Source organism: Enterobacter cloacae complex sp. IR5428, assembly GCF_049238585.1.
GTDB lineage: Bacteria > Pseudomonadota > Gammaproteobacteria > Enterobacterales > Enterobacteriaceae > Enterobacter > Enterobacter intestinihominis.
Map to the genome: position 1 here is coordinate 1 of NZ_JBMKHV010000022.1, position 41,264 is coordinate 41,264.

Here is a 41,264-nt window from a genome sequence, read left to right on the forward strand (position 1 = left end):
AAGGTATTGAGGTGATGCGTGCACTACGCAAAGGCCAGGCCTCAGCATTTTATTATGGTGATCCCCTGGGCGAAATGCGCCTGGTAAGCAGAGTTTTTGAAATGTAAGGCCTTTGAATAAGACAAAAGGCTGCCTCATCGCTAACTTTGCAACAGTGCCACAATGTGCGTAATGACCCCCCTGACCTCCAACCCGTCCTCATCGTCATCAGGTATAGCCCTGAAGTTATCCAGCTTATCGAGTTCCTGGAGACACCGCTTGGGGTGTAGTCGCAATCGCATGATCCTGAATTCTTGTTCCAGGACACAGAGCACCAAAGACCCGTCAACGGGCGTGCCCCCAAAATCTACTATGAGCAGCGCACCAGGCTTTATCCCTTCCCGGAAAGAGTAGGTATCACTTCGAAAAAAGAATACTCCCGGCGCTCCTGTATTACAGTGCTGATCGAGTGACAGCCTGTTTTCCTGGTAGTCGGTTGCTGGCGATGGAAAACCCATTTTTAACGGCCTCCGTTGGGGTTAAAAAGCATGAATGTCCGGTTCTCTCCTTCCTGAGTGGAAATGTCTTTAAAAACGGTCACGTAGGTTTCAATCCACTGATTTGCTTGGCGACAACTCCAGTGAAAATTAATCAGCGCAAGCTGGCTGACAAAGGCTTCTGTCGTAACTGTCTGACGACCGTTCGGCTCACGCTTAATGCTCGCACGCCAGGCTGAGTCAATTTCATAGTGTCTAGGCATGAAAAACCTCCGATCAATATAGCTGTATGCATATGGGTCTTCCCTTGTTGTGGTGGCTGAAGGCATGATAATGGTGTATTTAATCGCCAGAGGTCACCGCCATGGACGAAAAGTCCCTCTACGCTCATATTCTCAACCTGTCCGATCCGTGGCAGGTAAAGTCCCTTTCTCTCGATGAAAATGCCGGTTCTGTTACTGTCACTATTGAGATCGCTGAAAACACCCGGCTAGCCTGTCCGACCTGCGGTAAATCCTGTTCTGTTCACGATCACCGTCATCGTAAATGGCGCCATCTTGATACCTGCCAGTTCACCACTATTGTTGAAGCCGATGTTCCACGAATTATGTGTCCGGAGCATGGCTGCCTGACGTTGCCTGTTCCGTGGGCTGGCCCCGGAAGCCGGTATACGTTGCTATTCGAATCGTTCGTTCTCTCATGGCTGAAAATCAGCACCGTTGATGCTGTCAGGAAGCAACTTAAGCTCAGTTGGAATGCGGTTGACGGCATTATGACCCGGGCAGTTAAGCGAGGTCTTGCCCGGATAAAAAAGCCATTATCCGCCCGTCATATGAATGTGGATGAGGTCGCCTTTAAAAAAGGACATCGTTACATAACGGTGATCTCCGATCGCGATGGTCGGGCGCTGGCCTTAACGGATGATCGCGGCACAGAGAGTCTTGCCGGCTATCTTCGCACGCTCACTGATGGGCAGTTGCTGGCTATCAAAACGCTCTCAATGGACATGAACGCGGGCTATATAAGAGCAGCGCGTATCCACTTACCCAGTGCGGTTGAGAAAATCGCCTTTGACCGCTTCCATGTGGCGAAGCAACTGGGCGAGGTAGTTGATAAAACCCGTCAGAATGAACATCCGCACCTCCCTGTTGAAAGCCGACACCAGGCAAAAGGAACCCGCTTCCTGTGGCAGTACAGCGATAAGTGGATGACCGAATCCCGGCAGGAAAAGCTGATGTGGCTGCGTGCACAGATGAAGCTGACGAGCCAGTGCTGGGCGCTGAAAGAGCTGGCAAAGGATATCTGGAACAGGCCATGGAGCGAGGAAAGACGGAGTGACTGGCAGAGATGGTTGGCGCTGGCGGCTAACAGTGACGTTCCCATGATGAAAAATGCCGCGAAAACGATAGGAAAAAGGCTGTACGGGATCCTGAATGCGATGCGACACAGTGTCTCAAACGGAAATGCGGAGGCACTTAACAGCAAGATCAGGCTGCTGAGGATAAAAGCCAGGGGATACCGAAACCGGGAGCGCTTTAAACTGGGGGTGATGTTCCACTACGGAAAGCTGAATATGGCGTTCTGAGCCTTCCCACCATGATCGGGGAAGACCCATGCATATACAGTATAAAGAATCAGTTTTATTCTTCAACACACTGTTTATTATGTTGTAACTACTCCCTACCTTCAGGTTCATGGTTCATTTTGTTAACGGTCTGTTGCTTCACAGCTTTGCTGATAGTCGCCCGGCTACAACCCAGCACTTTTTGAATCTGGCTCCAGGAGCTGCCGCTCGCAATCAGCCTGTTTATGGCGTCATAGCGAGACTGATTAACCTGGCGGCCTTTATACTTCCCTTCCCTTTTCGCCCTGGCGATCCCCTGCTGCTGCCGTTCCCGGCGCTGTTCATAGTCTCGCCTGGCGACGGCGGCCAGCATATCCAGCAACATATCGTTTATGGCCGAAAACATTCGGCTGTCAAAATCATTGTGACCCGATGCGAGCCAGGTTGTCGGAACGTTGACGGCCACAACCCGGATATCTTTCTGCCGGATCATTTTCTTCAGTGTGTTCCAGTCCTCCCCTACCAGGCGTGAAAGCCTGTCCACATCCTCTACCAGCAAGATATCGTTTTGCTGACAATCTTTCAGGAGCCGGAACAACTCAGGGCGTTCAAGCTTAGAACCTGATTCATTTTCAATGTAGTAGTTACAGATGCTCAGGCCGCGCTCGATGGCGAAGGTATTTATCGTGTCCAGGGCGCGTGTTGCATCCTGTTCAGTCGTGGATGCGCGTAAGTAAGCTCTGACAAAGCCTTTCGGTACTGTTTGAGTCATTATAGGGAACCAGTTCATTTTGAGTTAACCAGACACACCCATACAGTACCCATTTCAGTTGGTTCAGGGAAGGCACACTCAAAAAGAACCAGCAAACAGACCCCAGCCCTATAGTGACAACGTCACACTAAAAATTTACAACATAAAGATGATGTAAAGACACACCAAGATTTACACCATAAAGCGCACATAAAGACACAGCAACATTTACCATGTAAAGACACCATAAAGATAAATATATCTTTATTTGTGCTTTACATGGTAAAGCCATTGCATTATAAAGACACTGTAAAGACAAAAGTATCTTTACGAAAAACACACCATGTAAAGACATTCATATCTTTACATGAGCTTTACAACATAAAGAGAGGGATTCTGAAATGGGTAAAATCTTGCTTGTCGTATCAGATAAAGGTGGGGTAGGCAAAAGCACCTACGTGGCTAACACAGGCTCAATGCTGGTCAACAAAGGTAAGTCGGTAATTATCCTGAAGACAGATAAAAACCACGATCTGTTGAGCTGGAACGAAAAGCGGACAGATAACGGCTTACTCACTATCCCGGTTCACGCAGCTTACGGAAACGTCAGCAACGAAATTAAGCGCCTTAGTAAGCTGTGTGAAGTTCTCATTGTCGATTGCCCCGGCCACGACAGCCAGGAGTTCCGTAGCGCCCTGACAGTATCAGATATCGTGGTGACACTGGTTAAGCCGTCCTCTGATTTCGAAAGCGAAACACTGACCAGTGTTACAGAGAAAATCCGCACCGCTCAGAAAGCTAACGCAGCTCTGGAACCGTGGGTGCTGTTCACCAGAATCAACTCAGCGAAACCCCGCCACAGAAAAGCGGCCATTGATCTGGATAAATTACTGCGTTCGGACAACATCTGGATTCAACCTCTGAAAACCCGGATATCCGAGCTGGATGTGTATGAAAGCGCCTGTAATGAAGGGGCAGGGGTACATGACGTTAGCCGGGCATCGAGCCTTTCAACAGCGAAAGCACAGATTGAACTTGTGGCACAGGAAATTGGCATTTTATAGAAATATCAACAATATTCATCGAAATCTTTACATTGTAAATACACCATAAAGATACTATGATATTTACAATTAATGCATACCGTACAAGGGGAAATTTTCATGGCTTTAAAACTAAACCGCCCGAACATCGATGAATCTCAGCAACCAGCAACAAACGCAGAAACCGCGCGTTTTATCTCCGGCGCTACCAGAGCGCCTGTAGCGGGTAAACCAAAGTTGATGAACTTCAGACTGCCAGCGTACTTTGAGGAGATCCTGGAAGCGGAGGCGCAGAGAACAGGCCAGAGCAAGACAACCGTTCTAAAGGCAGCGCTGGCCGCATTCGATAACCTGGACGAGAACCTGAAAAACCACTGGCTGCTTGAATCTGCAAAATTAGGGTAGCGTTATGGCTAAGAAAAAGAGATATGTTGTGATGGTTAGAGATAAACCAAATACAGCGGCAATCAGCGATTATTAGCCTGGTTAGTATGGTTCGCTAACAGGCATAATAAGGCCGTTGCCTATGACTGCGGAGAATGGATTGTCGAACCATCACATTGGTTAAGAATTGGAAATCCAAAATAGAAAGAAACCTAAGGAAAGAAAAATGTTCATATTCAGATATATTAAAACTCTTATTAATATCTACTTGTTATACATCCAACCGATATTGGGGATGTTCCTTATAGGTATAGGCTTATGGGGGTTCTATGCACCTGATGAGGGAACTTGTACTAATCTCAATATTGAGTTATGCGCTGTATCAGCTATTGATGTTCTGAAGCCTGCTATTTTTGTATTTTTAGGCATTATTACCGTTGCCGGATGGTACTTTACCGAACTTCAGCCGAAGCTAAGGGGGGAGGGCAAGTATATGAAGGTAAAAACAGGTGTAAAACCGGAAGATTTCGTTAAGTAAAAACCGAGCCTAAAGACGTTAACCGTGGGGGATTTATGAATAAATCATGGCTTGAACAACAGGTGCAAAATGAAAAATTAAAAAAAGTACAGGAAGAGAAAAAAGATGGCACTATCCAAAAAGGATTGTACAGGGTTCGTATAAAAGACAAATACAGGTGGGATTTGTGGGAAAATGATTTCAGAGTTGTTATTGCTTATTCGAAAGATGATGCAGAGCTAAAATTTACAGAAATGACAGGTTTTAATGAGCATTACTATATAGAAAGCATTGAAAAAATAGTGCTTTCAGATATAGAAAAAATCTTACTGGAAAACTGAAAAGATAGTTATCCAGAGGTTTAGTTAAATAATGGCGTCAGTTTTTCAACCAGTAGCAGATCGCTTAAACCGTCTAAAGAAACAACTTCTATACCAGAATCAACAAGTGAATCAACTCCACATACTTCACCGAAGCCGATAACCATAATCGGCTTTCGGTCTATCAAATCAAAAATCACCAAAGGCAATATTACACTGTTAATCGCTTCAAACTCCTGAAAAAACATTTCAGAGCCGTATTCGCTGGCAGGAAAAAGAATCTCACTTAATCTCAAACCATAAAAAATATGGTAGTGTTCTTTAAGGTTATCCTTTAAAATATTAACAGCCTTAGAATATTTTTCGTTAATAAACTCTTTAACCTGATATTTCATAACTCTCTCCAACAAGAACCGACTGTAGGTCACCGGGCAAACGTTGCGGAATGGCGTCAGAGACGTCATTTTGCGGCGTTTGCCCTATCCTGCATCGCAGTGAAAAGAACTCGCCTCGTGCGCTATGATTAACCGATGATAAAAGGCTGAAAGAAGCACTGCAAGCCGACTGGATAACATTGTTGCTTCACGGCTGATCATCATTGGTTGCCTCAGTGCTAGTGTGCTTTGCATCAGGAACCAGAAGACGATACCACGGCATTTTTTTGTTAAGCAGCTCCATCAGGGGAGTGGCAAACAAACTCAATCCCCACAGCGTTACGATTACTGGAATCGTGAAATTTTGCGGCGTCCAGAACTGGCGCTCAAGGTGGAACCATGTAACAACACAGAGCATTCCACCAATCCAGAAAATAGCTTTACTGAAAGCCCCCAGGACTGCCAGAGAAATAACAGAGACTAAATGCAGTGCGCCAGCCGTAGCAAGACGTAGATAAAACCAGAACCATTTAGCGTGCCGGATAACCGGGTTACCGTTCGTTTCTCGCAATCGTTTTTTACGTTCCCGGATGATTTCTTTTTTCAGCTTACTTCGTTCGGCTCCCTGCGGAAACTCATATATTTTAGCCATGTTTTGCCTCACTTATTCTTTTTTGGTGGAACGACTTTGTCAAACTCCTCTAAAAATGCCATATCATCTTCCGAAAAGGATGAGGATTTTTCATTTATACTAAACTCAAATCTAAGCATGTGAGCCATTCTCCCTTTTTTCCCAACAACAGAGAAAGATAACTGATTTATTTCCGTTTTCTCAATTATCTCATTAATGCTTTTATTGATAACATCACGAACAAAAAATGAGTATTTAGGATACTTATATTTCTTCTCCCCTTCCTCAATAGTATAAAGTCCCATTTCCTCTTTTAAATCATCCACGGATATATCAAAAGATTTTTTTGAACTATTCTGACTGTAATATTTCCTAATGACTTGATAAAGGTTTGTTGAGTTTACACTGTTCAACAACACAACTGATTTCAATACCTGAGTGGTATATCTATTTTCAGAACCAATCAACTTAGAAAAATATCGCTTAGCTGTATTTGTGAATTTTATCCGTACAGTTGCAAGATGATCGTAATAGGCACAGAATTCTGTTAAGTTTAAATCCAAGCGATCAGGTATTTTATTCTTAGATGATAGTATCCCAAGTTCATCAGCCAAATTTTTTAAATCATCTCTGTTTAAAACTAACGTAGTTGAAGAAAGAACTTTAGCTCCCTCTTTCAGAGCTGCATAAGAGGCATATTTATCTAAAGAAGTAGCTTTTGAAAAAAAGTCAGCATCAACCTCCAAAATATCATCATCTAACATTTCCTTTGTATCAATCTGGCAAAGAGCCAGAAAAAGCACTCTTTTTGCTGAAAGGGAAAGGGATGCAAGAGTTACCCCAACTTCATTTCTATGTCTAACTTTCGTTAATCCCGTTACTGTCTTCACGATAAGCCTCATATAACCTTTCCTATGTAGGCAAATCATAACCCCACAAAGGTTGTAATTCAAGACAACAATACAACCTTTAATTAAAAAACCTCTCACCTTTAGATATGAAGATCTGAGGATCTTCATATCTAAAGATAGCAACAACCGCATGTTTCACTTGATGTTCAGTCAAACTGTGGAAACCGTTAAAAATCTTCTCACCTTACGTGAAAAATCCTCTCATCTTTAGTGAAAAATCTAACTACCTTAACTTAAAAATCTTCTCACCTTACGTGAAAAATCCTCTCACCTTACGTGAAAAATCCTCTCACCTTTAGCAATTTTTTTCCATAATTTTCAGGTAATTGAAGCGAGCTAAGTTTTTAAGTTTTTAAGATCAAGAAGAAAATATAAGGCTTTTAATGCACAGCGTCTGTGGATAACTCAGCATAAATCCAGAGGATAGATCCGTCTGGCCTCCCTGAGCACTGCACCACCAAAAATTGAGCAAATATTAACCTTAGCGCGTAAGTGCTCTATTGAAACCCCGTGGAAATTCCGCTTCCTCGCTCACTCGCGGGCTTCGCCCTGTCGTTCGGCTGCGGCGAGCGGTGTAATCTCTCTAAAAGATCCAGACGGGATCCTTTTCCGATCCAATTCTTAAATGCTCTCAAAAGCCCTCAGAGGCGTTTTAACCGCTTTAACCCGGTCATGGTTCAACGGAGCGGGTAAAATGCGCTTAGAACGTCATACAGCTCGTTTTTAACCTGATCCCTAATCAGGGGGTATAACAGAGGCGGCCAAAAAATCCGGCCTTGCTCGTCAGAGTATCTACCGCGCATTATCCCCGAACGGAAACCCGACCATCACAACACTTGCACAGCTTGCAGCAGTAGCCGGGTTACAGTTCACTCTCAGTAAGCCCAACCACTAACCTTTCAGACAAGCCCCTCATACCGGGGGGATTATTTCTTACGCCAGCAAAATTTCACGACCGGCGAGGATGGCCAAGTGTTTTTTGCTGGCAATTTTCGTGCAGCAGCTGGCGCCCGGATTCATTTTTTGCTGTCAGGCATCAATCGGTTTCAGCAACCCGCCCCGTAATTCGCTGCTAACGCATCTCATAACGCGCAGATACAGCGCCCCGCGCCAGTGTTTCACACTGACCCGGCGTACCGTTCGCAAGCTCACGCGCTAACTGCGACAGGCTAAACATCGTCTGATAGTCAGAAATTGGCCTGGCAGGGGTGAGGGGGGTTATCGCTCTCATTCGGGCTTGTTGGTTCGCCAGTCCTGGCGAACGTCTCCGGCGCGATGTTACGACAGCGCATTATGTAACTACAGTTCGCGCCTCTTTCGGAAATCCCTTCATGCGCGGTAAAGCAATATACATCTTTATGTAATCTTTACAATGTAAAGCATTAAAAATGATTCCATAACCATCATTTGATGGTATAATGAATTTGTTGGTTGGGAATGGTTCCCTGCCAGATTCCAGAAGCCCACACGGGCGGGAGCGAAAAATGAATATTCAGGAAGCATTAAACGTTTTTGGTTTATCCGGTGATCTGACTGAAAAGGACATCAAGGCGGCATACAAAAAAGCGGCTTTAAAATATCATCCAGACCGCAATCCATTGGGTGCCGAGCTGATGAAAGCAGTAAATGCTGCGTTTGATTTTCTCATGGCTAACATTGATAAAATCAATCAGTTTCAAAGCACTGATGAAAACGCACGTTACAACTACGGTGAAGATCTGGAAAAAGTTCTGAATACGCTTTCCGGCCTTACAGGGATTGTCTATGAAGTTATTGGTAATTGGGTCTGGATTAGCGGAGAAACTAAAGAACACAAAGACATTTTAAAGGAAATGGGCTGTAAGTGGGCATCTAAGAAAAAACAATGGTTTTACCGTCCTGAAGAACACAAAAGCCGCTGGAACCGTAAAGAACACAGCATTGAAGAAATTCGTGAAATGTATGGTACAGCGGGTAAACGTAAGGCGTCAGGCTGGACACGTGTAGAAGCAAGCGCATAACCGGAATGGGGGCGAAAGCCCCCTAGAACATGGCAAAGATTGATTCGGAGACACGTTGATGAAAAACAAGACCATAACGGAAGCGGAGCTGATAAACATTTTTGAAAGTTACGGAGCCTACATTTGCCCGGATGAGATCGAAGTTACAGCCAAAGAATGCAATGAAAATGGTTCAGTCTTGCACCGTGGCTTAAACGCAGAAGGATGGGCGCATCTTTTTGCGAAGGAAGAAGCATATCAGCAGGAATGCGAAGCCCAGGAAGCTGCAAGTGATGATGGACACTTTGATGAATAGTCTTAAAACTGCCGTAATTCGATTTACGGCTTTTTTATTGAGTTCAAAAGGCTGAATCGATGAAAGAACAGAAAAATTTCTTTGAACGGTATAAACCGGTGTTTGAAATCGTTTGTCGAATCCTGGGGAACGGCTGGCGTGTAAATCTGCTCGATGATTGCCAGTACAGGATTAAGCTAACCTCACCTGATTTTAAAAATTACTCTATACATATTCGAATGGAGAAAGGAAGGTTAGTTATCATTGGAAGCGTAGATAGTCGCAGCTGGAGAAGTCCTTACCATACTTGCACAGTATCGCCAGAGCGTAACCCTGTAGAAATCGCCGCCGATATTGAAAAGAAAATCCTGTCGGATGCTTTAGATAATGTAGATATGGCGCGAGAGTATGAACAACAGTTACAGCAAAAACGCGAGAAAAAACTGATCCTGAAAGGAATGCTATCTCGTTTAGTGCATCTTGAAAGCTGGCATGGGACATTGACCGGGTTTAAAGTTGAGAATGGGTTAGATGGTAACGTATCAGAACGGGGCGACGGATATGAAATGGTAATTCGTGGCCTGAGTGTAGATCAGCTCATAAAGGTAGCGGGGTTTATTAAACAGCTATGAGGCAAAAAATGAATGAAGTCCTGAGCGACAGGAAAAACAAAGGTAATGTAACATACAGGATTGTTGTGTCTGAAGATGCAACACGTTTGTTTATTGAACTTGAAAAACTGATGAAGGTACGCTCTAAAGAAGCGGATAAAAAAACAACTAAAAAGATTGTTTTCCAAAAATCATTTTATTACGAAGAATTCTCGAACGTTAAAGATGAAATTGATGATCCAATTTTATTGAAATTCTATACAGATACTATTGTGAAGGTACAAAATCATGAGTTTTAAGCCAACACCTGAAGAGGTGAAACAAGCACGTATTAAAGCTGGCTTTACGCAGCAGGAAGCCGCTGAACGGTTTGGTTTTACGTTATCAGCCTGGCAAGCCAAAGAAACATCCGGTAAAACGTCTCGTGGTTTAGCCGCTGGTACGTATGAATTACTTTTGCTCCTGGCTGATGAACATCCAGATTACCAGCTCGTTAAGAGAGAAAAAAATCAGGATAAAGTGACTAAATAAATTGCATTACCATCATATGATGGTATAATTTATTTGTAGGTCGGGAATAGTTCCTTACCATGATCCAGTAGCCCAAACGGGCGGGAGACTAAAATGAACACGTATGTTATCACTTTCCAGGCTTTAAACACTAAGAAAGAAAAAATCACCTGCTCTGCTTTTGTCCATTCAGAAACTCTCTTCCTTGCCGTTCATTCTTTCGAAGATAAAAATCGCGGTCGTGGTTATGTTATCACGTCTGTTAGTGAATTGTTGTCCGAGGAACTGACGGCGAAAAATTCCCTCAAGAAAAATATTAACTTTTGGTTTAATGAGTGTGGTTTAAGTAAATCTGAGGTTATAAACGAAGTAATTAACTGGAAGAATTTCGCATATACCCTTAAAGAACTGGAGGAAGCCAAAAATGAAGCGATAAGAGAACTGCGGAGTTAATCAATTAGGGGTGGTATCAGGTTGTGGAGGCAACCTGATACCGTGACACTCAATTCCCTCGCGAGGAATATAAAATGTCGGAACGCATGTTATCAGCAATACAGACTGTTGAAAAGGGTGGGCGTCCGGTTTTTCCCTTGATGCCATTCTCTGCTTTTCCTGAGTACATGGCATTACTCAGAAAAGCCCTGGAAAAGAAAGAAACAAAAGCACTGATAGAAAAACAGGAGGTGCTATGAAAAAACAGGAGTTTTTAGATTTTATCAGTGCAGAACAGAGGCGGGGAGCTGTCCGGTTTTCGCTGGGATTTAACAGCAAAGGGGAAATTGTATTGCACTGGACTAACGAGGCCGGGTTAAGAGTCTGGAGTATACTAAGCGGTAACAGGGGAAAAAGTCCCAGCCGGGCAAACCGGGAAAGAATGAGTAACCTCCGCCGCTGGCTCCATGATGCCCGGCAGGGCATGGAAGGCGACACACCAGAGGCAGAATAAAATTCCCGTTCCTGAATCGCCGAAGCCCTCCCGTTTACGGGAGGTGCTTTTTTTGTATATTCCGTAAAACAGCGCTCGCGCCCCCTGCCAGGCCATTCGCGTAGCGAATTTATTTCCGCCCAAGTTAGCCGCGAATCCGTTGTCTCCGGTCGCAGACGCACCAGATCACAGCCACGATAGCCTTTCATTTTTTGCATTTCGATGGACGCTGAAGCACAATTTATGTGTGGAGGTAGTTCACTGCGATGCAGGATAGGGCAAACGCCGCAAAATGACGTCTCTGACGCCATTCCGCAACGTTTGCCCGGTGACCTACAGTCGGTTCTTGTTGGAGAGTTTTATGAAAAAAGTTCAATTCAGGATTGAAGAAAGCCAACATGATGATCTACTTGATTGTCTTAAAACACTTTATCCAGATGAACCGGGTTTAACCGTGGCAAAAGGAATGAAGCTGCTTGCCAATGCTTTACTGAAAAGCAAGGTTAAAAATGAAGATGTTAATGTGTCAAAAGACAATGATGATTTTATCAAAACCACAATGTATTTGACAGGGAAACAAAGAACTTTAATAGAGAAAGCGGCTCATCGTCATGGCTGGAATTTATCCAGAGAATGTCGTTATCGAATCCAGACGACACTTGAAAATGAACTTGATTTTTTCGATCAGGAACTTCTGGTGATGAATCGTTGCCGTAATGCAATAGATAAAATAGGGCGAAACTTTCATTATATTATCGTTAATGATAATGCCAGAGTACTTGATAAAGATGGGTTCTATCAGGACGCTGAGCGGTTGAGTTCAGAGATAATGAGTCTCAAAAGTGAGTTTGAAAACTACATTATGTTATGCAAAGGGCGAACTGTTTCTAACAAGGTTGAGGTGTAATCATGGGCGTTTATGTTGACAAGGAATTCAGGGTTAAGCGTAAGTCCTCTGAAGCTGGCCGCAAGTCTGCTTTCGCCCATAAAGTTAAAAATGGTGGTAAAAACTATCAACGCAACGTTCAGGAACGTATCAACCGCAAGGGTGCCAGTAAGGAGGTTGTTGTCAAAATCTCAGGAGGTGCGATTACCCGGCAGGGAGTTCGAAACAGTATTGACTATATGAGCCGGGAGTCAGAGCTGCCAGTGATGAGTGAAAGCGGTCAGGTATGGAAAGGTGATGAGATTCAGGAGGCTAAAGAGCACATGATAGATCGTGCTAATGACCCTCAAAATGTTTTCGATGATAAAGGTAAGGAAAATAAAAAAGTAACCCAAAATATTGTGTTTTCACCGCCTGTATCAGCAAAGGTAAAACCTGAAGATCTGCTTGAGTCTGTCAGGAAAACGATGAACAAGAAGTACCCAAATCATCGTTTTGTGCTTGGCTATCATAACGACAAAAAAGAACATCCACACGTGCATGTCGTTTTTCGTATTCGTGATAATGACGGTAAACGAGCTGATATCAGGAAAAAAGATTTACGGGAAATTCGTACAGGTTTTTGTGAAGAGCTGAAGATGAAGGGCTATGACGTTAAAGCCACTCATAAGCAGCAGCATGGACTTAACCAGTCTATTAAAGATGCGCACAAAACAGCGCCAAAACGACAGAAGGGCGTTTATGAGGTTGTTGATGTTGGCTACGACCATTATCAGAACGATAAAACCAAACCAAAGCAGCATTTCATAAAGCTTAAGACACTGAACAAGGGCGTGGAGAAAACATATTGGGGGGCTGATTTTGGTGAGTTAACCACTCGCGAGAACGTTAAGAAAGGTGATCTTGTTAAGCTGAAGAAGTTAGGACAAAAGGAGGTGAAAATCCCTGCACTTGATAAGAACGGTGTACAGCATGGCTGGAAGACTGCACACAGGAATGAGTGGCAGCTAGAGAACCTGGGGGTTAAGGGCATAGACAGAATCTCTTCATCCAGTAAAGAGCTGGTGCTGAACAGCGCGGAGATGATTAAGAAACAGCAACTCCAGATGAGAAATTTCTCGCAAATAAAACAGTCGATGATTCAAAGCGAACAGAAAGTGAAAATCGGAATTCGTTTAGGATAATTCATACTCTCCGGTAACTTATTGATTAAGATCGATTTATTTATCTTGTTAGCAGAGTTTTTGTAAAAAGTAACTAGCGGTAAAAAATTTAGTTAACTTGACTATAAAATAAGCGCATGGTGATCAATCGATCTGCTTTTTTGTTATCAAATAGCATATGTATCTAGATATAAATAAAATACAAGCACAAACAAAATGAAATGTGTCGTAAATGCGATCTAAAGATCTGCTTGTGTGGTTGAACGCAGCACATGTAGCTGATAAAGTTTTTATGAGATGTAAATTTGTCCTTTTGTTTTTTTTCTCTGATTCGGGGTCATCCGAGTCGAGAGAGCGCCTGAAAGGAAAAACTATGGAATGGTATGTTTTGCAATTCACCACTACGAGATTTGCAGCAGTTTTTGCTCATCTCGAACGCCTGAACTTCTCTTACTTCTGTCCTATGGAGACTGAAAGGTATCGTCGCCCGGATAAGATAATTTCATATCGAGAAAGACGTTTGCCGCTTTTTCCCGGTTATCTTTTTATCCAGGCAGATTTTGAAGAGGTTCATTCCACTACAATAACTGCTATCCCTTACGTACAACGCTTTATCTCATTTGGCGGTGAGCCTTTACCTGTACCAGAAGATGTGATGGCGGAGCTTTTGTACAGACAATCACATACAACAGCTCAGGCAAATCTTTTAAGGAAATCAATTCCACACGATTTTGCTGAAATTCTACTCATGGATAATCCGCAGCAAAGAAGTATGGCTTTCATCCACTACATCACAGAGAGAAGCTTAACCCACAAAATGAAACGGAAGAAAAATGACTGCTACCCGAAAAAAAACCGCAACGAGACGCAAGCCCCAACGTAATACACTCTACCTGCCCTCAGCTTCTCGTGAGGAACTGGATAAAATTGCTCTGGAGATTGGCTATCGCAGGGGGCGACGTATTTCAAGCTCTGGTGTTGTCCAGTACCTCATAAAAAAATATTCCAGCCAGGCTATTGAGGAGCTGATAAACGAAGACGATGAAGACGATGACGACTTCGATGACTAACCATTCAGTCTAAACTTTCCGCGCTGTTCTGGCCGGGAGAAAATCATGTTATCTACTACTGCTTTTGCGGCGCTTGCTTTGCAATGCGCGGCCAGCGTTCATCCCGATACTGCGCATGAAGTTGCAAGGGTTGAATCTGGTTTTAACCCATATGCTATTGCCGAGATAATACCGAAGGTTGAACGTAAGCCCGGTGACAAAGGCGTAGTGTCCTACTTTCCCAAAACTAAGGAGGCTGCACTCCAGATCGTAAATCAAATTGAATCACGAAATCATCGTTACTCAGTCGGTCTTATGCAAATAACGAGTACGAATTTTGCAAACTTCAATACAACCGCTGAGAAAATGTTTGACCCCTGCGAAAATCTCAAGGTTTCAGAGCAAATTTTGGTGGATTGTTATAAACGTGGTGGCGATATTTTACGTGGCCTGAGTTGCTATTATTCCGGCAATCCAGAAACAGGAACTAAACCTGAATCAGATTTTAATAACACCAGTTATATACAGCGCATAGGGTTTAATCCGCCTGATAACAAAAAAAACTGGGTGGTTCCTTCAGTTAAAGATGCAATCAGAAAGGAGAATGTAACACAGAGTATCAAACCTAAAGAAGTTACCGTATATCCCCAATATGCCATGCGTGGCACTGTTTTAGATGAAAAGGAAACAAACGATGTTAAAACTCAATAAACGTTATTTAACTCTTTCTGTATTTATGGCTGCATTGATGCTTTGTGTAGCAGAACCCGCCTTTGCTGATGATGTATCCACTAAAACAACTGGCTTCTTGCAGAAGATTATCGATTTTCTGACGGATATCCGTAAGCCAGCAATCACCATCATTGCGCTGGTAATTGGTTATATCGCTATCTTCTCACGCCAGCATGCAGCGTGGATTACGCCTTTAATTATCGGGATTATCATCTTTATTGTTGCGCCATATCTGCCTGACTGGTTAGCGTAATATGTAATAAAAGGGGGCGTAAAAATGAGTACCGTTTTTAAAGGGCTGACACGCCCCGCTTTGATTAGGGGGCTGGGCGTTCCACTCTACCCCTTTCTTGGAATGTGCGTTATCTGCGTTTTGCTTGGTGTCTGGATTCATGAGGCTATGTATGCCCTCATCCTCCCTGGCTGGTATGCCATCAAGCGAGTTACGAAGATAGATGAACGCTTTTTTGACCTGCTTTATCTGCGAATGCAAATCAAAGGTAATCCTCTGGCAAACAAGCGCTTCAATGCCGTCCATTATGCGGGGAGTTCGTACGACGCAGTCGATATATCGAAAGTGGACAATTTTATGAAGCTTAAAGACCAGTCTTCTCTTGAAGAGTTAATCCCGTATTCATCACACATCACTGATAACCTCATTGTTACCAGAAACCATGATCTACTGGCGACCTGGCAGATTGACGGAGCTTATTTTGAATGTGTAGATGAAGCGGATCTAGCCTTGCTTACTGACCAGCTCAATACGCTGATACGTAGTTTTGATGGGAAACCCGTTACCTTTTATACGCATCGTATTCGGGTTAGAAAAGAAGTGCGACCTGTATTTGACAGCAAGATCCCATTCGTCAACAGAGTGATGAACGATTATTACGAATCGCTTTCGGCGGCTGAGTATTTTGAAAACAAATTATACTTAACCGTATGCTATAAACCGTTCAGCGCTGAAGATAAAGTGACGCATTTTCTTTCAAGGAAAAAGGGTAATAAAAATATCTTCGAAGAACCCATTAATGATATGAATGAAATATGTGGCAGATTGAGCACCTATCTCTCCCGGTTTCATTCCCGTCGTCTTGGGTTATATGAAGAAAATAATATAGTTTATTCAGAACAGCTTACGCTGTTCCAGAAACTGCTATCCGGGCGCTGGCAGAAAGTCAGAGTCACCAATAGTCCGTTTTATACATACCTGGGTGGTAAAGACCTGTTCTTTGGTAACGATGCTGGACAAATCACTGCCTCTGACCATGCCCGGTACTTTCGTTGCATCGAGATCAAGGACTACTTTCAGGAAACGGATGCCGGAATTTTTGATGCACTGATGTATCTCCCGGTTGAGTATGTACAGACTTCCTCTTTAACTCCGATAGACAAGCAGTCTGCAATCAAGGCGCTGGATGATCAGATCGACAAACTCGAAATGACCGATGATGCCGCTAAATCCTTGCTCGCTGATTTGAAAGTTGGTCTCGATATGGTCTCCAGCGGCTATATTTCTTTCGGGAAAAGTCACCAGACACTGATTGTTTACGCAGATTCGCCGGAGCGTCTGGTGAAGGACACCAATATTGTAACGACGACCCTGGAGGATTTAGGGCTGATCGTAACCTATTCAACCTTGAGTCTTGGCGCAGCGTATTTTGCTCAGTTACCTGGTAACTACACGTTACGGCCACGCCTGAGTTCTATCAGCAGTCTGAACTTTGCCGAAATGGAAAGCTTCCATAATTTCTTTACGGGCAAGGAGAAAGGAAATACCTGGGGTAACAACCTTATCACCCTGGGCGGCTCAGGAAATGATATTTATAACCTGAACTATCACATGACTACCGAGCATCAAAATTACTTCGGTAAAAACCCCACGCTGGGGCATACCGAAATTCTTGGTACGTCAAACGTGGGTAAAACGGTAGTGATGATGACTAAGGCTTTCGCCGCCCAGCAGTTCGGAACGCCGGAGTCTTTTCCACCTGAGAGGAAATTAAAGAAGTTAACTACAGTATTTTTCGACAAAGATCGGGCAGCGGAACCCGGTATACGTTCAATGGGAGGTGCTTACTTTCGGGTGAAAGAAGGAGAGCCGACTGGCTGGAACCCTGCGGCTTTGCCACCAACCAAACGAAATATTTCCTTTATGAAAGACCTGGTGAGGCTACTTTGTACGCTTAACAGTGAGCCGCTTGATGATTACCAGAACCGCCTGATTTCTGATGCCGTTGAGCGCCTGATGCAGAGGTCAAACCGCTCTTATCCGATCAGTAAGTTGCGACCACTCATTCTGGAGCCTGATGATACTGAAACCCGGCGGCATGGGCTTAAAGCACGCCTGAATGCCTGGGTGCAGGGAGGGGAATTTGGCTGGGTGTTTGATAACCCGGACGATACGTTTGATGTGGACAACCTGGACGTTTTCGGTATAGACGGAACGGAGTTTCTGGATAACAAAGTACTTTCCAGCGCCGCTTCATTCTATCTCATCTACCGTGTCACCATGCTGGCTGATGGCCGCCGACTCCTTATCTACATGGATGAGTTCTGGCAATGGATTAACAACGAAGCGTTCAGAGATTTTGTTTATAACAAACTCAAAACCGCGCGTAAGCTGGATATGGTGCTTGTCGTAGCGACACAATCGCCGGATGAACTAATTAAATCACCTATCGCGGCTGCCGTTCGTGAGCAGTGCGCAACACATATTTATCTGGCGAACCCCAAAGCGAAACGTAGTGAGTACGTAGACGAGTTGGAAGTGAGAGAACTTTATTTTGACAAAATTAAAGCCATTGACCCGTTATCTCGTCAGTTCCTGGTCGTCAAAAACCCACAGAGGAAGGGGGAAAGTGATGATTTTGCGGCTTTCGCAAGACTGGATTTGGGAAAAGCGGCGTATTACCTACCGGTTCTCAGCGCATCGAAACCCCAGCTTGAACTGTTCGATGAAATCTGGAAAGAGGGTATGAAGCCGGAAGAGTGGCTTGATACCTATCTGGAACGTGCAAACCTGATTTAAGGAATCCCTATGAAAAAGCATATCGTTGCGGCACTTATCGCCTCTGTTACGGTTATTTCTGGTGCTCAGGCTGGTGTTCCCGTTGCCATTGATGCAAACCCTGAATGGGCTGTCGAAGCGCAGCGCTGGACAGAACGCCTCAAACAGTGGCAGGACACCGTGAACCACTACCAGAAACAGATTAATGCCTATAAGCAGGAGCTGCTGACCAAAACGGGCATTCGTGATGTTCAGGGACTGGTGCAGTCTGCGCAATCTGTCAGTAAGGAGCTGGAGAATATTTACGACCAGGGGAACTCCTTCATTGATGATTACATTAAGAACCCGGAAGCCACCCTGTCTGAGCAAGCCAGATCACTACTGGCCGATTATAAGGTGACAAACACCTGTAAGGGGCTGGGATATACGGGCGACCTGGTGCGGGGCTGTGAAGCCTCGTTCCTGTCCCAACTGGCGGGGATCGAGTACGGCAATAAGCTGGAAAGTAAACTGCGTGAAGATAATCAGGAAATGGCCGACCTTATCGACCAGGTGAAGAACGCCCAGGACACGAAAGCCACGCAGGACGCGACAAACGCTGTATCTCTGGCAAGCCTGAAATTTAACAAGCTCAAATTTCAGTATGAAATGTATCGCGATAAGCAGCGCGATCTTGCAGAATACAAGGAGAAAATGTTACAGGCTGCTTTCCAGGAGAAACAATTAGGGGCTGTTAATAAAGAAACTCCAGTTGTTGATTATAAGGCAGCATTTGAGCAGCAGAGTTATGAAATGAACTGAGGGGGCATTTTGAAAAAATATGGATTAGTTGCGGCGTTGGGGCTTACATTCTTTCTTACCGGGTGTGAAGAGGTTAAATCTGTAGACTGGTGGCAGTCTCACGTAGACGATGCAACGAAAAAAGTAGCTGAATGCAAAAAGTCTGGGAGTGATAGCGAAAATTGTAAAAACGCTAAGGAAGGTTTGTTTAGGTATAAGCAATTACATCCTAAGCATGTTGACTATAAAGATGCATTCAAAAATGTATTGGGTAAAGATGGAAGTTAAAAGGAGCCACTATGGCAACTTCTAGGTATTTCCAGGCCGCTCATGACGTTATTGTTAAAACTCTTGACCAGTCTTTGACTGGTCAGTTAGATAACTTTTCTTCAATAGCGTCTCAGTTGGGTAAGTATGGTATTTCCATTTATATATTGTGGTATGCTTATACCACAATAGTTGGGAAGCAAAAAACCGCAGTGCAGGATTTTTTATGGAATCTATGTCGATTCTGGTTAATTCTTGTTTTTGTCAAAAATATGGGGGGGTGGTTAGATAGTGCAACTCAGGCCATTGATGGGCTGAAGGAAACATTTGCAGGAGGTGATCCTTGGAAATGGGTTGACGAGCTTTGGGAGAAAGTTCAGCAGGTAGCTGCATATCTTATGTCCAAAGATACTTCGAAGTATGTGAAAACAGATGGGGCAATCGCATCTTTATTAACATATGCTGGAGGGATAATTGCATTATTGCTAACTTCAATAGTTTATCTCGCCGCCGAAGTTACTATTAAGATACTTACTATTACCGCGCCGTTGTTTATTATTTGTCTTTCATTTGGTTTTTTAAGGCAGATGTTTAATAGCTGGCTTCAGTTAATATTTAGCTCATGCTTCATATTCTTGTTTTGTGGACTGGCAATTAAAGCGGGAATGACGTTCCTTAATGGCATTCTGACAATCTCGATAGCTAACGCAGATGAATTAAATCTGATATCAACAGGTGCTCAGGCCGGGGTTGCAGGTGCATTTATGGCCTGGATTATCTGGCAAGCCAAAACCTATGCTTCCCAGCTCGCAGGGGTAGGTGTTGAAGGCGCGATGCAAGGGGCAGCCGCAATGGGGATTGGTGCTGGCGTGTTCGGCGCTTCCCGTATGGGGCGTAATCTGCTTGGTATGGGTAAAAATGCAGGGATTGGCGCATGGAAAGGCGTTCGCCGTCAGGATGGAGGGTTCAACCAGTCTCCTGGTGTATCCGGTAAGTTGGGGAATCTGACCGGGCAGGGCGTTAATATTGGCGCTAAGAGGCTTCGCCAGGCTGCGATAGATGCGGCGAAAAAGAAATATGGAGGTTAACCGATTTATTATTTAAATCTGTCAACTCTGAGTATTCCGCAGTAAATATTCACTCCTCTATTTAGGTTCTCACATTATGAAACTACTTATCACGGCTATCGTGACGCTTTGCCTTGTCGGATGCCAGGCGTCACATAAACAACCTCCGGTATCCGGAAAAAGCGAACCTGTTAATTCAGCAGAGGTAATGCGCAATGGGGTTTAAACTCTCAGGATTAAAACTTCCCGGTTTTAACAAGAAAAAAGAAGTAACAGACTCTTCAACTACTTTTGAAGAGAAAAATGTATTGATGCAGGAGAAAATGAACCGCATTTATAAATTCGGTGGTATTGCAGGAATTGCCGTAGGTGTGTTGTCTCTGCTGGCACTGAATGGAGCGCTACCGTTAAAGAGTACGGTTGTCGAAGCTTATCTTATTAATGGTGTCACTGGCGTTGCTGAAAGACTGACTTCTGTTAAAAAAGAAAACCTCTCTGAAAATGAAGCGCTGGCGAAATACTTCATTACTCAGTATGTGAAGCGTCGTGAAGGGTATAACTATTTCAGTCTCCAGCATGATTATGATTATGTTCTGTTATACAGCGCTGAGAATGTGGCGACGGATTACAACGCTTTAATCAACGGCAACCAGTCACCAAAGGTTATTTATAATAAAGCGGAAAAAACCGCATCTGTTCAGGATAATCCGTCCGTGATTATCAGTCCGTCATCCCGGCGCGATGATAAGGATATGGGAGCATATATCCGGTTTAAATTAACCATTCGAAATGTCGCGACAGGCCAGGATGATTATGAATACTGGAACGTCCGGTTGACCTACCGTATTGAACCACAGGTCGAAATGGCATCGGGTGACCGAAACAATAACCCGCTTAAATTCGTTGTAACGAGCTATGTACGCGATAAAGAAGTGAAAGGGTGAAAACTATGAAAATGAATAAAGGAGCGCTAATTGTGGCGCTTCTGTTGGTGTCGCACGTCTGCCATGCAGCCGTTACGCCAGCAGCCAGCCGTTTTGATCCCCGTAATCAGATTGTCAGTTATAACCCGCAAAACACGACAGTCATAAACAGTGCGGTTGGCTATACAACCACACTGGTATTTGACGAGGATGAAACGGTCATCAGTGCCAGAACCGGCTTTCCCCAGGGCTGGGAAGTGAACAAAGAAGATAACCTGGTGTATCTCGAAGTGAAGCCCGTCAAACAGACCGTACAGAAGAACAGTACCGATGACAATGGCAACCAGTCTTCAGAGGTGGTCAGTGTAGCCCTTGATCCTGAAAACGACCTGGAACGCTGGCGAACAAACCTGTTTGTTCGCACAACAAAACGTAATTACAGCATGGAGCTGAACGCCCGAACGTTCCGGCAGCCGGATAAGATCGCGTTTGTTGTTAATTACCAGTACCCGCAGGAACGCCGGAAGGAGCAAGCCGAAATCGAGAAGAAACGGATTGAGGCTCTTAACAAGCGGCAGGAGGAGCAGGCAATCAACCGTTCTCTTGAAAATGCGAAGTCGCCCAAGAACTGGGATTACTGGAAGCGGGTAGCTGACGGCAGCCAGTCAATCAGCCCGGATTATGCGTATGACGATGGCCGCTATACCTGGTTTGGCTTCAGCCCCCTGAAGAAAATCCCCAGCGTCTTTGTTATGAGCGGCGAACAGGAAACGCTGACTAACCCGGTAGTCAAAAACAGCGGTAGTTTCACCGTTGTTGGTGTTCCTGTAGACCAGCGCTTTGTTTTGCGTATGGGAAATCAGGTTGTTGGGGTTGAAAACCGGGGCTTTGGCAAAGTCCGTCTTCCGGCAGGAGATACCGTTTCCCCGAACGTTGAGAAAGAGGTGATCCAGTGAGCGAACAGGAAAATAAAATCCCGACCGCTGTAGAAATTGAACAGGCACTACGGGAACGGCATCAGAAAGAAATTGAGCAAAACGATAAAACGGATAAGGGAGATGAAGATGACGGTAAATCAGTAAAACGCCTGGGTATCGAGAAGCTTAAAAAATCGCGTAAGGGGCTGGTGATTATTGTGGCCGCTTTCCTTCTGCTGGCCGCCGGGGTGTCTGTCTACTATATCCCGTCGATTATTCGTGCAATGTCCAGCGGTGATGATAAGCCTGCCAGTAATGCGGTATCTACTGGTTCAGTAAAACGCGCGACAGGACTCAGCGATGATGTTGATCCATTCAACACCAGGGAAGAACCGGCTAAGACGGAAGAACGGAAGGAAAGCAGCGGCAAAGCGGAAACGCCACCGGAAAAAGTACAACAAAACTTCAGTCGTGCGCTGGATGTGGCCTATGGGGGGAGCAGCTCTGCTTCCTCAAATTCCGGTGGTAGCTCATCAACGGCCAGCAATACCAGGAACGAGGGGGACGGCAGTGACAAACAGGCAGAGGTTCAGCCTGTTAATGCAGGGCAACCCGCGCAGCTTTCTAAAATTACGCGCGTTCCTTATGACCCTAACCTTTTCATTCCTGAAAATACCGCGATTAAGTGCTCGCTGGACAGACGATTTATTTCTGATCTGGCTGGCAAGCTGGTCTGTACGATTAATGAGGACGTATACAGTGCAAACAGGAATGTAAAGCTAATTGAAAAGGGAACAGCCGCATATCTGATGTATAAAACGGGCACGTTCAATCATGGTCAGGGAGCCGTGTTTATCGCTGCTACGAAGCTTAGAACACGTAAGGAACCTTTCATTGATATTCCGCTGATTGATACACAGGCGGCGGGAGCGCTGGGTGAGGCCGGGGCTTCAGGCTGGATTGACACACATTTTGCAGATCGCTTTATGGGCGCGATGATGGTTGGCATGATCCCCGATGTGGCACAGGCCGCAAGTGGAGCGGCTAAAAGTAATAAAGACAATCAGACCGACTATACAGCTAACAGTCGCCAGGCTTTTGCTGATATAGCACGCGAAGCGTTTGCAAACAGCGTAAATATCCCTCCAACGCTTTATAAAAACCAGGGGGAAATCATTACTCTGATCGTTGGTCAGGATTTGGATTTCTCCAGCATCTACAAATTAAAAATGGTGGGTACCCGGAGGTAATTTGATAACGCTGGATATCAAAGAGTTTTCAATGCTGTTAGGAATAAGGGAAAGCGAAATATACCATCATATTCGTAAGGGCATACCAATAAATGGCGTTCCTTTCCCCAAACCACTGAAACAAATCAAAACGCATCGATTTAATTACGAAGAAGTCATGCGTTTTATTGAAGATCTTAAAGGAAAAGGTGAATTATGAAGGATGCAGAGAACAGACATATTGTTTATGAAATAATAGATGAATACTTCCACCACTGGCTTAATGAAGTCGATGGTTTAACTGAAATCGCGGTAAATCGGCCTGATGAACTGTTTGTTAAAGTGAGTGGGAAATGGCAGCAGCATGAATTAAAAATGGATTTTAAAGATTGTATGTCATTTGCAGGGGCAATTTCTGATTATCATGATGGTGGGTCGGTTACGCCAGAATATCCCTTACGTTCTGTTACGCTCCCCGGAGGGGAGCGTGTACAAATAGTTATTCCCCCGGCAACGGAACGGGAAACGGTGTCTATTACAATCCGTAAGCCGTCCAGTGTGTTTATCGACCATGATACCTTTGTTAAACAAGGGTTTTACTCAAGGCTAAATCAAGGGGGGAAATTCAGGGATAAAGAAGATGAATTATCTTCAATGTTTAAAGATAATTGTTTTGAACAATTTGTCCCTGAATGCCTGGTTAAGGGTAAAACGATGGTATTTTGTGCCGGAACGGGGGCGGGTAAAACCACCTTTGCAAATGCCTGTCTTCAGTACATACCCCATCATTTACGATGTATTTCAATTGAAGATACAGATGAAGCAAAGTTCAGGTTCCACAAAAATCATGTGAAATTGTATTACCCGTCAGAAGGGGAAAGTAGCACTGTCAGTTCCGCTTCTCTTTTACGTTCTGGTTTTCGTATGAACCCGGACAGAATCCTCATGACTGAGGTTCGCGGCGCGGAAGCCTGGGATTTTCTCAAAGGCTCAAGTTCCGGCCATGCAGGGAACCTTACAACCGTCCATGAGAGCACCCCTGAAGATGCTGTGCTTGGACTGGTTCAACGGTGCTATATGAACCCTGAATGTCAGAATTTGCCTTATAACATTATATTGCGGAGGGTGTTAAGCAACGTCGATGTGATTATGAGTATTAAGTACATCGATGAGGAAGATAACCGATTTGCATCGGGTATTTACTATCGTGATATTCATTTTCAGGAATACTTTGAAAAGCTGAAGGAGTGATTATGTCTCTGAAACTACCCGATAAAGGCCAGTGGGCTTTTATCGGTCTGGTTATGTGTCTTGTGACGTATTATACTGGCTCAGTTGCTGTTTACTTCCTGAACGGAAAAACGCCGCTTTATATATGGAAGAATTTTGATTCCATGCTGCTGTGGCGGATAATAACAGAGAGTAATATACGGACAGATATCAGGTTAACCGCAATCCCCTCTCTTTTATCAGGTATGGTTTCGTCTCTCATTGTGCCTGTTTTTATTATCTGGCAACTGAATAAAACGGATGTTGCTCTTTATGGTGACGCGAAGTTTGCCAGTGATAATGATTTAAGAAAATCGAAACTTCTGAAATGGGAGAAAGAAAACGATACTGATATTCTTGTAGGTGCATATAAAGGTAAATACCTGTGGTATACCGCACCAGATTTTGTATCACTTGGCGCAGGAACCCGCGCAGGTAAAGGGGCTGCAATAGGTATTCCAAACCTGCTGGTCAGGAAACATTCCCTGATTGCATTAGATCCAAAACAGGAACTGTGGAAAATCACCAGTAAGGTACGTGAAAAACTGCTGGGTAATAAGGTCTATCTTCTTGACCCTTTCAACAGTAAAACGCATCAGTTTAACCCGCTTTTCTATATTGATTTAAAAGAAGAGAGCGGGGCTAAAGACCTGCTGAAGCTGATTGAGATCCTGTTCCCGTCTTACGGTCTGACCGGAGCGGAAGCACACTTTAATAACCTCGCGGGGCAGTACTGGACGGGGCTGGCAAAATTGCTTCATTTCTTTATTAACTACGACCCCTCCTGGCTTGGTGAGTTCGGGCTTAAACCTGTTTTCTCAATTGGTTCTGTAGTCGATTTGTACAGCAACATCGACCGGGAGCTGATACTCAGTAAGCGAGAAGACCTGGAGGGAACAAAAGGACTTGATGAAAACGCGCTGTATCATCTGCGCGATGCCCTGACCAAAATCAGGGAGTATCACGAAACCGAAGACGAACAACGTTCGAGTATTGATGGTTCGTTTCGTAAGAAAATGAGTCTGTTTTATCTTCCGACTGTTCGCAAATGTACAGACGGCAATGATTTCGACCTTCGCCAGTTGCGCCGGGAAGATATCACTGTTTATGTTGGCGTTAATGCTGAAGATATGTCCCTGGCCTATGACTTCCTCAACCTGTTCTTTAACTTCGTTGTGGAAGTCACGTTACGAGAAAACCCTGACTTTGACCCGACACTGAAACATGACTGTCTGATGTTCCTGGATGAGTTTCCGTCTATTGGTTACATGCCAATCATTAAAAAAGGTTCGGGTTATATTGCCGGGTTTAAACTCAAACTTCTGACGATTTACCAGAATATCAGTCAGCTTAATGAAATCTATGGTGTTGAAGGTGCCAAAACGCTGATGAGTGCGCATCCCTGCCGGATTATCTACGCTGTCAGTGAAGAAGATGACGCTAAAAAGATTTCGGAAAAGCTGGGCTATATCACCACCAAATCGACAGGTTCAAGCAAGACAAGCGGACGCTCAACGTCGAAAAGCAGTTCAGAAAGTGAGGCGCAGCGCGCCCTTGTGCTCCCGCAGGAGCTGGGAACGCTGGATTTTAAAGAAGAATTTATCATTCTTAAAGGTGAAAACCCGGTTAAAGCTGAGAAAGCCCTCTACTTCCTCGACCCGTATTTTATGGACAGGCTGATGATGGTAAGCCCCAAACTTACCGAGTTAACCGCCTCTCTGAATAAGACTAAAAAAGTATTGGGTGTTAAAGGGCTTAAATATCCTTCTAAAGAAAAAATGCTCTCCGTCGGTGAGCTGGAGTCAGAGGTTTTACTATGAAAAAAATGTTAATGGTCAGTGTCCTTTTTCTCTCTGCCTGTTCCTCTCCGCCTGAACCACCACAGGTTGACTGGGAACAGAATCCTGAAACGGTGAATACACAATTAATGGACTGGCAACCGACATACTCAGTTATTAAATCAGACAAGGTTAATTCATCGTGGGTTAAGGTTATCCATAATTTCAGGCCTGAAAACCGCCTTTACGATGATGCTGTTTTTTATTCTGTTGCACATTCTGATTCAGTGATTGTTGAAACCAGTAACGGAACAGACTTTTTCACAGCTAAAAACTGGTTGAGGGCGAACGGTGCAAACGGTGTCATACAGTATCGTTATAAAATGAACTGTTTTTCTTGCCGGACTACCAGTGTTTATTTATCACGATAACGCCGGATTAATAAAATTCTTGTAATTTTATTGAGCCGGGGTTGAACAACCGCAGGGCGTTAGTTGCCCGTTATCCATGAGGTGTATATGAAAAAGACCGTAACCACGGCAGTGCTGCTTTGTGCGTTCGCTGCCGGAACTGCTCATGCTGAGGAAAAGGCCGACCCGAACGATCCATGTGCAATGGTGTTATGCCTTGCCGGAAAACTTGACGGAAGTAGTCCGGCAGAATGTGACCCGATGTATAAAAGTTTTATGTCAATCAGGAAAAAGAATAAACATGGTTTTTTACCCGATCACACGGCAGATGCCAGAAAGAAAAAACTAAATGAATGTCCTGCGGCTGATGCAGGTACAGTAAGTAAAATTATTTCAAGCTTTGGCCGATTGAAAAACTTTTAATTCTGTTTGATTTAATTCTGATGTGAATACGCAAGTTTCAGGTTTGAGACTGGAACTTGCGAACATTTTTTACAGGGGTGGGAGGATGAAAATTATTAACGTACCTGATGCAAGAAGTGTGAGAATTGCCGGAATTGAAATTATCGATAGTGTCAAATCGGTCGCTTCTGTTTTTACTGAAATTTTGTTGTTTATGGTCTGGTTTCCGGCAATTGTCTATGGGCTTTATCGTTTTGTTATCGTTTTGTGGGATGCTTCCTTAAAGCCGCAATCGCTCATTGAGTTTATTAATTTCATGGTTGAGTTATACAGCTATGTACTTCCTTCGTTGGCTGTTATCGCAGTGGCTTTAGTCGTCGTTTTATCCATTTTTAAAAGACTCTCAGCAATATGGGAGGGAAGAAAGCAATGAGACATTTTTTTAATGTTCTTTCCTTTGCTGTTGCCCTGTTGCCAGCTACATTGTGTGCTGCTCAGATTCAGGGGAAAGTTATTCGCGTTCTCGATGGAGATACCATCGAAGTTAAAACACTACCCGCGAAAATTGTTGTGTATGAAGTTCCGATTCGAGTCCGATTGATAAATATCGATGCACCGGAAAAAAAACAACCCTTTGGTCGCTGGTCAACCAATCAACTTAAAGCCCTGCTGGCAGGGCAATCAGTTACCGTCTCTTATACGCAAACAGATCGCTACGGGCGAGTCCTGGGACGAGTGGTGACAGCGAACGGCACTGAGGCTAACCGCCAGCAAGTGCTAAAAGGGGCTGCATGGGTTTATGACAGGTACAACACCGATAACTCATTACCGGCTCTGCAACGGGAAGCTCAGACACAGAAGCGCGGCCTGTGGGCTGACAGTAATCCCGTTCCTCCGTGGGAGTGGCGTCATAAACAAAACTGACGCGCTTCGCTTGTCCAACCCCTCCTCTGCCTGAAGAAAATCTTCAGGCAACGTCACGGTTTTTAATATACATGGTGCGCATATGGGTAAATTAACTCTGGTAGAGCAGGCTTTACGGCTCCATAAAGAATATTACGGTGAAGATAATTTTGGTACTGTCGTAAAGGATTGTGATTACTATCCTAAAGTGGCAGAGATTTTTATAAACAGAAAGAATCGTAAAATTTATTCGAATCTTGATATCGAACCCGTTGCTTCAACCGTCGTTCATACGGGAAGTAGCCCTGTTATGGCTAAAGCCGGGAGGATTAAAAAGCTTATGTTTAAAGATGGTTCGGGAGCATACCGGATTCATCTTGGTCAAAATGAAGTGGTTCATATTATTCGCTTCATTCTTAACTCTAAAGTCAGAATGGAGTACGCAGTTGGCACAACCAAAAGTATGTCGATGCTTCATAATCTTTGCGAAGCTGGACGCGCTAAATTAAACCGCTCTTTACCCCGTAAAGGTATCTGGAAAATCGGGTGTTACGACGGCGTTTATTATCACGGTAAGGCAAGGAAGGAAGAAATAGAAAACGCTTTACGTTTTTCTGTTCATCCAAAGTTTAATGAGCTGGAGAATGACTTTAATCAGTTCTTTTCGGATATTGATTTCTACACCCGTTATGGTCAGTCAGGAATGCGAAAAGTGCTTTTTACTGGTCCTCCGGGCACAGGGAAAACGACTATCGCAAAAGCTTTGGGGGCAAAATATCAGGATAAATATGTATTTGTTTATGCTGATGATTACTTTAAAGATGTTTGCTATGCCGCAGCTCAAAAGAAAATACCCGTTATCATAATAGCTGAAGAGGTTGATGAACTTTATCGGGCTGATGCCGGAACGTTAAGTTTTCTTGATGGGGCTGATACACCGCGAAATCTTGCCGGGACATATGTTATTTTTTCAACGAACTATCCTAACCGGATTGATCCGCGCATCAGAAAACGCCCTGGCAGAATTGACAGAATCATATCTGTAGGTGCTTTTCGGACTAAAGCCGCTGCCGCTTGTGCCAAAATGTACTTACCAGACGATATAAATATTGACCTTAAAGAACTTGGCGCGGTGCTGGACAGAACGACTCCTGCTGAAATAAAGGAGATAATAAATATTGCTATTGGCATGATTCGCGGAACAAAAAACGAATTAACAGTAGATGTAATCAAGAATGCGCGTGCCTTTTTGAAAGGAACCCTTGACCTTAGTGTGCAGGAGGCAGAAGAAGACATAGAGGAAAGGGAAGAAATCTTTAAAAAGAATGGTGCGCAGCCTGACTATTCAAGTTACCTTGAGGATTGATTAATGAGACTTTTTATTGCAGAAAAACCGTCTTTAGCAAAGGCTATTTTTGAAGGACTGGGCGGAAATCCCAATACAGAAAAGAAAAACGGCTATTTTGAACACGGTTCTGATGTCGTTACCTGGTGTTATGGTCATATGCTGGAGCTTTACGACCCACAGGATTATGACGACAAATATTCCAACTGGCGTTATAGTGATTTACCCATTAAAGCGGTTTATCCGCCAAAATATAAAATCAAGCCTGAATCAGAAGCACAGACCCGCATTATTTTGTCTCTTATCGATAAAGCCGACAGCATCGTTCATTCAGGCGACCCCGATGATGAAGGATGTTTGCTGGTTGATGAGATTCTGGGTTATGCCGGAAACAAGAAACCCGTCCAGCGACTGCTTGTTGCCGACCTCAACCTTGCGCCAGTGCAAAAATCACTGTCGAATTTACAACCTAACGATAAATTTCGCGGTATGACGTTAAGCGCCCTGGCGCGTTCCCTGTGCGATCAGGGTTTTGGCTATAACATGACGCGGGGATGTACATTAAAAGGCCGTGAGAAGGGCTATGACGGCGTTCTGAACGTTGGCCGGGTACAAAGTGCCGTTCTTGGTCTGGTGAACATGCGCACGCTGGCGAACCAGAATCACACAGAAAGCTTTTATTACGATGTATTCGCCAGTCTGTCGATGAACGGGCATCAGATTAAGGCGAAATATCAGACAACAGACGACGATCAGATAGACGAGAAAAAACGCCTGATCTCCGAAGCTCAGGCCGCGCATATTGCCGGACGTGTTACGGGTAAGGATGCTATTGTTACTATCGCGACGACAAAGCCGGAAAATAGCAAGCCTCCGCTTCCGCTTAACCTTTCCACGCTTCAGCAGCTCTGCGCAAAGCGATTTGGTTATTCTGCAAAAGATACGCTCGATGTGATGCAGGGGCTGTATGAAACTCACAAGCTTCTGACCTATCCACGTTCTGACAATCGCTATCTTTCAGATGAGCATTATTACCAGGCCGGAGATATTGCCACTGCTATAGCGGCCACCGTACCCGAACTGGCGTCTGCGATCGTAGATATGGATAAAGGCCAGAAACACAAAGCCTTTAATGCCAGTAAGATTGAGGCGCACCACGCCATCATCCCGACGACAAAAAGCGGAGCCGGTATTCAGCTTAATGAAAAAGAGCGGAACGTTTATAACCTGGTGTCCGTCTACTTTATCGGGCTGTTCTACCCGGATGCGATCCGCAACAAGACGAAAATCCACTTTGATATTAAGGGGGATACCTTTACGGCCACACAGAGCGTTCTGGTACAAAAGGGCTGGGAAGCGCTGGGTAAGGATAGTGATGACGAGGACGAAACCGAAGATGCCGGAACGGACGGTTTTGACCTTTCATTGCTGAAATTTAATGACAGCGGCCTGTGTGAATCGGCAGACGTGGACAAGAAAAAGACTACACCACCTCGCTATTTCACAGAGTCAACGTTACTGGCCGCCATGACGAGTGCGGCAAAATTCATTGATGATCCGGCTCTCAGAAAGGCGCTGGAAGCGAAAGACGAGGGCAGCAGTGATCGTGGCAGTATCGGAACGGAAGCCACCCGCGCGGGTATTCTTGAGAAACTGGCGGCAAATACCGGGCTTATCTCCATCGAAAAAGAAAAGGGGTATTCGGAGCTGGTATGGAAAACCACAAAACAAGGCCAGGAGTTTTGCGCTGCACTGCCTCCTGAAATCACTAAACCGGATATCTCCGCTCTGTGGGCTGAAAAGCAGTCTCAGATCAAAGCCGGAGAGCTGACAGTTGAGGAGTTTATTAAGGAAAATGATGAGTACGTCCAGGGGTTAATCGACGAGCTGGACAGGAACGGAATTTCGATTTCTTCAAATGCCACGCCCTGCCCGGTTTGTAACAACGGTTTCCTGCGTAAGCGTAAGGGGCAAAATGGCTTTTTCTGGGGATGCTCCTGCTACCCTGAATGCAAGACAACATTCCCGGACAAAGACGGCAAACCGGATATGGAAGCAAAATCCAGATCAGAAGGTTCCATGTCCCGGCTCGAAGCCCCCTGCCCTTCATGCAGTAAAGAAATTATTATCCGGCCTAAAGGCTTTTTCTGTTCCGGGTGCGAGTTTAAAATCTGGTCTGAAGTGTCAGGAAAAAAACTGACACAAAATCAGGTTGAGACATTAATCAAAAAAGGTAAAACCGGAGAGATTAAAGGCTTTACCAGTAATAAAACCGGGAAAAAGTTTGACGCTGCAATTGTTTTGCAGGATAAAACTACGGGTAAACTTGGGTTTCAGTTCAGTAAAAAATAAGGATTAACTCGATGAGTGAAAATGAAACGTTTGACGCAACAAAAAAGCTACTCCTGAATATTCGCTCTGTTCGTGTTTTTGCGCGAGAAACCAGCTTTGAACAACTGCTGGAAATGCAGGAAAAGCTTAACGCCGTGATCGAAGAACGTCGTGAAGAAGCAGAGCGTGAGGCAGCAGAACGCGCAGAGCGCGAAAGAAAGCGCCAGGAACTGCTCCAGTTGATTGCCGGAGAAGGTTTTTCACCGGAAGAACTGCTTGGCCTGTCCGAAGATGCGCAAAAAACACGCAAAAAGACGTTGCCAAAAGCGCCGCCTAAATATCAGTTTGATGAAAACGGCGAAACGAAATACTGGTCTGGTCGTGGCCGGACACCAAAACCAATCGACGAAGCGTTAAAAGCTGGCCGTTCTCTTGATGAGTTTCTCATCAAAAAAGATGCTTCCAGCACTGCTGGTGACGAACAGTAATCTAACAAGCCTCTGACACTGCGTCAGAGGCTTTTTTTTAGCAAAAAGGGCGCGGGGGGTTATGGTGAAGAAATCTTTGGATATCTTCGCGGGGATAAGGGAAGTAGTCTCTGATATCTTTGGTTTCTAACTTACCAGTGCAGTGATACGTCTGAAAATAGATCCACTCTGCTATTGTTTTGTAGATGTGATTTCCCATGTTCGCGCTTTGAGAACCATACTGCATGACTTGTGCATCCAGGTCATTACACATCTCCGGCGGAGTGAGTACATGATATGTCCTGCATAACAGCGGGCGGTAATTGTAGATTGAGCATGTTCCCTTCTCAGACAAAAACGGACATTTTGACTCATGCCCGGTCGTAAGCGGGTTGTCTCTGGCAGTAAGTTTACTTGCTTGTGCAATATGTGTTGCCTCAAGCGCGGTTAAATGAACATCCATTTTACAGCACGAAGAGCACCCCTTTTGACAGGAGGTAAACGTGCTCACAAATTCTTTGTTAAAACGATCCAAAAAGGCGTACATCTGTTTTAACTTGAGGTAAATATTACCGGATTGAGTATTGAGTTTATTTATGAGTGCCTTTAACTCATCGAAATACTTATCAGGTACGGGTTTCAGATTGGTATAGCCGGGTAATGTTTCGCCTGGCTCCAGGTGGATCACTGAGTTAGGTTTGATATCCATTGCTTTTGCTTCCTATATTCTTCTCGCGCTGGTTGTTCATTTGACACTAAAACAAGCGTCATACAATGGCAAGGTGTCAAGCCCAGCAGTAAATCACGCTTGCCAGCAAACCAGTTTCCTGCAGCCGGTTTGGCCGTTGATTTTTGCCAGCAATATTACCCGCTCGATGCCCGCCCTGGGCGTGAAATTGCCAGCAAAAAAGATTGCCGCTATCAAAGGTGTGGTTTATATTATCTGTATCGTACGATACAGATAATGGAGAAGCTTAATAGATGACTGAAAAAATCACTGACGAGGAACTGGTAGATTTGTTGGAGGCGCTCAAAAGAGCACATGGTATGGGCGTTTGTTCAAAGGCGGTTAAGCTGGCACAGCGTTGCGCTGATGTGTTCCCTGCTATTGTTGCAGAGTTACAGGAATATCGGAACGCCGCTAAGCGAACTTCAGCATGACAAGAGCCACGGAACGCGCTTACAGCGAGCTACAACAGGCGTTTGATTTCTATAACCAGCGCCTTTTTGACGGCGAACTCCCTGACTGTCTGATTACGTTCCAGCGCGGCAAGAACACAATGGGCTATTTCAGTTACAGGCGCTTTGTTGCTGCTGACGGCAGCGGCAGGATGATTGATGAAATCGCCCTCAATCCTGAATACTTCCCGGTGTACCCGCTTATTGAAGTCATGCAAACGCTGGTTCATGAGCAGTGCCATATGTGGCAGTACCACTACGGCAACCCGTCGCGTAAGACGTACCACAATGCGCAGTGGGCGGCAAAAATGGAAAGTATCGGACTTATGCCCTCCTCCACCGGGAGACCTGGTGGTGCGAAAGTCGGCCAGAAGATTAATGACTATCCGATCCCTGGTGGCCGCTTCCAGCGCGTCACACTGGAACTGTTCCAGGGGCAATTTGCTTTGAGCTGGTTTGATCGCTTCCCTGTCCAGGTCGAACAACAAAAAGATATGACCGCCGTAATAGAGCAATGGCGCGAAACGCTTGCTCTGGCGCATCAAAATGCTGAGGCCGGGATTGATATAGAAGCGGTGCTTTCTATGGCTCTGCTGCCGTCAGTGTCACCGCAGAACGGGAGCCATTCAGATGATATGGCCGGGAGCAATGACAATGATTTGTCAGTTGCAGCATTTGAGGACAAGCCAAAACGAAATAAAGTTAAATATCAGTGTCGCGGGTGTGGCGCTGCCGTGTGGGGCAAAGCCGGACTGAATATTGAATGCGGCGATTGCGAGCTGGCTTTCATCGAAAATTAATTGCCAGCAAATTTTCCCGGTCACATCTGTTGGCCAGTGTTTTTTGCCAGCAAAGTTTCTTCCCGGGTTCGCGCCGGCAGCGCAAAAATGACAGCAAAAGAGGGGTATCATGGGGCATTACACAATCAGAACGAATGACGACGAAGATCAGGCCATTAAAAAGGCGCAGGAAGCGACCGGACAGGCATCAGCCAGCAAAACCTTTATGACGGCTATCCTTGAGCTTCAGCGTAACAGAGACGAGATGGCGCAGCTACGGCGTGAACTGGCGCAGGAAAAAGCGCGGAGTCAGGAGCTGGTATCATCGGTAAAACAATTCCGTTCCAGCCTGAACAATCTGTTTGATCTGGCTGACAACCCTTAAATAACAAGGAGCGAAACGTGCATACCACAAATGCGATTATCCTGTGCCTGGTGTCATATCCCTGCATCGTTGCATGGGTTATCTATAAAAACAGATTTGTCGATTACTTGTTTTTAACTCTGCTTGCTTGTTTGGGGAGCATTTTTTCAGTCGTATTGTATAAACAGCCCGACTACTCATTGACCATATATCAGGCCGTTGCTGTCGGCTATGCTGCCGTGATCATGCCAACGGTGTTAGTTTTGAGTGTCGTTAATATCTTCATGGGAAAAGCAGAGAGAACGTGCAAATGAATACACTGGCTGCACTGGAAAATACGTTTCGTGATATGAGAAAGCATGGCTGCCAAACAGTCATGGTCACGCAGTCTTTAGCTGATTTTGGCCGCTACAGCTATAAACCGCGCCCTGCATTTCAGGACTGGATCGAACGGCTGAAGACTGGCGAACGTCTGCCGCGAGGCCGTTACTTTGTTGGCAAGAAGCCTGGTGGCCGCCTGGTGCTCATTGATGAATTGGGGGGAACATGGACAGAAAAAGTAACAGTGATTCATACCAACGCTGGATGATAGAGAAGGCTGACAAAAGGGAAAGGACGCAAATCAGTATGTCGTTCGTAAAGATGAAGGACGTACTTTTTAACGTGCTGGCTATCGGTACTGTTTTAGCAGCCCTGGTGGTGATCTTTTATGAAGTGCAAAGCAGCTTATAAATTGATGGCCGTTGACAATGAATGTCATACTACCTGACCGGGCAATGCCGGAAGATTTCTTTCACGGGTGATGGTTTGTGATCCCGGCATTGTTCCGGCGCTCTCTCGTAAATTCTCGCGCCCAATCCCCCTCGCAAAACCTCAGAATTCACGTAACGCACCGCGATTTCGGCAACCATCAACCCTAACGTCCTTATGTTGTTGGGTTTGCCGCAGAACAATTTATTCATTTAAAATAGATTTAAACGAAGCGGGAAACCGCAGACGTAAAAAAACCGACTGGTGAGGTCGGCTTTTTTACGGTTCCGGTGCGAGCTGGTAACTCAGCCCGGAAGGGAAACTCTCTACAACTGACAATAGTATGATAATCCGTGAAGCCTGATTATGCAATATGACGGGCAGTGACTGTGCGTTAACGGTTTGCCTGAACGTTAGATAAACGTATAATCAGAGGGTTAGCTCTGTGGTGAGTCTCTCCCTGCATTCCGCTAAATGCGGCATGAACAGGTTCAAAGTCCTGACAGGTAATACAGGTGGTGCTGGTTATCTGTGCTCTGGCAGGAGTGAGACTCTCTACAACTGACAAGACGAAGAGAAGCCGTGGTGACAGGCAGTGTAAGAGCAAGCCACGGTGTCTTTACTCCATTTATGGAGAAAACGGATGATTAACCTGTTAATCATCGTTCTGAGGGCGGTAGCGGCGCTTGCAAACGCGCTGATTGCCATTCTGGAACTGATCCGCCAGTTCATCGACTAATGAACACGGAAACGTAATTAAGGCCGGAGGAACACCACCTCCGGCCTTTAATAAAAATATAGTTTAGTTACAACATTCACTAGTCTGTACTAACCACCACACACCTGACCTTCTGCGCACAAGTTACCTTTAATCACTCCTAAACAGGCATTTCATGAAACTCCCCTGTTCTTGCATCGGTAACAGGGGTCTGACGCTCAGTGGAACGAAAACTCACGTTAAGCAACGTTTTCTGCCTCTGACGCCTCTTTTAATGGTCTCAGATGTCCTTTGGTCACCAGTTCTGCCAGCGTGAAGGAATAATGGCCGAGCATATTGATATGTCCGTGGCAAAGCGGGGAGAGGCGTGCGATATCTTCATCATTCAGTGTTTCACCCTGCGCCCGGAGATGATCCAGGGCTGCCTGCATATAAATAGTGTTCCATAACACGACGGCGTTAGTGACCAGCCCCAGTGTGCCCAGTTGATCTTCCTGACCGTCGGTATATCGTTTTCTTATCTCACCTTTTTGACCGTGACAGATGGCTCTGGCAACGGCATGGCGACTTTCTCCCCGATTAAGCTGGGTCAGAATGCGCCGGCGGTAATCTTCATCATCAATATAATTAAGCAGATACAGCGTTTTGTTGATGCGCCCCACTTCAATGATTGCCTGAGTCAGTCCGGAAGGACGTTCACTTTTCAGCAATGAACGGACCAGCACTGAAACCTGTACTTTGCCCAGCTTCAGGGAGCCAGCGGTCCGGATCATTTCGTCCCACTGAGGGGTTCTAGGGATTTTCCGTCCAAAAACGACAAAGTGCTCTGGAGGCCCCGCCGTCTGTGGCCTCCAGAGGGGTATTACTTTTTTCGAGATCCCTATTTGGGCTCTGTTTGAGTAAGATTTAGTCTTTTTGGGCTAAATCCATGGCATTCGAAGAACGTGTCCAAATCTTGTCCGAGGCAGAACAAGATGAGTTATATGGACCCCCCGCTTTCACCTCCGCCGACCAACGCTTCTTTTTCTCGCTGAACGATAAGGAACTGGCGATCGCTAAAAGCCTCCGTCATCGGGGCCAGCGTTACATGCTGGTGGTACTGCTGGGCTATTTCAAAGCCAAGCCGGTGGTGCTGAATCCCGGCTTTCATCAGATCAAGCAGGACCTCAAATACGTTTATCAAACCGTTCTACCAGGCCCAGGCTGTAGACCCTTTAATCTCACGCCAAAAGAGAACGAACGGATTTACCAACGTGTTTTCCAGCTCTGCAACTACCAGCGCTGGAATGTCAAAGACCATGGAGCGGCGTTGAGAGATTACTTATCCCAGCAAGCCAGAGCCTGGACAGCGCCTAGGCACCTCTTCGATGCGGCCAATGAATATTGTTCGGGGCAGAAGATCGCAATCCCTGCCTACAGCACGCTGCAAAAGATCATCAGTCAGGTGGTGGGAGACGAACAGGAACACATGGCCGCGCACCTTGAGCGTGCAATGTCACGCGGTCTTAAGCAAGCACTGGCGGAGCTCGTGAACGGCACAGGTCCACTGCCGTTCCGACAGTTGCGACAATCGGCTCGTAACTTCACCGGAACCGAGTTGGAGAAAGAACTGATTGTCTATCGCCATATCCAGCATTGGATGCCGGAAGTGGATCTGCTGTTGAGCACGCTATCACTGTCGCAGAAAAATCTGCAACACCTGGCAGAGAAAGTCGACTACTACGGTGCCAAACTGAAACGTCAAACCGTAGGCAGCCAATGGCTGTATTTATTGTGCTATCTTCAAACGCGATGGCAGCAAGCGCTGGAACGTATTGCCGATGGCTTTGTGCATCATGTCAGACAGACCAAACAGAAGGCAAAGGATTATGCGCAGGAAGCGGTGTTTAAGGATTGGCAAAAAGCAGCTAAAAATGTCAGCAAGGCAGCTGAAGTACTGCACCTGTTCATTGATGACAGCATTGATCTGCAACTACCGTTTGCAACAGTAAGACAGCAAGCACTGAGCCTGCTGACCAAAAGGGATCTGGAATCTGTATGTCTCTTCCTGAACGAGCAGCGACGATCGGTCGATGAAGCCATGTGGCAGTACTGCGACGAGAAAGAAAGTCTGCGGAAAGGTTTGCTGCGAGAGTTGTTCCTATGTCTGCGCTTCGAAGGCTGCGACGGCACCCAGCACTTAGCGGCCGCCTTGGCGAAAACACAAAACGAACTCAACGGCCAGGACGCTCAGTTGCAAACTGCCGACACCAGACTCCTTTCCAAAAAATCACGTGAATTCCTGCTGGATGGTGAAGGGAATATCCTGATCGATCGTTATGAGTGGTTCCTCTATCAACAGATTCCTGATCGCCTGAATGGCCAGCTGACGCTGCCTGATATCACTAAATACCGGGCACTCGACGCCGACCTGATCGACGGGGAACATTGGCGAAAAAACAAATATACGCTGCTTCAACAGAGCCATTTTACAAAATTAGCGGAGGAGCCTGAAAAGCTGATCAAACAGATGGCCATGGAATTGGATACCCGTTTGTACGAAGTCGGCGAATATCTTGAACAGGAAGACAACCGGAATATCATCTTGCGTAATCCGCAGGGTAAACGCTTCTGGCGCCTGCCTTCGGCCAGCAAACATCATCTGGTCAACAATCCCTTCTTCCAGCAAATTCCCACAACGGGGATTGCGGATGTACTGCGCATGGTTGATCGTGACACCGGTTTCATTGACTGCTTCGCTCATGTGCTGGGTTCCCAATCCAGAAGCCGTTCCCATGAATATGACCTGTTGGCAATTCTGGTCGGCAATGCAACCAATCAAGGCATTTACGGCATGGCACAGATCTCTGATCGTACCTATGATCAGCTCAGCACTATCCAGGCGAACTATCTTCGCCTGGAAACATTGAATGCTGCTAACGACAACATCAATAACGCGACAGCCAAGCTACCCATCTTCCGGTACTACAACATCCAGGAAGATGTGATCCACGCCAGTGCCGATGGTCAAAAGTTCGAAGCCCGGCGCGAGACCTTCAAAACCCGTTATTCGTCGAAGTACTTTGGCACTCAAAAAGGTGTTTCTGCCATGACCTTGATCGCCAATCACGCTGCGATCAACGCCAGAGTGATCGGCGCCAACGAACATGAATCGCACTACATCTTTGATTTGTTGATGAGCAATACGTCAGACATCATTCCGGATGTGCTCTCAACCGATACCCATGGGGTGAACCATGTGAACTTCGCGTTACTGGATCTGTTCGGATACCAGTTTGCCCCACGCTATGCCCAGGTTGGCAAAGTGATCAATGACATGTTTGATGTCAAGGAAGACAAAGAACACCGAATTCAGCTGTGCTTAAAAAAGCCAATCAATACCCATCGTATTGCGCAGCACTGGGATACCATCCAACGGATTGCAGTATCACTTAAGCAGCGGAAAACAACGCAAGCCACCTTGGTGAGAAAGCTCTCGGAGTACAAGCGCAATCACCCGCTGCTGGAAGCCCTGACGGAATACAATCGCCTGGTGAAAGCGAATTATCTACTGTGCTACATCGATGATGCCAGTTTAAGAAACTATGTTCAGCGCGCGCTGAACCGGGGAGAGGCCTATCACCAACTGCGTCGGGCCGTGAGCAGCGTCAATGGGGATCAGTTCCGGGGCAGTTCAGACGAAGAAATCCAGCTATGGAATGAGTGCGCTCGCCTGGTCACCAATGCCATCGTTTACTTCAACTCCAGGATACTCAGCCAGCTGTTGACCAGCTTCGAATACCAAGGAGATACCAAGAGAATAGATATCGTCAAACAGGCATCCCCTGTGGCCTGGCACAACATTAACCTCAAGGGGACTTACCACTTCGAATTGAGCGAAAAATTGCCAGATCTGGAGGAGCTTATGCGCTCAATCGAGGGATATTTACCCGTCAGCGAAAAGTAATACCCCTCTGGAGGCCACGGACGGCGCGGCCTCCAGAGCACTTTGTCGTTTTTGGACGGAAAATCCCTAGAACCCCATTATCTAAAAATACTTAATTGTCTTTTAACGTCGCTAAATTTTAAATAAATAAGTGAAGAGTGTTAGTGGAGCCACTGATTTAAAGTTGGCAGAGTAAAACTTGAAGTGCGACATAAACCACCTAATTAATTTAAAGGGTTTATGGAGTATATAAAATTGTCATACCATCATCTTAACTTTGAAGATCGTACTGCATTAATGCTTGAGTCAAGAAAAGAAGGCTTTTCAGCCAGAAAATTTGCTGAACTCATTAAAAGACATCCTAGTACGATCTATCGTGAGCTTAAAAGAAATAGCATCAATGACGTTTATCAAGCTCGATATGCTTCTGATAACACCTTCGCTAGACGTAGACGTGGTCACAGAAAACTCAAAATCGATTCAATCCTCTGGAAATTTATTGTTGAAGCGATCCGTTGTTTATGGTCTCCTCAGCAAATAGCAAAGCGTTTAAAGACATTTCCTGATTTGGATCAAACAATGAATGTAAGCCATACAACGATTTATTCAACGATACGAGCATTACCAAAGGGTGAGTTGAAAAAAGACTTATTATCCTGTCTACGTCATGAAAATAAAAAGCGAAAAGCTAACGGTGAACCTAAAAAAGATTCTATATTACAGGATATTAAAACTATTCATGAGCGCCCAGCCGAAGTTCAAGAAAGAAAAATACCGGGTCATTGGGAAGCTGATTTAATTAAAGGTAAAGACAATAAAAGTTCGATAGCAACACTTATTGAACGAAATACACGGCTCTGTATCTTGGCAACATTACCTGATGCAAAGGCAGAATCAGTGCGCAAGGCTTTAACTGAAGCTCTGAAATATTTACCTGCAGAACTGCGTAAAACGTTGACCTATGACCGTGGACGTGAGATGTCAGAACATAAAATACTCGAAGAAGATTTAGGCATAGATGTATATTTCTGTGACCCACATTCACCCTGGCAAAAAGGCACATGCGAAAATATGAATGGTTTAATTAGGCAATATTTACCTAAAGGGATTGATTTAAATCAGGCAGATCAGCATTATTTAAATCAAGTTGCCATGTCACTGAATACTCGTCCTAGAAAGGCGTTAGATTGGCTTACACCATTAGGGAAGGTGCGAATAAGCGGGGAAATTCTTCTCGGCTGACTCAGTCATTTCATTTCTTCATGTTTGAGCCGATTTTTTCTCCCGTAAATGCCTTGAATCAGCCTATTTAGACCGTTTCTTCGCCATT

General features: G+C 45.1%; 51 protein-coding genes and 3 pseudogenes. 46 read left to right on the forward strand and 8 right to left on the reverse strand.

The features are described 5' to 3' along the window. A pseudogene (locus tag ACOTXC_RS21195) lies at positions 1 to 107 on the forward strand (IS6 family transposase); the annotation flags it as partial. A gap of 33 nt (positions 108 to 140) precedes the next feature. Here the strand turns inward: ACOTXC_RS21195 and ACOTXC_RS21200 are convergent. After that, positions 141 to 497: a S24 family peptidase gene (locus ACOTXC_RS21200; protein WP_004199403.1), complete on the reverse strand. Its 357-nt coding sequence runs from the start codon at positions 495 to 497 to the stop codon at positions 141 to 143. Positions 498 to 499: 2 nt separating this feature from the next. Next, positions 500 to 739 carry a hypothetical protein gene (locus ACOTXC_RS21205; protein WP_001549892.1) on the reverse strand — a complete coding sequence of 80 codons (240 nt, stop codon included), beginning with the start codon at positions 737 to 739 and terminating at the stop codon, positions 500 to 502. 101 nt (positions 740 to 840) lie between these two features. Here ACOTXC_RS21205 and ACOTXC_RS21210 point away from each other — a divergent pair, with 101 nt between their 5' ends. Continuing rightward, positions 841 to 2,061 (forward strand): ISL3-like element ISKox3 family transposase, encoded by a 1,221-nt coding sequence (locus ACOTXC_RS21210; RefSeq protein ID WP_000343760.1) that lies wholly within the window; start codon positions 841 to 843, stop codon positions 2,059 to 2,061. An 88-nt stretch (positions 2,062 to 2,149) separates the two neighbouring features. Here the strand turns inward: ACOTXC_RS21210 and ACOTXC_RS21215 are convergent, their stop codons facing one another. After that, on the reverse strand, positions 2,150 to 2,812 hold the full coding sequence (locus ACOTXC_RS21215) for a recombinase family protein (protein ID WP_001549893.1): 663 nt from the start codon (positions 2,810 to 2,812) through the stop codon (positions 2,150 to 2,152). Between the two features lie 380 nt (positions 2,813 to 3,192). Between ACOTXC_RS21215 and ACOTXC_RS21220 the strand changes: the two genes are divergently transcribed. From ACOTXC_RS21220 to ACOTXC_RS21235, 4 genes are all read left to right on the forward strand, one after another. Next, a complete protein-coding gene (locus tag ACOTXC_RS21220) occupies positions 3,193 to 3,855 on the forward strand; it encodes a division plane positioning ATPase MipZ (protein WP_000516402.1) in 663 nt (220 codons plus the stop codon). Positions 3,856 to 3,954: 99 nt separating this feature from the next. Next, the gene (locus tag ACOTXC_RS21225) at positions 3,955 to 4,239 is read left to right on the forward strand and encodes a hypothetical protein (protein ID WP_001185481.1); all 285 of its coding nucleotides are present in this window, start codon (positions 3,955 to 3,957) and stop codon (positions 4,237 to 4,239) included. Between the two features lie 205 nt (positions 4,240 to 4,444). Beyond that, positions 4,445 to 4,756, forward strand: coding sequence for a hypothetical protein (locus ACOTXC_RS21230; protein ID WP_000469598.1), 312 nt, complete (start codon positions 4,445 to 4,447; stop codon positions 4,754 to 4,756). A gap of 35 nt (positions 4,757 to 4,791) precedes the next feature. Next, entirely contained in the window at positions 4,792 to 5,076 is a 285-nt protein-coding gene (locus ACOTXC_RS21235; protein WP_001043731.1) for a hypothetical protein, read from the forward strand. Positions 5,077 to 5,096: 20 nt separating this feature from the next. Here ACOTXC_RS21235 and ddp1 (ACOTXC_RS21240) read toward each other — a convergent pair whose 3' ends face one another. The 3 genes from ddp1 (ACOTXC_RS21240) to ACOTXC_RS21250 all read right to left on the reverse strand — a co-directional run bounded on the left by ddp1 (ACOTXC_RS21240) (position 5,097) and on the right by ACOTXC_RS21250 (position 7,103). Next, a complete protein-coding gene (gene ddp1 / locus ACOTXC_RS21240) occupies positions 5,097 to 5,450 on the reverse strand; it encodes a DNA distortion polypeptide 3 (RefSeq protein ID WP_000877224.1) in 354 nt (117 codons plus the stop codon). Positions 5,451 to 5,637: 187 nt separating this feature from the next. After that, positions 5,638 to 6,081 carry a hypothetical protein gene (locus ACOTXC_RS21245; RefSeq protein WP_001074369.1) on the reverse strand — a complete coding sequence of 148 codons (444 nt, stop codon included), beginning with the start codon at positions 6,079 to 6,081 and terminating at the stop codon, positions 5,638 to 5,640. Between the two features lie 8 nt (positions 6,082 to 6,089). Next, the gene (locus ACOTXC_RS21250) at positions 6,090 to 7,103 is read right to left on the reverse strand and encodes a replication initiation protein (RefSeq protein WP_001348704.1); all 1,014 of its coding nucleotides are present in this window, start codon (positions 7,101 to 7,103) and stop codon (positions 6,090 to 6,092) included. A gap of 610 nt (positions 7,104 to 7,713) precedes the next feature. Between ACOTXC_RS21250 and ACOTXC_RS21255 the strand changes: the two are divergent. From ACOTXC_RS21255 to ACOTXC_RS21405, 31 genes and pseudogenes are all read left to right on the forward strand, one after another. Beyond that, positions 7,714 to 7,866 (forward strand): annotated as a pseudogene (locus ACOTXC_RS21255) (DNA-binding protein); the annotation flags it as partial. Positions 7,867 to 8,455: 589 nt separating this feature from the next. Then, the gene (locus ACOTXC_RS21260; RefSeq protein WP_001025390.1) at positions 8,456 to 8,971 is read left to right on the forward strand and encodes a DnaJ domain-containing protein; all 516 of its coding nucleotides are present in this window, start codon (positions 8,456 to 8,458) and stop codon (positions 8,969 to 8,971) included. Positions 8,972 to 9,029: 58 nt separating this feature from the next. Continuing rightward, positions 9,030 to 9,266, forward strand: a complete 237-nt coding sequence (locus ACOTXC_RS21265; RefSeq protein WP_000792381.1) for a hypothetical protein — start codon at positions 9,030 to 9,032, stop codon at positions 9,264 to 9,266. 59 nt (positions 9,267 to 9,325) lie between these two features. After that, entirely contained in the window at positions 9,326 to 9,877 is a 552-nt protein-coding gene (locus ACOTXC_RS21270) for a hypothetical protein (RefSeq protein ID WP_000662998.1), read from the forward strand. Between the two features lie 8 nt (positions 9,878 to 9,885). Continuing rightward, entirely contained in the window at positions 9,886 to 10,155 is a 270-nt protein-coding gene (locus ACOTXC_RS21275) for a hypothetical protein (RefSeq protein ID WP_001006717.1), read from the forward strand. After that, positions 10,145 to 10,387, forward strand: a complete 243-nt coding sequence (locus tag ACOTXC_RS21280) for a hypothetical protein (RefSeq protein WP_000008707.1) — start codon at positions 10,145 to 10,147, stop codon at positions 10,385 to 10,387. Before ACOTXC_RS21275 ends, ACOTXC_RS21280 begins: the two co-directional genes overlap by 11 nt. A gap of 93 nt (positions 10,388 to 10,480) precedes the next feature. Further along, positions 10,481 to 10,819: a hypothetical protein gene (locus ACOTXC_RS21285; protein WP_001099725.1), complete on the forward strand. Its 339-nt coding sequence runs from the start codon at positions 10,481 to 10,483 to the stop codon at positions 10,817 to 10,819. A 74-nt stretch (positions 10,820 to 10,893) separates the two neighbouring features. Beyond that, a complete protein-coding gene (locus tag ACOTXC_RS21290; RefSeq protein ID WP_000004083.1) occupies positions 10,894 to 11,058 on the forward strand; it encodes a hypothetical protein in 165 nt (54 codons plus the stop codon). Continuing rightward, positions 11,055 to 11,312, forward strand: coding sequence for a hypothetical protein (locus ACOTXC_RS21295; protein WP_004199355.1), 258 nt, complete (start codon positions 11,055 to 11,057; stop codon positions 11,310 to 11,312). The genes ACOTXC_RS21290 and ACOTXC_RS21295 overlap by 4 nt, the downstream gene beginning before the upstream one ends. A gap of 340 nt (positions 11,313 to 11,652) precedes the next feature. Further along, on the forward strand, positions 11,653 to 12,198 hold the full coding sequence (ddp1, locus tag ACOTXC_RS21300; protein WP_001348698.1) for a DNA distortion polypeptide 1: 546 nt from the start codon (positions 11,653 to 11,655) through the stop codon (positions 12,196 to 12,198). 2 nt (positions 12,199 to 12,200) lie between these two features. Then, positions 12,201 to 13,361: a MobP1 family relaxase gene (gene mobP1 / locus ACOTXC_RS21305; protein WP_004199101.1), complete on the forward strand. Its 1,161-nt coding sequence runs from the start codon at positions 12,201 to 12,203 to the stop codon at positions 13,359 to 13,361. Positions 13,362 to 13,713: 352 nt separating this feature from the next. Continuing rightward, complete coding sequence (locus ACOTXC_RS21310) at positions 13,714 to 14,223, forward strand: transcription termination/antitermination NusG family protein (protein ID WP_000455437.1); 510 nt, start codon at positions 13,714 to 13,716, stop codon at positions 14,221 to 14,223. Positions 14,224 to 14,455: 232 nt separating this feature from the next. Continuing rightward, positions 14,456 to 15,100 (forward strand): lytic transglycosylase domain-containing protein, encoded by a 645-nt coding sequence (locus tag ACOTXC_RS21315; protein ID WP_000953538.1) that lies wholly within the window; start codon positions 14,456 to 14,458, stop codon positions 15,098 to 15,100. Further along, entirely contained in the window at positions 15,084 to 15,374 is a 291-nt protein-coding gene (locus ACOTXC_RS21320; protein ID WP_000916156.1) for a TrbC/VirB2 family protein, read from the forward strand. The genes ACOTXC_RS21315 and ACOTXC_RS21320 overlap by 17 nt, the downstream gene beginning before the upstream one ends. 24 nt (positions 15,375 to 15,398) lie before the next feature. After that, on the forward strand, positions 15,399 to 18,152 hold the full coding sequence (locus ACOTXC_RS21325) for a VirB3 family type IV secretion system protein (protein ID WP_015060057.1): 2,754 nt from the start codon (positions 15,399 to 15,401) through the stop codon (positions 18,150 to 18,152). A 9-nt stretch (positions 18,153 to 18,161) separates the two neighbouring features. Continuing rightward, complete coding sequence (locus tag ACOTXC_RS21330) at positions 18,162 to 18,932, forward strand: type IV secretion system protein (protein WP_000716326.1); 771 nt, start codon at positions 18,162 to 18,164, stop codon at positions 18,930 to 18,932. A 9-nt stretch (positions 18,933 to 18,941) separates the two neighbouring features. Further along, a complete protein-coding gene (locus ACOTXC_RS21335) occupies positions 18,942 to 19,199 on the forward strand; it encodes an EexN family lipoprotein (RefSeq protein ID WP_000759841.1) in 258 nt (85 codons plus the stop codon). Between the two features lie 11 nt (positions 19,200 to 19,210). Next, positions 19,211 to 20,266 (forward strand): type IV secretion system protein, encoded by a 1,056-nt coding sequence (locus ACOTXC_RS21340; protein WP_000235886.1) that lies wholly within the window; start codon positions 19,211 to 19,213, stop codon positions 20,264 to 20,266. Positions 20,267 to 20,460: 194 nt separating this feature from the next. After that, a complete protein-coding gene (locus ACOTXC_RS21345) occupies positions 20,461 to 21,189 on the forward strand; it encodes a virB8 family protein (protein WP_004199085.1) in 729 nt (242 codons plus the stop codon). Between the two features lie 5 nt (positions 21,190 to 21,194). Then, a complete protein-coding gene (locus ACOTXC_RS21350) occupies positions 21,195 to 22,124 on the forward strand; it encodes a TrbG/VirB9 family P-type conjugative transfer protein (RefSeq protein ID WP_000783386.1) in 930 nt (309 codons plus the stop codon). Then, positions 22,121 to 23,335 (forward strand): VirB10/TraB/TrbI family type IV secretion system protein, encoded by a 1,215-nt coding sequence (virB10, locus tag ACOTXC_RS21355; RefSeq protein WP_001295060.1) that lies wholly within the window; start codon positions 22,121 to 22,123, stop codon positions 23,333 to 23,335. Before ACOTXC_RS21350 ends, virB10 begins: the two co-directional genes overlap by 4 nt. 1 nt (position 23,336) lies before the next feature. Further along, the gene (locus tag ACOTXC_RS21360) at positions 23,337 to 23,534 is read left to right on the forward strand and encodes a DNA-binding protein (protein WP_000629109.1); all 198 of its coding nucleotides are present in this window, start codon (positions 23,337 to 23,339) and stop codon (positions 23,532 to 23,534) included. Further along, positions 23,531 to 24,565, forward strand: a complete 1,035-nt coding sequence (virB11, locus tag ACOTXC_RS21365; RefSeq protein ID WP_000650512.1) for a P-type DNA transfer ATPase VirB11 — start codon at positions 23,531 to 23,533, stop codon at positions 24,563 to 24,565. The genes ACOTXC_RS21360 and virB11 overlap by 4 nt, the downstream gene beginning before the upstream one ends. A gap of 2 nt (positions 24,566 to 24,567) precedes the next feature. Further along, entirely contained in the window at positions 24,568 to 26,403 is a 1,836-nt protein-coding gene (locus ACOTXC_RS21370) for a type IV secretory system conjugative DNA transfer family protein (RefSeq protein WP_000053822.1), read from the forward strand. Beyond that, positions 26,400 to 26,792 carry a cag pathogenicity island Cag12 family protein gene (locus tag ACOTXC_RS21375; RefSeq protein WP_000738524.1) on the forward strand — a complete coding sequence of 131 codons (393 nt, stop codon included), beginning with the start codon at positions 26,400 to 26,402 and terminating at the stop codon, positions 26,790 to 26,792. Before ACOTXC_RS21370 ends, ACOTXC_RS21375 begins: the two co-directional genes overlap by 4 nt. Positions 26,793 to 26,879: 87 nt before the next feature. Further along, the gene (locus ACOTXC_RS21380; protein WP_000754496.1) at positions 26,880 to 27,194 is read left to right on the forward strand and encodes a TrbM/KikA/MpfK family conjugal transfer protein; all 315 of its coding nucleotides are present in this window, start codon (positions 26,880 to 26,882) and stop codon (positions 27,192 to 27,194) included. 85 nt (positions 27,195 to 27,279) lie between these two features. Continuing rightward, complete coding sequence (locus ACOTXC_RS21385; RefSeq protein ID WP_004208538.1) at positions 27,280 to 27,606, forward strand: hypothetical protein; 327 nt, start codon at positions 27,280 to 27,282, stop codon at positions 27,604 to 27,606. Further along, positions 27,603 to 28,097: a thermonuclease family protein gene (locus ACOTXC_RS21390; RefSeq protein WP_001215543.1), complete on the forward strand. Its 495-nt coding sequence runs from the start codon at positions 27,603 to 27,605 to the stop codon at positions 28,095 to 28,097. Before ACOTXC_RS21385 ends, ACOTXC_RS21390 begins: the two co-directional genes overlap by 4 nt. An 82-nt stretch (positions 28,098 to 28,179) precedes the next feature. After that, positions 28,180 to 29,442: an AAA family ATPase gene (locus ACOTXC_RS21395; protein WP_000517490.1), complete on the forward strand. Its 1,263-nt coding sequence runs from the start codon at positions 28,180 to 28,182 to the stop codon at positions 29,440 to 29,442. Positions 29,443 to 29,445: 3 nt separating this feature from the next. Further along, positions 29,446 to 31,773, forward strand: coding sequence for a type IA DNA topoisomerase (topB, locus tag ACOTXC_RS21400; RefSeq protein ID WP_004199098.1), 2,328 nt, complete (start codon positions 29,446 to 29,448; stop codon positions 31,771 to 31,773). A gap of 11 nt (positions 31,774 to 31,784) precedes the next feature. Then, on the forward strand, positions 31,785 to 32,240 hold the full coding sequence (locus ACOTXC_RS21405; protein ID WP_001293458.1) for an H-NS family nucleoid-associated regulatory protein: 456 nt from the start codon (positions 31,785 to 31,787) through the stop codon (positions 32,238 to 32,240). A 37-nt stretch (positions 32,241 to 32,277) separates the two neighbouring features. On the opposite strand, the gene ACOTXC_RS21410 is transcribed toward ACOTXC_RS21405, so the two are convergent. Next, entirely contained in the window at positions 32,278 to 32,928 is a 651-nt protein-coding gene (locus tag ACOTXC_RS21410; RefSeq protein ID WP_000351937.1) for a YkgJ family cysteine cluster protein, read from the reverse strand. Here ACOTXC_RS21410 and ACOTXC_RS21415 point away from each other — a divergent pair. The 7 genes from ACOTXC_RS21415 to dqlB all read left to right on the forward strand — a co-directional run bounded on the left by ACOTXC_RS21415 (position 32,918) and on the right by dqlB (position 36,030). Next, entirely contained in the window at positions 32,918 to 33,184 is a 267-nt protein-coding gene (locus ACOTXC_RS21415) for a hypothetical protein (protein WP_032072053.1), read from the forward strand. The two genes, ACOTXC_RS21410 and ACOTXC_RS21415, sit on opposite strands and share 11 nt — an antisense overlap. 16 nt (positions 33,185 to 33,200) lie before the next feature. Continuing rightward, positions 33,201 to 33,380 carry a hypothetical protein gene (locus tag ACOTXC_RS21420; RefSeq protein ID WP_023408316.1) on the forward strand — a complete coding sequence of 60 codons (180 nt, stop codon included), beginning with the start codon at positions 33,201 to 33,203 and terminating at the stop codon, positions 33,378 to 33,380. After that, positions 33,377 to 34,198 (forward strand): SprT-like domain-containing protein, encoded by an 822-nt coding sequence (locus ACOTXC_RS21425; RefSeq protein ID WP_000196235.1) that lies wholly within the window; start codon positions 33,377 to 33,379, stop codon positions 34,196 to 34,198. The genes ACOTXC_RS21420 and ACOTXC_RS21425 overlap by 4 nt, the downstream gene beginning before the upstream one ends. Before the next feature lie 109 nt (positions 34,199 to 34,307). After that, positions 34,308 to 34,562 carry a hypothetical protein gene (locus tag ACOTXC_RS21430; RefSeq protein ID WP_000510385.1) on the forward strand — a complete coding sequence of 85 codons (255 nt, stop codon included), beginning with the start codon at positions 34,308 to 34,310 and terminating at the stop codon, positions 34,560 to 34,562. Positions 34,563 to 34,579: 17 nt separating this feature from the next. Next, positions 34,580 to 34,855, forward strand: coding sequence for a hypothetical protein (locus ACOTXC_RS21435; protein ID WP_000557557.1), 276 nt, complete (start codon positions 34,580 to 34,582; stop codon positions 34,853 to 34,855). Beyond that, the gene (locus ACOTXC_RS21440) at positions 34,852 to 35,130 is read left to right on the forward strand and encodes a hypothetical protein (RefSeq protein WP_001093608.1); all 279 of its coding nucleotides are present in this window, start codon (positions 34,852 to 34,854) and stop codon (positions 35,128 to 35,130) included. The genes ACOTXC_RS21435 and ACOTXC_RS21440 overlap by 4 nt, the downstream gene beginning before the upstream one ends. Positions 35,131 to 35,934: 804 nt before the next feature. Beyond that, entirely contained in the window at positions 35,935 to 36,030 is a 96-nt protein-coding gene (gene dqlB, locus ACOTXC_RS21445) for a DinQ-like type I toxin DqlB (protein WP_000609145.1), read from the forward strand. A gap of 251 nt (positions 36,031 to 36,281) precedes the next feature. Here dqlB and ACOTXC_RS21450 read toward each other — a convergent pair. Then, positions 36,282 to 36,794: pseudogene (locus tag ACOTXC_RS21450) on the reverse strand (Tn3 family transposase); the annotation flags it as partial. A gap of 143 nt (positions 36,795 to 36,937) precedes the next feature. On the opposite strand from ACOTXC_RS21450, the gene ACOTXC_RS21455 reads away from it, so the two are divergent. Next, on the forward strand, positions 36,938 to 39,955 hold the full coding sequence (locus tag ACOTXC_RS21455; RefSeq protein ID WP_004199413.1) for a Tn3-like element IS3000 family transposase: 3,018 nt from the start codon (positions 36,938 to 36,940) through the stop codon (positions 39,953 to 39,955). 219 nt (positions 39,956 to 40,174) lie between these two features. Then, positions 40,175 to 41,176 carry an IS30 family transposase gene (locus ACOTXC_RS21460; RefSeq protein ID WP_023408311.1) on the forward strand — a complete coding sequence of 334 codons (1,002 nt, stop codon included), beginning with the start codon at positions 40,175 to 40,177 and terminating at the stop codon, positions 41,174 to 41,176. Positions 41,177 to 41,264: the final 88 nt, after the last annotated feature.

Excerpts from the sequence above, each read along its gene's own strand:
- ACOTXC_RS21200 (WP_004199403.1), bottom strand. The coding sequence starts at position 497 with ATGGGTTTTCCATCGCCAGCAACCGACTACCAGGAAAACAGGCTGTCA.
- ACOTXC_RS21205 (WP_001549892.1), bottom strand. The coding sequence starts at position 739 with ATGCCTAGACACTATGAAATTGACTCAGCCTGGCGTGCGAGCATTAAG.
- ACOTXC_RS21210 (WP_000343760.1), top strand. The coding sequence starts at position 841 with ATGGACGAAAAGTCCCTCTACGCTCATATTCTCAACCTGTCCGATCCG.
- ACOTXC_RS21215 (WP_001549893.1), bottom strand. The coding sequence starts at position 2,812 with ATGACTCAAACAGTACCGAAAGGCTTTGTCAGAGCTTACTTACGCGCA.
- ACOTXC_RS21220 (WP_000516402.1), top strand. The coding sequence starts at position 3,193 with ATGGGTAAAATCTTGCTTGTCGTATCAGATAAAGGTGGGGTAGGCAAA.
- ACOTXC_RS21225 (WP_001185481.1), top strand. The coding sequence starts at position 3,955 with ATGGCTTTAAAACTAAACCGCCCGAACATCGATGAATCTCAGCAACCA.
- ACOTXC_RS21230 (WP_000469598.1), top strand. The coding sequence starts at position 4,445 with ATGTTCATATTCAGATATATTAAAACTCTTATTAATATCTACTTGTTA.
- ACOTXC_RS21235 (WP_001043731.1), top strand. The coding sequence starts at position 4,792 with ATGAATAAATCATGGCTTGAACAACAGGTGCAAAATGAAAAATTAAAA.
- ddp1 (WP_000877224.1), bottom strand. The coding sequence starts at position 5,450 with ATGAAATATCAGGTTAAAGAGTTTATTAACGAAAAATATTCTAAGGCT.
- ACOTXC_RS21245 (WP_001074369.1), bottom strand. The coding sequence starts at position 6,081 with ATGGCTAAAATATATGAGTTTCCGCAGGGAGCCGAACGAAGTAAGCTG.
- ACOTXC_RS21250 (WP_001348704.1), bottom strand. The coding sequence starts at position 7,103 with ATGCGGTTGTTGCTATCTTTAGATATGAAGATCCTCAGATCTTCATAT.
- ACOTXC_RS21260 (WP_001025390.1), top strand. The coding sequence starts at position 8,456 with ATGAATATTCAGGAAGCATTAAACGTTTTTGGTTTATCCGGTGATCTG.
- ACOTXC_RS21265 (WP_000792381.1), top strand. The coding sequence starts at position 9,030 with ATGAAAAACAAGACCATAACGGAAGCGGAGCTGATAAACATTTTTGAA.
- ACOTXC_RS21270 (WP_000662998.1), top strand. The coding sequence starts at position 9,326 with ATGAAAGAACAGAAAAATTTCTTTGAACGGTATAAACCGGTGTTTGAA.
- ACOTXC_RS21275 (WP_001006717.1), top strand. The coding sequence starts at position 9,886 with ATGAATGAAGTCCTGAGCGACAGGAAAAACAAAGGTAATGTAACATAC.
- ACOTXC_RS21280 (WP_000008707.1), top strand. The coding sequence starts at position 10,145 with ATGAGTTTTAAGCCAACACCTGAAGAGGTGAAACAAGCACGTATTAAA.
- ACOTXC_RS21285 (WP_001099725.1), top strand. The coding sequence starts at position 10,481 with ATGAACACGTATGTTATCACTTTCCAGGCTTTAAACACTAAGAAAGAA.
- ACOTXC_RS21290 (WP_000004083.1), top strand. The coding sequence starts at position 10,894 with ATGTCGGAACGCATGTTATCAGCAATACAGACTGTTGAAAAGGGTGGG.
- ACOTXC_RS21295 (WP_004199355.1), top strand. The coding sequence starts at position 11,055 with ATGAAAAAACAGGAGTTTTTAGATTTTATCAGTGCAGAACAGAGGCGG.
- ddp1 (WP_001348698.1), top strand. The coding sequence starts at position 11,653 with ATGAAAAAAGTTCAATTCAGGATTGAAGAAAGCCAACATGATGATCTA.
- mobP1 (WP_004199101.1), top strand. The coding sequence starts at position 12,201 with ATGGGCGTTTATGTTGACAAGGAATTCAGGGTTAAGCGTAAGTCCTCT.
- ACOTXC_RS21310 (WP_000455437.1), top strand. The coding sequence starts at position 13,714 with ATGGAATGGTATGTTTTGCAATTCACCACTACGAGATTTGCAGCAGTT.
- ACOTXC_RS21315 (WP_000953538.1), top strand. The coding sequence starts at position 14,456 with ATGTTATCTACTACTGCTTTTGCGGCGCTTGCTTTGCAATGCGCGGCC.
- ACOTXC_RS21320 (WP_000916156.1), top strand. The coding sequence starts at position 15,084 with ATGTTAAAACTCAATAAACGTTATTTAACTCTTTCTGTATTTATGGCT.
- ACOTXC_RS21325 (WP_015060057.1), top strand. The coding sequence starts at position 15,399 with ATGAGTACCGTTTTTAAAGGGCTGACACGCCCCGCTTTGATTAGGGGG.
- ACOTXC_RS21330 (WP_000716326.1), top strand. The coding sequence starts at position 18,162 with ATGAAAAAGCATATCGTTGCGGCACTTATCGCCTCTGTTACGGTTATT.
- ACOTXC_RS21340 (WP_000235886.1), top strand. The coding sequence starts at position 19,211 with ATGGCAACTTCTAGGTATTTCCAGGCCGCTCATGACGTTATTGTTAAA.
- ACOTXC_RS21345 (WP_004199085.1), top strand. The coding sequence starts at position 20,461 with ATGGGGTTTAAACTCTCAGGATTAAAACTTCCCGGTTTTAACAAGAAA.
- ACOTXC_RS21350 (WP_000783386.1), top strand. The coding sequence starts at position 21,195 with ATGAAAATGAATAAAGGAGCGCTAATTGTGGCGCTTCTGTTGGTGTCG.
- virB11 (WP_000650512.1), top strand. The coding sequence starts at position 23,531 with ATGAAGGATGCAGAGAACAGACATATTGTTTATGAAATAATAGATGAA.
- ACOTXC_RS21370 (WP_000053822.1), top strand. The coding sequence starts at position 24,568 with ATGTCTCTGAAACTACCCGATAAAGGCCAGTGGGCTTTTATCGGTCTG.
- ACOTXC_RS21375 (WP_000738524.1), top strand. The coding sequence starts at position 26,400 with ATGAAAAAAATGTTAATGGTCAGTGTCCTTTTTCTCTCTGCCTGTTCC.
- ACOTXC_RS21380 (WP_000754496.1), top strand. The coding sequence starts at position 26,880 with ATGAAAAAGACCGTAACCACGGCAGTGCTGCTTTGTGCGTTCGCTGCC.
- ACOTXC_RS21385 (WP_004208538.1), top strand. The coding sequence starts at position 27,280 with ATGAAAATTATTAACGTACCTGATGCAAGAAGTGTGAGAATTGCCGGA.
- ACOTXC_RS21390 (WP_001215543.1), top strand. The coding sequence starts at position 27,603 with ATGAGACATTTTTTTAATGTTCTTTCCTTTGCTGTTGCCCTGTTGCCA.
- ACOTXC_RS21395 (WP_000517490.1), top strand. The coding sequence starts at position 28,180 with ATGGGTAAATTAACTCTGGTAGAGCAGGCTTTACGGCTCCATAAAGAA.
- topB (WP_004199098.1), top strand. The coding sequence starts at position 29,446 with ATGAGACTTTTTATTGCAGAAAAACCGTCTTTAGCAAAGGCTATTTTT.
- ACOTXC_RS21405 (WP_001293458.1), top strand. The coding sequence starts at position 31,785 with ATGAGTGAAAATGAAACGTTTGACGCAACAAAAAAGCTACTCCTGAAT.
- ACOTXC_RS21410 (WP_000351937.1), bottom strand. The coding sequence starts at position 32,928 with ATGGATATCAAACCTAACTCAGTGATCCACCTGGAGCCAGGCGAAACA.
- ACOTXC_RS21420 (WP_023408316.1), top strand. The coding sequence starts at position 33,201 with ATGACTGAAAAAATCACTGACGAGGAACTGGTAGATTTGTTGGAGGCG.
- ACOTXC_RS21425 (WP_000196235.1), top strand. The coding sequence starts at position 33,377 with ATGACAAGAGCCACGGAACGCGCTTACAGCGAGCTACAACAGGCGTTT.
- ACOTXC_RS21430 (WP_000510385.1), top strand. The coding sequence starts at position 34,308 with ATGGGGCATTACACAATCAGAACGAATGACGACGAAGATCAGGCCATT.
- ACOTXC_RS21440 (WP_001093608.1), top strand. The coding sequence starts at position 34,852 with ATGAATACACTGGCTGCACTGGAAAATACGTTTCGTGATATGAGAAAG.
- dqlB (WP_000609145.1), top strand. The coding sequence starts at position 35,935 with ATGATTAACCTGTTAATCATCGTTCTGAGGGCGGTAGCGGCGCTTGCA.
- ACOTXC_RS21455 (WP_004199413.1), top strand. The coding sequence starts at position 36,938 with ATGGCATTCGAAGAACGTGTCCAAATCTTGTCCGAGGCAGAACAAGAT.
- ACOTXC_RS21460 (WP_023408311.1), top strand. The coding sequence starts at position 40,175 with ATGGAGTATATAAAATTGTCATACCATCATCTTAACTTTGAAGATCGT.